Here is a 57,671-nt window from a genome sequence, read left to right as displayed (position 1 = left end):
TCATATAGTGTGCTTTGCCATACGCCCGCCTTTTTGCGGGCGTATGCAATTGGGGTGCTTGAAAACGTGTCTTATTGTGCACTGGCTAGGTAAACTGCCCTGCGAAGGCAGCTAATAATAAAACATGAGTGGCCGTCGAGCTGCGTTTACAACCTCAAGGATTGCTGATGAGTGTTCCGGTGCCGCCTATTGTGGTGGGAGTGGGGGCTTCCGCCGGTGGGCTAGAGGCGATAACCCAACTGATACGCCCCCTCGACCCTGAACTGCCGATTGCCTACGTTGTGCTACAGCACGTTTCGCCCGCGCATAAAAGCATGCTGGTGGATATTTTAAGTCGTGAAACGCGTTTGAAAGTAAGGCGCCTCACCTACCCGCAAACACCCGAAGCAGGGGTGATATACGTGGTGCCGGCCGATACCACTACGACAATAAAAAAAGGCGTATTGCATACGGCATCTAGCAAACCCCATGTGATGCCGAATCCTTCGATTAACGACTTTTTTATCTCGCTGGCAGCCGATGCCAAAGACGCCGCCGTAGGGGTTGTGCTCTCCGGAACTGGCTCAGACGGCACCGCCGGGCTACGGGAGATTTTAGCCGCGGGTGGCGTTACGTTTGTGCAAGCGCCCGAGTCGGCTAAGTATGCCGGTATGCCGCAATCCGCTTTGGATGCCGGCATGGGCGATTACGTGCTGGCACCTGACGACATCGCCCAGCGCTTGACTGAACTGGTGCGTGTGGAACAGGCCAATCTTGAGGAAAGCCAAACAGAGGTCTCCCAGCGACTGCTTGAGCTATTAAAGGAGCATCGTCAGTTAGATTTTTCCGGCTATAAACCGGGAACCCTAAACCGGCGCATTCGGCGCCGCTTGGTAGCCACTCAGCAAGTGGACATGGCGGAATACCTCAAATTAGTGGAAAGTAATTCTGCTGAACTCGACCTTTTAGCGCGGGATATTTTGATCTCCGTGACGGCGTTTTTCCGCGACAGGGAGGCGTTTGAGGCGCTAGAAAAAACCGCGCACGCGATTGTCAAAAAAGCCGACGGTAACGCCATTCGCGTTTGGGTGGCCGGCTGTGCCACGGGGGAAGAGGCCTACTCAATCGCTATTTTGTTGGCTGAGGCAAAACGCCAACAAGAAAGCCCCAGCATGGTGCAAATTTTTGCCACCGACATTGACGATAATGCGCTAGAGGTCGCGCGGCGGGGGCACTATGTAGGTCCGGCGCTTGAAACGCTGTCGCAGGCACTAATTAAGCGCTACTTTACGGCCACTGATTCCGGCTTTGAGGTGGGAAAAACGCTGCGCGATATGATTGTGTTTGCCAAGCACAATCTGGTGAGCGATCCGCCGTTTCTACGCTTAGATTTAGTGACTTGCCGTAACGTCTTAATTTACTTCGATAGCGAGCTGCAAGCCAAGGTGTTGCAGCGTTTTCACTTTGCTTTACTCCCTCACGGCGTGCTGTTTTTGGGCCGTTCTGAAAGTATTAGCCAAGCCGACTCACTTTTCACGCCGCTAAATCGGCGCGAGCGCGTCTTTTGTAAGCAAGGCGATAGCCACGAGCCTGCCCAGCAACGTCAGTCGCCGCTATCGTCAACGCCGCAGTGGATCGGCCATGAGCAAGATGAGCCGCCAAGAGAACCCGAGCCAGTGGCTGAGCAGGCCACGCATGACATCGCGCTTGACCCCTTGATGGAGCCACCTAGCCTTCCCGAGGGCGCCAGTGTCGAAGAAGAATTAGCCGCTACCCGTGAGCACTTGCAATCGTTAATTAAAGAGCTCGCAGGCGCTAACGAAGAAATGCAGTCGTTAAATGAAGAAGCGCAAGCCGCAAACGAAGAGCTTCAGGCCACCAACGAAGAGATGGAAGCCGCCAATGAAGAGTTGCAGGCGAGCAATGAAGAGCTGATCAGTCTCAACGATGAGTTTAGCGCTAAGTCCGCTGAACTCTCGGCGCTTAATGAAGAGTACATCTATCTTTACGACTCGCTAGAGTTCCCTTTACTGGTGTTTGATACTGACGGTTGCTTAAAGCGCTATAACGCTTCGGCCGCGCATTACTTTAATTTTCGTCCAACGGCGTTAAACCGCCCAGTGAGCGGATTGAGACTGCCAGAAGCACTCGGCGATCTGGGTGCGATCTTATCGCGTGTCATGAGCCAAGGCATGCCCGATGAGCAAACCGTGAAATGTGACGGTCGCTTGCTGCAACGGGTTGTCACCCCGGGGGTTAGCCGCGTGGGCAGCGTGGAGCTATTAGTCGTCACGCTGATGGACATCACGGATTTAAGTCAAACCCAGGCCAAGCTCAAACAGTTTGAAGCACAGCTGCACGCGCTGATGGAAAACACCACCATCATGCTAGCGCTAAAAGACTTAAACGGACGCTATACGTTTGCCAACCCACAGTTTCTTAAAGCGTTCGAGTTACAAGAAGAAGACCTCATTGGCAAGAACCCTTTCGAGGTGTTTCCTGAAGAGTACGCGGGCTCAGTCTGGACGCGGGATCTAGAGGCGCTGCGCTATCAGCAAATGGTGCAAGCCGAACACGCCCTCATCGATGAATGGGGCGTGCAGAAAATTTTTGCGACCACGCACCAGGTGCTACGTGATGCCCAAGGTCAACCGCAACTGATTTTGACCGAAGCGGAAAATATCACCAAGCGTAAGATTGCCGAGCGGGAAATGCAGGTAGCCGCCAAAGTCTACGAGCAAGCCGGTGAAGCGATTGTGGTGATTAACTCCCGTGGGCAGGTGCAATCGGTCAATGCCGCTTTCTCGCGGATTACTGGCTTTCTGGCGAATGAGGTTATGGATAAACCCGCCGCGCCGTTTTTATACGCGGAGCCCCATCATAGCGTACAAGGGAATTCTTTCAGCGACGTTCACGCGACCGATATGGGCCGACTTCAGCGCCGCGATATCAATCGTCACAGTGCTAGCCTTCAGACTGAAAATGCTAATGATCCGCACAGCTGCGATGTGATCTGGAGCGTGGTGGAGCAGCATGGCTTCTGGCAAGGAGAGGTGTGTAACCAGCGACGCGACGGTGAGCTTTTCTCTCAATGGCTAACGCTTAACTGTATTGAGCCAGACCGCTATGATGAGCAACTCTATGTGGCCGTGTTTTCCGATATTACCCACATTAAAGAGTCGCAGCGTCACGCTGAGTATTTAGCCACGCACGATGCTCTCACCGATTTACCTAATCGCACGTTGTTTCAAGACCGCTTGCAATTGGCGATTGCCAATGCTCGGCGCACTCAGCAGGTGAGCGCGCTGATGTTTTTGGATTTAGATAACTTCAAAACCATCAACGATACCCTCGGCCACGATGTGGGCGATGAGCTATTGATACAGGTGGCGGCGCGACTGCGGGAGTTAGTGCGTGAGCTAGATACGGTTGCTCGTCTGGGTGGCGATGAGTTCACCGTTATTTTGGTCGACACCACCATTGAGGGCGCTGAACAAGTAGCAAAACGCATTGTTGAATCGCTGGCTCGTCCGTTCGAGGTGCGCCGGCATTCGCTGTTTGTGACGGCGAGCATCGGCTTGGCGTTTTGCCCGGTGGATAGTGAAAATGCCGCCGGCTTGACGAAAGCCGCGGATACTGCGATGTACCGTGCTAAAGAGAACGGTCGCGACCGGTTTGAGGTATTTAAACCGGAGCTTCAAGAGCGGCTAATGCGAGACGTGGCAATTGAGCAGGGGTTGCGCGAAGGCATGGAGCACGGGCGCCTAACGCTAGTGTATCAGCCGAAGTTTGCAAGCGTTAACCCCAGCAAACTTGTAGGTGCGGAAGCGCTATTACGCTGGGAAGACCCCGAGCTTGGCAAAGTGAGCCCGGCGGATTTCATCCCTGTCGCGGAAGCCACCGGCTTGATTTTAGAGCTGGATCGCTACGTGGCGTTGATCTTGATACGTCAGCTTGCTGACTGGATTGCACAAGGGTTGGCGCCGATGCCTGTTGCCATGAACGTCTCCGCGCGCAGCTTTCAGGAGGAGCGTTTTGTCGCGCATTTGTTTACGCTTTTAAAGCAGTACCGCGTGCGGCATGAGTTAATTCAAGTCGAAATTACCGAAAGCACGTTGGTTGACCGCTCAAGCTCGGCGCTGGGCAATATTGAGAAGCTGCGTGACGCAGGTATTAAACTGGCGGTTGACGATTTTGGCACCGGCTACTCATCGCTTGCCTATTTAAAGCGGATGCCACTGGCGGAGCTAAAGATTGATAAAAGCTTTGTGGATGGCCTCGGTGGCGATGATGAAAGCGATCAAGCGATTTCGATGGCAATCCTTGGGATGGCAAAAGCACTTAAAATTCGCACCGTAGGCGAAGGCGTGGAAACCCAGGCGCAGCTGGCGTGGTTAGCCCGCAATGGCTGTGACTTTGTGCAAGGCTATCTGTTATCCCGCCCGCTGACCCTAGACGACTATACGCAATTAATCTCCAGCAGAAGTGGTGATAGCTCTTAATAATAAGTGGGGCCCAGCAGGTAGGAGGCGACACACAGGAGTGTTATGAATGGTTTATAGTCCCGGTTTTATTGCGCAATGCGAGCAAGAAAAATTACACCTTTCCGGTGCTATTCAGCCCCACGGCGTGCTGTTGGTGTGTGACCACCAATGAGTGGTTTCTCACGTGTCTGCCAACGTTGCGGATTGGCTAGGCGAAGACATGACGCCAGGGGGGCTGCTGGGGCAGCCGCTGCCGCATTTTTTGCAGGAGGTTGACGCCAGTGCGGCGAGCCTTGAACGCGGTGAGCGCTATATGGGGCAGTGCCATTTATCCGAGTATGAATTTGATGTCGTCGTCAGCGACAACGGCGAGCAGCGCCTCTTTGAGCTTTATCCGGTTCTGGCCCATGCCCGTCCACTCACGGCGCCGGTCTCGTCGCAGTCGCTACCCGAAGATAGCGCAGAGCTCGCCACACAGTGCGAACAGCTACTGCAAACGTTACAGGACATGAGCGGCTTTGACCGCGTGCTTTACTATCGCTTTTTGCCCGAAGGCGATGGTGAAGTGATGGCGGAAGTGGTGCGTGAGGCGAGCATGGGGCGCTACCTGGGGTTGCGTTTTCCGGCAAGCGATATTCCGCAAATTGCCCGCGAGCTTTACCTACAAAACCCGTGGCGCACCATTCCCCATGGCGAAGCAGAGCCGGTCGCGATTGTCAGCCGCGAAGAGGGTACCGTGCCTAACCTCTCGTGGGTCGACTTACGCAGCGCTTCGCCAATTCATGTGGAGTACATGACCAACATGGGCGTCAGCGCAGCGGTATCGCTGCCCATTGTGCTCGGTGGCGAGCTTGACGCACTGATTTCTTGCCACGCCGCGGCGCCGCGACAGCTGACCGTTAGCCAACTAAGCGCGATGCACGCCGAAGTCCATGCCTTTAATCTGCGCCTGCGCGATTATAAAGCGCGCCGGCGCTTGCAGGTATTCGAGGGTTTGCAGCACCATTTTAGGCAGGCACAGGACGTAATGGTGCGCCATGGCTCTTTGGAAGCTGCCTGGCCGGAGCTCAGTCAGTGGCTGCTGGACACGTTTCAGGCCGACGGCGTGTTGCTGCAAATCGGCGATACTTATTACACCCAAGGCAGTGTGTTGTCGACAGAGGCACTTGCCGTGCTGAAGGCGCAGGTTAGCCAGGAGGGCGATTCGGTATGGTTAAGCGAGCAACTCGCGCACGATTGCCCTCATCTCCCGTTAACGGCCGTCGCGGGTGTGGCCGTGGTCCGCGATCTTGCCCTTGACACGCACCACACCGCCGAGCTTTACCTATGCCGCGAAGAGTCGCTTTACCAAGTGACCTGGGGCGGCAGCCCGGATAAGCCGGTGGATTATCGTCAAGATGGGCGCGGAATTGCACCAAGGCGCTCGTTTGAAGCCTGGGTAGAGCAGCGTCTGGGGCATAGCCGGCCGTGGTCGCCTAGCGCTCGGCTTTACCTTTTCAAGCTGCGCGCCTTGCTAAAGCAAGCCAAGCGTCTATCCGAGGAAGAGGGTGCCCGTGGAAGCGAATGAGCTCGCGCGTTTTCTCAAACGCTACACGCGTCAAGCACACCATCGCGTCGATCAGCACCCGAAACTTAAGCCGCTGATGCAAGCCGAGCTTGATCTTGACCACTACGCCCGTGCGCTAGCCGCGCTTTATCCTGCCGTGAGCTGGCTTGAGCAATGGGTCACACAAGCGCTTGACGCCTTTGCGCTGGCCTACCCCGTGGTGCCGCGCGCCCCGCTATTAGCGGCCGATATCGCCGCCCTTGGATTGACGTCCTCTGGTAAAGCTGAAGCCTTTTTGTCGCCACCCATGATAGGCGTGCCGGCCACCAAAGCGCGTGTCTTGGGCGCGCTGTACGTCCTTGAGGGCTCGCGTTTAGGCGGTGATATGATCGCCCACCATGTCCATCAACGTTTGGGCAGTGCTGCCCCAATGCGCTTTTTTACGGCGCCACACCCGCTAGGCGACGACTTCTGGCAGGTGTTTTGGTGCTTTGCTGTTGCCAAATGCCCGCCCCACGAGTGGGGCTCAATGGGGGAGGGGGCGCTACACACCTTTGACACTTTTAACGCTATGCTAAGCCCAGCGCCCAGAGAATAAACGCATCCTGACGCGCGGCATCGCGCCACGCTTTAAACCGGCCAGAAGCCCCGCCGTGGCCGCTGTCCATATCGGTGTGAAGCAAGATGGGGGCGTTACCTTGCTGGCATTGGCTCACGCGGGCATAAAATTTTGCCGGCTCCCAGTAGCCCACCCGCGTATCAAACCAGTTTCCTTCGATCCAAAGCGCCGGGTAGGTTTGCGCGGTGACGTTATCCAGCGGCGAGTAGGCCGCCATGCGCTTGGCGACGTCGGGGTCTTCCGGGTTGCCCCATTCGCTGTACTCAGCCGTTGTGAGCGGAAGTTCTGGGTTTTGCATGGTGCGCAGCACGTCGAGAAACGGCACGTCTAACACCGCCGCGCAAAAAGCGTTTGGGGCGCGGTTGACGCAGGTGCCAATCAGCATACCGCCGGCGCTCGCGCCAACCGCCACGATGCGGCGCGCATCGCTTATGCCACTGTTAACAAGGGCATCGCGGGCGGCGAGAAAGTCGTGAAAGCTGTTTTCTTTATGCGCCATTTTGCCGTTTAAGTACCACGGCTCGCCGCGTTCACCGCCGCCGCGCACGTGCGCTACGGCAAAGACGACACCACGGGCGAGAAGCTCCAGCCGTGCAATCGAAAACCATGGGTCGAGTGGTTCACCGTAAGCGCCATAGCCATAAAGCAGCGTTGGCAGCGGCTGCCCGCTTTCAGCCCGGTTGGCGAGGTCCGCGCGCATGACGATGGATACCGGCACTTGCTCGCCGTCGGCGCTTTGCGCCCACATTTGTTGGCTGACAAGCTGCTCGGGCTGAAGGTCACCGTAAAGCGGCTGCGTTTTGACCACGCGACGCTCCCGGCTGGTTAAATCCAATTCCACCCAGCGTGGTGGCTGAGTAAATGATTCTTCACGCAGCCGAAGTGTCGTGGTGGCAAAGTGCGGGGCGTCTTCAAGAAGCTGCGAGCAGGGTGTCTCGGGAAGTGCTAAGTGTTCATCCAGTGTGACCTGGGGCATTTCACTTGGCGCGTCATCAAGCGCGTCATTCAGAACGAGTCGGCGCAAGTATACCTGCGCGTCTTGGTGGTCGCGCTCGGCAACGACCAACCCCCAAGCAAATGCATCGACGCCTTCCAGCGTGGCGTCTTGACGGTGGGCAATAAGCGTTTGCCAAGCGTTGCGGGCATCGATACCGCCCGCCAATGCGTCTGTCTCGGTAATGACATCAAGCTGAAAATGCGGTCCAGCGTGGTTATACAAGCGGTAGAAGGCTCCAGGGCGATGCTCGATGCTTGCTTCAACGCCGGGCTTTCTCGGGTGTAGGCACTTGAGCGTTGCCGCCGGTGTTTGGGCCGGCAGTGCGTGAATTTCGCTGGTATCTTTGGACGCTGACTCGATCAACAGCCATGCCTTTGAGCGTGTTTTGCCGATGCCCACCCAGAACTCAGCGTCTGGCTCAGAAAATACGCGCGAGGGCGTCTCGGCAGAAATAGTGCCATCGCGCCAAGAAAGCGGCAGCCGCCAAATGCTATCCGGGCGTTGGGTCGCATCAAACCGGGTAAAAAGTAGCGTGGCGCCATGGGCGGTTTGATCTTCTGTCCAGCACAGGCTCGGGCCGATATCGTTGAGCAGGCGTTGCGGCTCACCATCGGGCAAGCGCTTGAGCCACAGCGTAAAACGCTCATCGCCTTGGGTGTCTTCTGTCCAGGCGAGCCACTGTTCGTCGGGGGGCAGCGCCATATCACCAATGTCGAAAAAATCGTGCTCCGCGGCACGCTCGGGCAGGTCAAAAAAGCACTCACGGAGGCTCGGCTGGCCATTGGGGTAGCGCCACCAGCGGGGGTAGTCATCGTCAGCGCCCGTTTCACTGTAAAACGTAAAGTGGTCAAGGGCGGTCTCAAGGCCGGTGATGGCCAGCTCACGGCGCGCCAGATGGCCGTCATAGAGAGAGTTGGCTAGCGGTTCAAGCGGCGCAAACCACGCCGCGTGCTGCGTGTTGGCCGCCTCCAAAAACGCACGTACGTCAGGCGCTTCAGCGTTTTCAAGCCAGTGCCAGTGCGGATCATCGGCACGAAAGAAGCGGGTGACAGGCGAAAGGCTTGCGTTGCTTGGCTGTGCTTTGCTCAATTGATAGGTACCATTAACAAAATGAGTGTCGGGCATGTTCGCCCGCGTGAAACGTATTGTGTGAGGGTATTATGCTGTTTGCTGATTCAATGTCACTGCTTTGGTTAACCTATTACGGCGTTTCGCTGTTGGTGTTAGTGGCCGTTTACTTCGCGTTGGCGCTATTACCACGGTTGCCGCGTTTAGTGTTGACCTGGGGAATCGCCGGCGCCATGTGGGCACCAGCGCGGTTTCGTTTACCGCTGGTGGAAGAAGGCGAGTTTTATACCGGCTGGGCGCCGTCGGCAATGGTGGCAGCCATCGGTGTTATGGAAAGCAACGCCAGCGCGCTGCGCGCGGGGTTAATGTGGTTATTGATCGGCGTGGTCGTGGGTATTTTGATTGGCGTGGCGCTTTGGTGGTGGCGTCGCCCGGTAGCAAGCGAGCGTGAGGAGCAAGACAGTCATGCCGCGCCTGAGCCTCAAGCGACGCAGCACCACGCCACGCAGCGTCGCGAGCCGGTGCTCTAACACGCCAAAGGAGTGGCAGCATGTGCGAACTTTTGGGCATGAGCGCTAATGTGCCGACCGATATCTGCTTTAGCTTTGCCGGGTTTTTGCACCGCGGTGGCGGCACCGGCCCGCATCGCGATGGCTGGGGCATTGCGTTTTATGAAGAGGGCGGCTATCGCGAATTTCGCGATCCGCACCCTTCGGTGGACTCTCCTATCGCGCGGCTGATTTGCGACTACCCCATTAAATCCAATGTGGTGATCAGCCACATTCGGCAAGCCAATGTGGGTGGCGTGCGCTTGGCCAATACACACCCGTTTACCCGCGAAATGTGGGGTCGTCCTTGGTGCTATGCGCATAATGGTCAGCTCAGTGATTGGGAGGATTTGCCGCTGGAGACTTACACGCCAGTGGGGTCCACCGATAGCGAGCACGCGTTTTGCTTTTTGATGGGCGAGCTACGGCGGGTATTTCCCGAGCCGCCAGCGGATTCTACGCGCTTGTGGCGGCATCTTCATATTTTGTGTGAGCGCCTGCGGGGGCTCGGCGTCTTTAATTTACTGCTCTCCGATGGCGTGTACTTATACACCTTCTGTTCGACGAAGCTGGCACACATTACCCGCCGCGCACCTTTTGGCGAGGCGGAGCTTTCTGATGCGGAACTCACGGTGAATTTTGTTGAGCACACAACGCCCAACGATATTGTGTCGGTGATTGCGACCGAGCCGCTCACCCATAATGAAACTTGGCAGCACATGGCGCCAGGTGAGCTTTTGGTGTGGAAGGATGGTGAAATTCAAGACTGCTTTAGCGCCTTCCAACGTGATTAATGTGCTTTAACTAAAACAAAAGTTTCAAGCGATCGTTTTACAGTGTTGGTGGAGTCGTATATCGTTTAAGAAAAGGGTGTAAATGGTTCTAAAAGCGGTTCTAAGAACGGCTTAATAACAATAAGGTCGGTATCAGTATCGACCCCACTAGCGGAGATTACGGATGAGTGAGCATGCCAATACCCACGTAAACGAAGCGACGGTGCTTCAAGGCCCACCCCTTGAAGGGCTTGAGCAATATGATTCAGTGACGGACGTGTTTCACGCTGCCGTAAAGCGATTTTCTTCCAAACCGGCTTTTACCTGCATGGGGCAGACGCTTAGTTTTGCCGACCTTGACCGCTTATCGGGAGATTTTGCCGCTTGGCTTCAACATGAAACCGACCTTGAGCCGGGGGATCGTATCGCCATCCAGCTGCCTAATGTGTTGCAGTTTCCGGTGGCGGTGTTTGGTGCGCTTCGTGCGGGCCTTGTTGTTGTGAATACCAATCCGCTCTATACCGAGCGGGAAATGGCGCACCAGTTCAAAGATTCCAACGCCAAGGCAATTGTGATTTTGGCCAACATGGCCGATAAGTTAGAGCGTGTACTGGATAAAACTGACATTAAACACGTGCTGATCACCGAGCTTGCTGACCTTCACGGCGCCCCTAAACGCTGGTTGGTGAATGCCGTGGTGAAGCACGTGAAAAAAATGGTGCCGCCGTACTCGCTGCCTAGCGCGCTTTCATTTCGTGAGGCGCTAAAAAAAGGCGCGTCGCTTGAGCACCAGGATGTCCATCGCCATCAAGAAGATCTCGCCGCCCTGCAGTACACCGGTGGTACCACCGGCATGCCCAAAGGCGCAATGCTCACCCATCGCAACTTAGTGTCGAACATGCTGCAAGCGCGGGCGGCGATTGGCGGTAATCTCACCGACGGCGTGGAGCTTGTCGTTGCACCGTTGCCGGTTTATCACATTTACACGTTTACGGTGAACTGCCTGTTTTTGATGGAAACCGGTAACCACTCGTTGCTGATTACCAACCCGCGCGATTTAGATAGCTTCGTTAAAGAGCTGAAAGGGCTGCCGTTCACCGGGTTTATCGGCTTAAATACGCTGTTTAACGCTCTTTGCAACCGCGAGGACTTCAAACAGCTGGATTTCTCCAAGCTGCATCTCACGATCTCCGGCGGGATGGCGCTGACCAAAGCCGCGGCTAAGCGTTGGGAAGACATCACGGGGTGCCCCGTGGCCGAAGGTTACGGCCTGACGGAAACCTCGCCTATTGTCAGCTTTAACCCGAGTGACGCTATTCAGCTGGGTAGCATCGGCAAGCCGGTCGCGGGCACGCAAGTCAAAGGGGTAGACGTTGACGGTAACGACTTACCTCTCGGTGAGTCGGGTGAGCTGTGCGTGAAAGGCCCGCAGGTGATGAAAGGCTACTGGCAGCGCGAGGAAGAAACCCGCCATTCGATTGACGCCGATGGCTGGTTCCATACCGGCGATATTGCCGTGCTGCAAGAAGATGGCTATATCCGCATTGTCGATCGCAAGAAGGACATGATTCTGGTCTCGGGCTTTAACGTCTACCCCAACGAGGTCGAAGATGTGGTGGCGGCGCACCCGGATGTTTTGGAAAGCGCGGCCGTTGGCATTGCAGACGAAACCAGTGGAGAGGCGATTAAACTCTACGTGGTGGCCAAAAACGACCAGCTGGATGCGAAAACGCTACGCGACTGGTGCAAAAAAGAGCTGACGGGCTATAAAGTGCCGAAATTTGTGGAATTTCGTGATGAATTGCCTAAAACCAACGTGGGCAAAGTGCTCCGTCGGCATTTGCGCGATGAGGACAGCGCGTCACGCTAGGTTAGCCGCGACCCAAGCGAAAGCGTTACACTATGATGGCCCGCTCAAGTGAGCGGGCTGTATTGTTTTGGCAATAGCATAACCTGACCGGACAGGAATCAACGTCGATTGTGACCACTGACACGCCTTTACCCCAGAGCGACGAGAAGCGCCTTGAGCGTTTGCACCAGGCGACTGCTACGTTAATGCACCGCGATGCCGAAGCGCTAAATAAACGTTTGGTAGGACTTAAGCGGCGTTTGCGTGAGCAAAAGCCCATCGACCGCGGGCTGGATAACATTGAGCAGGAAGTGGCGCGCGCGCAAGGTGTGATCGAGCAGCGTAAACATCAGCGCGTCACGCTTAACTACCCCGCAGAACTTCCTGTGGTGGAGCGTCGCGAGGATATCCTTCATGCGCTGCGCGATCATCAAGTCGTGGTCGTGGCCGGTGAAACCGGTTCGGGTAAGACCACGCAGCTGCCCAAAATTTGTTTGGAACTTGGCCGTGGTCGGCGTGGGCTGATTGGTCATACTCAGCCGCGGCGGCTGGCCGCGCGCAGCGTTGCCACCCGTTTGGCAGAAGAGCTCGAAGTGCCGCTGGGCGAGCAGGTGGGCTATCAGGTGCGTTTCACCGACCAGAGCAATCAATCCACCCTGGTCAAGCTGATGACTGACGGTATTTTGCTGGCCGAAACCCAGCACGACCCGCTGCTGCTGCGTTATGACACGATCATCATTGACGAGGCGCACGAGCGCAGCCTCAATATTGATTTTCTCCTCGGCTACCTTAAACGCCTGCTACCTAAGCGCCCCGATCTCAAAGTGATCATCACCTCGGCGACCATCGACGTGGAGCGCTTTGCCGCGCACTTTGGCACGGCGAAAGCCCCTGCGCCGGTAGTGGAAGTCACCGGACGCACGTACCCTGTTGACGTGCAGTATCGGCCGTTGGTGCGCGACGGCGATGACGAAGAAGATCGCACGCTTCAAGAAGGGATTCTTCACGCAGTAGAGGAAATTGAGCAGATTGAACGCGCTAAAGGGTGGCTGCACGGCCCGCGCGATGTGCTTATCTTCCTGCCCGGCGAGCGGGAAATTCGTGAAACCGCCGATACACTGCGCCGCGCCGATCTTAACGGCACCGAGATTCTGCCGTTATATGCGCGCCTTTCCAACGCGGAGCAAAATCGCGTTTTCGCCCCACATAAAGGTCGGCGTATCGTGCTGGCCACCAATGTGGCGGAGACCTCGCTCACCGTGCCCGGTATTCGTTATGTTATCGACCCTGGGTTAGTGCGCATTAGCCGTTACAGCTACCGGTCCAAAATTCAGCGCCTGCCCGTTGAGCCGGTCAGTCAGGCAAGCGCCAACCAGCGCAAGGGCCGCTGCGGGCGTATCGCGGAAGGGGTGTGTATTCGCCTCTACGATGAAGACGACTTTCTCTCACGGCCTGAGTTTACCGACCCGGAAATCCAGCGGACCAATCTTGCCTCGGTGATTTTGTCGATGCTGGCGCTTAAGCTTGGCGATATCGAGGACTTTCCGTTCGTAGACCCGCCGGATAGCCGCTTCGTGAAAGATGGCTTTCGCTTATTGTTCGAGCTTGGCGCGGTGAGCGAAGCGCAGCGGCTGACAAAGCTTGGGCGTAAATTAGCGCGGCTACCGATCGACCCGCGTCTGGCGCGTATGGTGCTTGAAGGCGCTGAACGCGGAAGCTTACGCGAGGTGTTGGTGGTGGTGTCGGCGCTGGCGATTCAGGACCCCCGCGATCGCCCGACGGATAAACGTCAGGCAGCGGATCAAGCGCACCAGCGCTGGCACGATCCGGATTCCGATTTCGTCGCGCTGCTAAACCTCTGGCACGGCGTGGAAAACGCCCGCGAGGCGCTCTCAGGTAATCAACTGCGTCGTTGGTGCCGCGAGCACTATATTAATTACCTGCGCGTGCGTGAATGGCACGATACCTTCCGCCAACTGCGTCAACTGCTGCGCGATATGGAGATCGAGGTACCCGCGCCGTTGCCGCGCGATCCCGAACAGAGTGAAGAGCAAGCGCGCCAAGCGCGGCGCAAAACGTCCGGCAAACTGCATCAATCGCTGCTGTCTGGGCTGTTATCCCATTTAGGGCTTTTGACCGAAAACCGCGAATATCTCGGTGCGCGTAACCGCAAGTTTATGATTCACCCCGGCTCCGGGTTGGCCAAAAAATCACCCAAATGGGTGATGGCCTTCGAATTGGTTGAAACCTCGCGGATTTTTGCCCGTACCGTGGCCAAGATCGACCCCACTTGGATCGAGCCTCAGGCCCAACACTTGTTCAAGCGCAGCTATGCGGACCCGCACTGGGAAATGAAACGCGCCCAAGTGGTGGCCAAAGAGCAGGTGACGCTTTTTGGCTTGCCGATTGTGACCGGGCGCCGAGTGCACTACGGCCCTATTGCCCCCGAGGAATCCCGCGAGCTGTTTATCCGTCGCGCGTTGGTCGAAGGCGAGTTTCGCACCGAGGGTGAATTTTTCGCCCATAACCGCGCTCTGATCGATGAAGTGACCGACTTGGAAGACCGCGCGCGTAAGCGCGATATCTTGGTCGATGAAGAGACATTATTTGCCTTTTATGACGAGCGCATCCCGGCCGATATCGTGAACGGTAAAGGCTTTGAGCATTGGCGCAAACAGGTCGAGCGTGATGACCCCAATGCGTTAAAGCTCGACTTGGAAACGCTGAAAGCCCGCGATGCGACAGAAATCACCAAGACCCAATACCCCGATCATTTAACGCTGGGCGGGGTGAGCTACCCGCTGAGCTACCATTTTGCCCCAGGAGCAGAAGACGACGGCGTGACCATCACCGTGCCCGCGGCGATGCTGTCGCAGTTGCCCGTTCACGCGCTTGAGTGGTTGGTGCCGGGACTGTTGCGCGAGAAGTGCATTGCGCTAATGAAATCGCTGCCCAAATCGATCCGCCGTCAAGTGGTCCCCATACCCGATTGGGTCGATGCGGCCTTGGAGACGTTGGTAGCGGACGAGCGTCCTCTGACAGACGCGTTAGGGGAGTTTATTCGCCGCCGTACGGGTGTGCGCGTGCATCCCGATGATTGGCGTTGGGATCAGCTTGAGCCGCACTTGATTATGAACGTGCGGGTGGTCAATCACGCGGGTGAGGTACTAGGGCAAGGGCGCGATGCACGCGCGCTGGAAAAGCGTTTTGAAGAGGCGGCCAGTGCCGGTGCCCAAGCACTCGCCGCGCAGGCAAGCACAGCGCCCGCCGTGGCCGAGCTTCCCGATAAGCCGTTGCCCGAATCGAAAATTACCGAGCAGGCGGGTATTCGCGTGGAAGCGTACCCGGCGCTGGTGAGTGAAAATGATCAATTCAACGTAGCGCTCTTTGATCACCCCGCTAAAGCAGAGGCGGCCCACCGCGATGGGGTGGCGCGTTTGGCAATGGCAAAATGCCCCGATCAGGTGAAAGCCATCAAGCGGTTACGCGGCGTGGAAACCTGTGCGCTGCTGTTTGCCAAGGTGGGCAGTAAGCAGGCGTTAGTCGACGATTTAGTGCGGGCGACGTTTGCTCAAGTGGTGGCGGTGGATCCGTTGCCGCGCGCCTCACGTGAGCTCTCAGCGCGTCTTGAAGGCTGCCGCGACGCGCTTGTCCCTCATGCCGAGCAACTGCTTGCACAAGCCGATGCGGCGTTAAAGGCGCATTTAGATGTTAGCAAACAGCTAAAAGGGGAGCTGAATTTTGCCCTAGCGTTGACGTACAGCGACATTAAAGCGCAGATGCAACGCCTGGTGTACCCCGGTTTTATCAGTGATGCTGGTGAGTGGTTGGCCGAGTATCCGCGCTATATGCAGGCGGCGTTGATTCGGCTAGAAAAAGCCCCGCGCGAACGCGGGAGGGATCAGTTGTTGATGAGCGAGGTCCAAGCGCTAGAGGCGCGCTGGGAGGCTCGTCGTGAGTCCCAGCGGCGGGGAAATGTTGAAGACCCAGCGCTTGTCGCTTTTGGTTGGTGGCTTCAAGAACTCCGTGTTTCATTATTTGCCCAACAATTAGGTACCAAAATGCCGGTTTCGGTTAAGCGTTTGGAAAAACACTGGCAGTCGATAACCGATACCTAGTGAGGCTGGCGGGTAGGCTAAGGGGAAAGCACTAGCCAAACGCCCATGAAAAGCACACAGTGACGCTACCGGCGCGGCTGGTAACACAACATGAACTCGCTTAATCGCGAGAAAAGGCAGCATTGTGCCGAGAGGAGAATGGCATGACAGACGTGGTGATTACCGGTACGGGTCTTTATACACCGGAACACGCCATTGATAACGACGCATTGGTTGCGGCGTTCAATACATGGGTCGCGCAGGAGAATGCACGTAACGCCGAGGCGATTGCCGCGGGTGAATGCGAGCCGCTAGCTGACTCAAGCAGTGAATTCATTGAGAAAGCTTCCGGCATCAAAAGTCGTTACGTGCTTGATGCCGAAGGTATTTTGGATCCGCAGCGGATGCGCCCTAAGCTGCCAGAGCGACGTAATGATGAGCCTTCAATCCAGTGTGATATGGCGCTCAAGGCGGCGACGCAAGCCCTTCAAACCGCCGGGGTGGACGCGCAGGATATTGAGCTTGTCATTGTCGGTTGCTCCAATTTAGAGCGGGCCTATCCGGCGGTGGCCGTGGAGTTGCAGGATGCGCTGGGTGCGCAGGGGTACGGTTTTGACATGAACGTGGCCTGCAGCTCGGCGACGTTTGCGATCGAAACAGCAACCAATGCGATTGCCTCCGGCAGTGTAAAACGGGCGTTGGTGGTCAATCCCGAGATATGTTCGGCACATTTAAACTTTCGAGACCGTGACAGCCACTTTATTTTCGGCGATGCTTGTACGGCAGTGGTATTAGAAAGTAAGCACGTGGCGACAGCGTTAGAGCAGTATGAAGTATTAGGCACTAAGCTTGTCACGCGGTTTTCAAACGCCATCCGCAATAACGCGGGCTTTTTGAACCGCGTCACGGATAGCGATCCATTGGCCATTGATAAGCTATTTGTGCAAGAAGGTCGGCGGGTGTTCAAAGAGGTTTGCCCGTTGGTGGCGAAGCTGATTACCCAGCACCTAACGTCGCTAGCGCTTACCAGTGCTGATCTCAAGCGTATGTGGCTTCATCAAGCCAACCGCCATATGAATGATTTGATTGCACGTAAAGTGCTGGGCGTTGATCCAGATGAAATACAAGCGCCGATTATTCTTGATCGCTACGCGAATACGAGCTCGGCAGGCTCTATTATCGCGTTCCACCTGCACCGAGAGGGGCTTGTCAGTGGTGATATCGGCGTGATCTGCTCGTTTGGGGCGGGTTACAGTGCTGGGAGCATCATACTGCAGCGTGTGTAATCTGTTTGAGAGGACATTATAGAGAGAAATGCTCATGTCGACGCTTTTCCAATCGCGCGCAAAGGAATGCCTGCAACGCGCCAAGTGGTTCCCCCTTACGCTAGGCATAACGGTGTTTCTAGCCGGCTGTGCCAGTTCACAAACCGCCAAAGCGCCTCATCCTGAAGACCCTTGGGAAAGCTTTAATCGACGCGTTTTTGTCTTTAATGATGTGCTCGACCGCTATGCGCTAAAGCCGGTGGCGCGTGGTTATCGCACGATAACCCCCGACCCAGTAGAAACCAGTGTGGGCAACTTTTTTTCCAACCTTGGGGAAGTGCGCACGGTGGTGAATAGCCTGCTGCAAGGGAAGGGAAGAAACGCCAGCCTTTCCACCTCGCGTTTAATCATCAACTCCACGGTGGGTATTGGCGGGCTCTTTGATGTCGCCACCCGAATGGAGATTACCGGGGATGAGGAAGACTTTGGCCAGACGCTTGCCGTTTGGGGTTGGGAAGATTCACGTTACCTGATGTTGCCGCTGTTAGGTCCAAGTACGTTGCGCGATACGACAGGCTTGCCAGCAGATCGTGCCGCGGATCCTGTCATGTATTTAAACGACGAGACAACGGAAATCGCCCTGACGGTATTAAGCGTGGTGGATACGCGCGCTGGGTTGCTAGATCGTGAAGAGATGATTCGCGGCGACCGCTACCGCTTTATTCGGGATGCCTACCTGCAAAGCCGCCAGTTTGAAATCAACGATGGCGAACTGGGTGAAGACCCCTTTGCCGCCGACGACTTTGAATTTGACGACGCGGATTTTAATGACGCCGACTTTGATGAAAATGGCGCTGACTGAGGTTTTTCATGCAGCGTTCTAAGCAGCTGATTGCAGTCATTGACGAGCCCGGTGAAGAGCGTGATGCCCTTGCCGAGGCGATTACCTGCAACGACATGAGCGTATATGCCGCCGATAGTATCGATCACTTGCCGGTTGAGACGGCATTGATCGTCGCACACGCGCGTGCGGTGCCGCGTCAGCAGTGGTCGCAGCTAACGCACTGCTTGCCCACGCTGGTGGTAAGCGATTCGCGCCAAGACGCCGATTTGATAAAAGCCGTCGACGTTGGGTTAGTGGATTACATTGTTCACCCGCTTCGCCATGCGGAACTGTTGCGCCGTATGATTCGTAAGGCCATCGAGCTTCACAACCTAGCGCTTGAGCGCGAGCGTGACCGCGAACGGTTGGCGGAACTGAACGAAAGCCTGGAAACGCACCTTGCGTTGCTGCGAATGGATCAGCAAAGTGGTGGGCATATTCAACGCCGACTGCTACCGGCGCATCCAAAAATGCTCAACGATGTCTTTTTCGATTATTGGTTTGCGCCGTCACTCTATTTATCGGGCGATTTTCTCGACTATCAGCGCTACAACGAGCGTTACAGTGCCTTTTACTTTGCGGATGTATCAGGCCACGGGGCGTCTTCGGCTTTTGTGACCGTGTTGTTGAAGTATTTGTGCAACCGCTGGCTGAGTGAATGGGACGGAAAGCACCCGGAGCACTTACCTGCTGATTGGTTGGCGGCCCTTAATCGTGAGCTTCAAGGGACCGATATTGGTAAACATGCGACGCTTTTTGTTGGTGTGATTGACCATCAGGCGCAGACGCTGCACTATTCTCTCGGTGCGCAATTGCCTATGCCGTTGCTGCACGCCTACGGCCAGCTTGTACGCTTGGAAGGAGAGGGAATGCCGGTTGGGCTTTTTCCTGATATTGACTATCCTTCGCTGAGTTGTGAGCTACCGCCTCAATTTACTCTCTGGCTATGTTCAGATGGCGTTTTGGAATGCTTGCCGGGTGACTCACTCGACTCGCGGCTCAAGGAACTTGAGCATTTAGTAAGTGAGAGTGCCACGCTTGAGCAACTGCACGATCGTCTAGTTGTCACTAGCAGCCATCTCTCATCCGAAGAGTTGCTAGAAAATAATGACGGCTCCGATCGCAGTGCTCTGCCCGACGATCTGACAATCATGATGGTGAGCGGATTTGGTCATGCTGATTGAAGAAGGCCGCATTAAAGCGGCGTTCGAATCCGGTGTTTTTGTATTAAAACTTTGTGGTGATGTGCGCTTGACGCTATGTGCAACGCTTGACAGCCAAGCTCAGCAGTTATCGCAAACGCCAGGGCTTAAGGTGCTAATGATTGACCTGCGAGAGGCCACCAATGTGGACTCCACGGCGCTGGGGTTTCTGGCGAAAGTGGCGATGGCCGTAAAAGGACGTTTGGAGCAGTCACCGACCATCATCGTGGATAACCCCGATGTGCGCCAAATGCTTGATGTGATGGGCTTTGCGCGCTTTTTTACGCTGATGCATGAGCCTCTAGCCGATAACATGCCCAATGCCGAAGAAGAGCTTCCAGAAATGCCAGCGGATGAAGAAGGCTTGCGCAATCGCATTCTAGAGGCGCATCGCATTTTAATGCATATTAACGATCATAATCGCGAGCAGTTTCAGCCGCTGGTCGAAATGTTAGAGGCGCAAGATCCAGACTTGAAACCGCCCAAGTAAGCAGCCTTGCTAACGTTAAAAGGCAGGCCAGCCTGCCTTTTAACGTTTTGATAGGCCTTTTAAGCGTTTTGACGCAATTCGCCGAGTAACGTTTCGAGCTGGCGCTGGTCGGCCATGAACTTGCGAATCCCCTCCGCCAGTTTGTCACTGGCCATTTCGTCTTCGTTCATTGCCCAGCGAAAGCTGGCTTGATCAAGCGGCTCGCCTGGCTTGCGGTCGGCATCGAGCGGGCATAGTGCTCGCGAAAGCTCGCCTTGCTGCTGGTCGAGTTCGTCTAACAATTTGGGTGAGATCGTTAAGCGGTCGCACCCCGCCAGCGCTTGAATCTCCCCAGTATTGCGAAAGCTTGCCCCCATCACAATGGTGGCGTAACCGTGCCCTTTATAATGCTCGTAAATGTGCTTGACCGACTGAACGCCGGGGTCATTGGCACCGCTGAAGTCGGTCTCCGGGTGGCGGGCTTTATGCCAATCAAGAATACGCCCGACAAACGGGGATATCAGAGTCGCGCCCGCATCGGCGCAGGCTTGTGCTTGGGCAAAGCCAAATAACAGCGTCAGGTTGGTGCGAATACCATCGCGTTCCAGTTTTTTTGCTGCCTGAATACCTTCCCACGTGGACGCGACTTTAATCAAAATACGCTCAGCACCGACGCCTTCGCGTTGGTAGCGCTCGATCAACGAATGAGCGCGTTTGATCGTTGCTTCGCGATCAAACGAAAGACGTGCGCTGACTTCCGTTGATACATAACCGGGCACCAGCGCGCTAATTTCACAGCCGATATCCACGGCAACGCGGTCAACGGCATCGTCGATATCCGTGCTTTCTTGGGCAATGCGCGCCAGTCGTTCACGGCGATCTTCTTGCTGTGCGGCTTGTAAAATCAGCGACGGATTGGTCGTGGCATCCTGCGGGGAAAAACGACGAATCGCCTCAAGGTCGCCTGTGTCGGCTACCACGGTGGTCATCATTTTTAATTGTGAGAGAAGGCTCGTCGCCATGTCATGCTCCTTAAGGATGGTTATCGTTACTCTAACAAGGTGTGTGGGCATCGAACAGACGCCGACAACGGGCGTGTAAGTCGATACACTTAGCCGTCTATCTAGTTACCTCTATTCATTGCCTACTTATTCACTGTCTACCCATTGGAAAATGTCATGCAGCTTAACCCACGTCGTGTCGCGCTGCTGGTAGCGGCCAACACGGCGCTTGCGCCTTTTGCCATTGATGCGTACTTACCGGCTATCTCGTTACTGGCGGATAGTATTAACGCGAGTATTCACCATACCGAACTTTCGATCAGTATGTTTTTATTCGGCTTTGCACTGGGGCAACTCTTGTTTGGTCCTCTTTCAGACCGGGTCGGGCGCAAGCCGGTATTAATGGGTGGCCTGATCGTCTTTGCACTGGCGAGCTTAATAATTACGCAGGTGGAAAGCTTGTCGACGTTGCTGGCGTGGCGTTTTGTTCAAGCCTTGGGAGGCGGGGCTTGCGTGGTTAACTCCGCGGCCATTGTGCGAGATTGCTTTCAGGGGCGTGAAGCAGCACGGGTGATGTCCACGATGGCGATGATTATGATGCTGGCGCCATTGGTCGCCCCGGCAGTGGGGAGCTTATTGCTCTACGTGGCGGGGTGGTGGCTGATTTTTGTGTTTTTAGCCGCTTATGCCGGGTTTCTGGCGTGGCTATTAAGCACACATTTGCCCGAAACGCGGGACATGACGCTGCCCACCGCCTCGCCGCGCCAAGTGCTGCGCAACTACGCCAGCGTGCTAACGCATAAAGCGGGTATGGGCTATATTTGCGCCGCAGCGGCATCGTTTGCGGGCCTGTTTGCCTTTGTGACCGCCTCACCGTTTCTTTATCTGCAATATTTTTCGCTATCGCCTGCGCTGTATCCCTATGTTTTTGGAATGAATGTGGTCGCGATTGCACTCTCTAACCGGGTCAATATTTACCTCTTAAAAAAGCGCACGCCACAGCAAAATTTGCGCTTAGGGTTAGCTGTGCAGTTATTGGCGGCTAGCGCGTTGGTGTTAATGACGTTTTTGGGCGTGGCGAGTTTGCCACTAGTGGTGGTGTTAGTGATGATGTTTACCGGCATGATCGGCTTGATTACGCCGAATGCGATTTCATCGCTTTTGGATCACTTCGGCCATATCAGCGCCACGGCAACGGCGCTTCTTGGCGGTATTCAGTTTAGTGCTGGAGCGTTGGCGGGTGTGATGGTGGGACTATTTGAAATTGAACACTTATGGCCAATGGTGCTGACCATGTTAGCCGCATCACTGGTGGGTAACATCGGGGTGCGCCTGCTGACGTCAGCGGCAACGGACGAGCGCCCAGCATGATTGAAGACATCGCTACGTGGCTGGACATGCCACTTAGCAACTGGGTGGAGTGTGCGCTGACCTTGGCATTAGGCGCTTTTCTACAGCGCGCGACCGGTTTTGGCTTGGTGGTTATTGGTGCGCCGCAGTTATTGATGATTGAGCCGTTCCTGGTGCCCGTGGTTCTGGTGCTTTTTGTGTTCACTTTATCGTAAATGATGGTGCGTCATTATCGCTATGAAGTAAGCTTGGGCGAGCTGGGAATGGCATTGGTGGAGTGTTTGCCGGGTAACACGCTGGGGCTTTGGTTGTTGATTTCCGCACCGATGGTCGTGTTGGAAAAGCTGATTGCCGCTATCGTGCTGTTTGCAATGTTCGTTACGCTATGCCGGGTGCGGCTGCCGGTCAATCGTGTGTCGCTGTTTAACGCGGGGTCGCGGGGGTATTCTCGGAGATTTTTGGCACCGTCGCCACCATCGGCAGGCCACTGATGGTGCTACTAATGCACGGGTTTACACCTGACCGTCTGCGCGGCAATTTGGCGGCTTCTTTTATCATCACCTCGATGCTGACGCTCGCTACGCTAACGTTGGCAGGACAGGTGGGGCTATGGCAGTTGGGCGTGGCGGCCACGCTATTGCCTGCCGTGATGCTGGGCAATGCGCTGGCCGACGTGGTTGCTCATCGCATTGACCGACAATGGCTTCAGGCCTCGACGCTTGATCTATGTACTCTGACAGCCGTAGGGCTGTTGCTATGAAGGTCGATAGCCATAAAAAAATATCGTATGACTTGCCATGTCATTAAAGTGTCATTGTTGCTGCGTTAGGTTGTGCTGGCGGGCGGTAGTCGAAGCCCAGTAACGAATATTTTTTACTGAGCCTCGGTTGTCATTTTTTTGTCATCTCATTGCTGCATTATCTTCTGCACAAGAGGTACGAAACGGCTTTGAAAGAAGTTGCCTGCTGAACCACAAAACTCAATGCGTTGGGAATTTGGAGAGAATCATGAAAAAACATCTTATGTTCGGTGCAGTCATTGCTGGCTCACTAGTCGCTCATAACGCTGCTGCCGTCGATACTGTACAGGTCGATGGTTCAAGCACTGTCTTCCCCATTTCTGAAGCCATGGCAGAAGAGTTCGGTAACAAGCATCGTGGCGAGATCCGCGTAACGGTAGGCCTCTCTGGTACCGGCGGTGGTTTCAAGAAGTTCTGTCGTGGTGAAACCGACATCACCGGTGCTTCGCGTCCTATCCGCCCGGAGGAGCTCGAACTCTGCAAGGAAAACGGTGTTAAGTTTTCCGAACTGCCGGTCGCTATGGATGCCCTAAGCGTTGTCGTTAATCCGCAAAATGATTGGGTCGATTATCTGACTGTGGAAGAGCTTAAGAATGTGTGGGAGCCGGAAGCGCAGGGTGTGATCACTAACTGGAATCAAATTCGTGAAGGGTTCCCGGACCGTGATTTAAACCTTTATGGTGCCGGTACTGACTCAGGCACCTATGACTACTTCACCGCTGCTATTGTGGGCAAAGAGCATTCTAGCCGAGGTGACTTTACAGCCAGTGAAGACGATAACGTGCTCGTGCAGGGCGTTGCTAATGACCATAATGCGTTGGGCTTTTTCGGCCTGGCTTACTTCCTGGAAAACCAGGATAAACTGAAAGCCGTGCCTATTTCTTGGAAAGGTGGCGATCCGGTTGAACCAAGCAAGGAAACTGCTGGTGATGGTGAGTATCAGCCGTTGACCCGTCCACTGTACTTCTACGCCAACGTTGAGTCGGTAGAAAACAAAGACTACGTTGAAAAGTTTCTTGAGTTCATATTCCAGGAAGAAAACGGCGAACTGGTAAGTGAAGTTGGCTACGTGCCTCTGGGGCAGAAGGTTCGCGATGCGGCACTGCGTGTACTTCATGCCCGTGAAAACGGTACCGCCTACCAAGGTTCTGAAGTCGGTGTCGATGTGGTTGAAACGCTCGAGCGCGAGAAGCATTACTAAGAATTAGCCTTTTTATATTAAGGGTGAGTTCTTTGTAAGCCCAGAGCGGAAGCAAGATGGCTTCCGCTCTAGTTATGATGGCAAAAATATTTTTTAAACAAAGTAGGCGTATAAGACCAATGGCTACTCCAAGTTCACGGCGCCTTGAGACGTCTAGGGTCAAAGTTTCACCGTATTTTTTACGTAAACGTGAAATGATCAATCAAGTGGCTCGCTATGTGCTGATGCTGGCTGCGCTAATCTCTGTTTTGGTCACTGTAGGGATAGTGTATGTACTACTCAGTGAGGCGCTGGTATTTTTTGAAGAAGTTTCTCTGTGGGAATTCGTCTCAAGTACTAGCTGGACGCCGATGTTTTCCAGACCAACCTTCGGTATTTGGCCGCTTTTATCAGGTACGATCGTCGTGTCGGGCATCGCCTTGGCAATATCCATTCCTTTCGGTCTGATTCTGTCTGTATACCTAAGTGAATATGCAAACCCGAAAGTACGAGAAACCGTCAAGCCAATACTGGAACTGTTGGAAGGTGTCCCTACCGTTGTCTACGGTTATTTCGCTTTACTGCTTGTTACACCGATGCTCCAGGTTATTCTGCCAGGGTTGCCGGGTTTTAATATGCTGGCGCCGGGCTTGGTGATGGGGATCATGATCCTGCCCTACACCACCTCTCTCAGTGAAGACGCTATGCGTGCAGTACCCAATAGCATGCGTGAAGGCGCTTATGCGTTGGGCTATAGCCGTTTTCATACGGCTACAAAAGTTGTCATACCTGCAGCAATGTCGGGTATCACTGCTGCTTTCATTCTTGCGATGTCTCGGGCCGTTGGCGAAACAATGGTTGTTGCCATTGCTGCAGGTCAGATGCCGAACTTTACCTTCAATCCCATGGAGGGTGCGGCCACTATTACTACTTTCATTGTGCAGGTAAGCCTGGGGGATGTTAGTCACGGCTCCATTGCTTATCTTTCCATATTTGCGGCGGGTATGGTCTTGTTCTTGTTGACACTGGTATTCAACTTGATCGGCTTTTACCTACGTAAACGCTATCGCCAGGCTTATTGAGGTGACACTATGAAGACTTTGTCTGAAAATGTTTTAAGCGGTGTTAACTATGCCTCAGTGTCTCGAAAAAATCGTTCTTGGGACATTATTTTTGCATCTCTGGGGATATTCGTACTCTTCATTGCGATTACGACTCTGGTGGCGTTATTTCTAGATTTGGCTATCAGGGGAGCACCGCAGTTGTCAAACCCTGAGTTCTATACCTCTTATCCTTCTCGGAAACCACTGGATGCGGGAATTCTTTCAGCTTGGGTTGGCACGATCATGGTCATGATAGTAACCGCCGTGGTGGCTATTCCACTTGGCATTGGCGCCGGGCTATATTTAGAGGAATATGCGAACAAAAATTGGTTGACCGATATTATTGAGATCAACGTTTCTAATTTGGCGGGCGTTCCCTCTATTGTCTACGGTCTCCTTGCGCTTGGGTTATTTGTACAAACGTTCGGGATGGGGGAGACAGTTCTGGTGGCCGGGCTCGTTTTGGCGTTGTTGATCTTGCCGATCATCATTGTTTCGACTCGTGAAGCTGTCCGTTCGATTCCTAATGAATTACGAGAAGCCGCCTATGGTCTTGGAGCCAATCAGTGGCAGACCATGTCAATGTATATTCTTCCGGCGGCGAAGCCAGGCATTATTACAGGTGGCATAGTGGGGCTTTCCAGGGCAATTGGCGAAACTGCCCCGATCATTACTATTGGTGCCTTGTCGTTCATCGCCTTCTTACCTCAGTCGCCAATTAGCGGTGATTTTCCGTTTATCAGTTTTGAGTGGCTTAACAGCGGGTTTACGGTAATGCCGATTCAGATGTTCGGCTGGGTATCTCGCCCCCAGGCAGATTTCCAAATTACAGCAGCGGCGGCAGGTGTTGTTCTGATTGCGATGACACTTACGATGAACGCCTTGGCAATTTACATACGCTTTCGTGCCCGTAAATAAGCTGATTCTTTATATGGTATATGAAGTAACCAAACTTCCTAATGGTGTGAGATGTGAGTATGAATGATATGCCAAAATTCCAGACGGCCGTGCAGGGTGATCAAAATAAGCCAAGGAGTAAGCCTAGTGAGCATCTTGATCATTGGTACTTGGAACCCACTAGTCCTACTCGGGCACGAGTATCTAATCTGAAATTTTGGTACGGCGATGGTACACAGGCAATAGACGATGTCAGTATGCCTTTGGTGGACAAACAGGTTACCGCGCTTATAGGGCCATCTGGCTGTGGTAAAAGTACCTTTTTGCGCTGCTTTAACCGAATGCACGATTTATATCCAGGTGTGAAATATTCTGGTGAAATTAACTTGCTCCCGGAAGATGAAAATTTGATCAATCTTGATCCGAATATTGTTCGGATGAGAGTAGGTATGGTCTTCCAGAAACCTAATCCTTTTCCAAAATCAATATATGAAAATGTAATAGCAGGCTTGAAAATTCGGGGTATTACGAAACGTTCACTGTTGGATGAAATAGTAGAAGACTCTTTAACTAAAGCGGCACTCTGGGATGAGGTGAAAGATCGGCTTCATCAATCGGCGTTAAGTATGTCAGGTGGACAGCAACAGCGATTATGTATCGCTCGTGCCTTGGCCGTTGAACCTGAGATTTTACTTTTAGATGAGCCTACTTCTGCACTTGATCCTATTGCGACAGCAAAAGTGGAAGACTTAATTAATAAGCTCGCGGGTGACGTAACAGTATTGATTGTGACTCATAATATGCAACAAGCTGCACGCATCTCAGATTATACAGCTTATATGTATCTGGGTAAGTTGATAGAGTATAATAGAACGAACGATTTATTTACGGGCCCTAAGTGTCAGCGAACAGAAGATTATATAACGGGAAGATTTGGCTGATACTTATTGATTTCAATAATTTTTTATTTTAACCCCTTTTTTTAAGGGGTTTTTTAATGGTGAATAAATTTATAGCTATTTTAATAAATTTTATTGTAATCTTATAAATTTTTTAAACATGTTTATTTAGCATTACTTTATATTTTAGAGTTATAATTTTATTTAATTTTAATATAAATAGAGCGTATTTTTATAATATCAAGCAATATTTTAGCATGTGTGTATGCTTGAGTGATAAAGAAATTGTGTAGAAAATATATTTTATATGGAATATCATATATTAGGCACTTTGATGTCCGCAAATGAAAAAGTCCTGTTTATTTGTAATGTAAATTTCGCCCGCTCGCTGATGGGGGAAGCATTTCTTAGACATCTTTCGGTAGATCGGTTCGACGTATTTAGTGTTGGAAAAAAGCTCGATCAACCACAGGCATTGGCGCTTTAGGCATTAGAAACACATTGCATAAATACAAATAGATTGGCAAGTAAATTGATAGACGTTCTTGAGAACTATTACTTCGATAGCGTCAGCATTTTATGTGAAAAAGCGGCGCAGGCTTTCCGGAATTGATAAGGGTGCTGCGGTGAGCTTCTTTTCTGGGATATTACTGACCCGCTACTACATTCACAGCTAGACCCCTATGAACATACATTCAACGATATTTATCAACGTCTATCGCTATGGTTGCTGATTGAGGCAATGAACAACATCCGTCGATAATTCACTTAGGAGTTAACGTTATGGCACTACGTATCGGCATCAACGGATTCGGTCGTATTGGTCGTTTGACGCTGCGCAGTTTATGGGCAGAGATAGAAGCCGGGGCGGTAGAGCTGATTCGCACCAATGATCCAGGCGGTGATGCGGCGACATTTGCGCATCTGCTTGAGTTTGATTCGGTACATGGTCACTGGGCACCGGGAGAGGGGTTTGCCTACACGCAAGATACGATCGTTATCGACGGCCACTCGATTGCTTTCAGCGCGGAAAAAAATATTGCCGATAGTGATTGGTCGGATTGCGACATTGTTATCGAGTGTTCTGGTAAGCACAAAACCTTGGACAAGCTGAATGCGTATTTTGACCAAGGCGTCAAACGCGTCGTGGTCAGCGCGCCGGTAAAAGAGCCTGAGGCATTGAATGTTGTCATGGGCGTTAACGATCATCTTTATGACCCGGCAAGCCACCGCATTGTGACCGCGGCCAGTTGTACCACCAACTGCTTGGCTCCGGTTGTGAAGGTGCTTCAAGAGACCTACGGCATTCGCCATGGCTCCATGACCACCGTTCACGATATTACCAATACCCAGACGATTCTTGATGCCCCGCATAAAGACCTGCGCCGGGCACGCGCCTGTGGAATGAGCCTGATTCCCACCACCACCGGTTCCGCCAAAGCGATCACGGCGATCTTCCCAGAACTGGAAGGGAAAATTAACGGCCACGCAATTCGCGTACCACTAGCCAATGCCTCGATTACCGATATGGTCTTTGAGCTTGACTGTGAGGTCACCGCTGAAGAGGTTAACGCAGCGCTAAAAGCGGCCGCAGAGCGCGAGCTTGCCGGTATTTTGGGCTATGAAGAACGCCCACTGGTGTCGATTGATTATCGCACCGACCCGAGAAGCTCCATTGTTGATGCGCTTTCCACCATGGTGATTAACGGCACGCAGCTAAAACTCTACGCCTGGTACGACAATGAATGGGGGTATGCCAATCGCACCGCTGAATTGGCTCTTTTAGTAGGAAATGAGCAAGTAGGAAATGAACAGGTGGACCGTGGCTGAATCAATGCTAGCGCGGGTAAGGGCGCTGCCTTTCGAGGTGCGCCAATACATGTTGATAACCGGCAACTACTGGGCGTTCACGATTACCGACGGCGCGCTGCGTATGCTAGTGGTGATGCACTTTCACCAGCTAGGTTACTCGCCGCTGGAAATCGCCATGCTGTTTCTGTTTTATGAAGCGTTTGGTGTGGTGACCAACCTCGTAGGTGGCTGGTTGGGCGCGCGGCTAGGCTTGAACCGCACGATGAACGTTGGGCTGGGGTTGCAAATTATCGCGTTGGCTATGCTGATGGTGCCTGCCAGCCTGCTGACCGTTGCCTGGGTGATGGCGGCTCAGGCGCTGTCGGGGGTTGCCAAAGACCTCAACAAAATGAGCGCCAAAAGTGCTGTTAAAGTATTGGTGCCTGCCGATAACGCTAACGCCAACAGCTCGCTCTACCATTGGGTGGCGATGCTTACCGGCTCCAAAAATGCGTTAAAGGGGCTGGGCTTTTTTGTTGGCGGGCTGCTCCTGACATTGATTGGCTTTCAGGCCGCTGTATTAGCGATGGCGGTGATGTTGGCGTGTGTGCTCTTGCTGTCACTATGGCGGCTAAAGGCGGATTTAGGCCGCCAAAAGGTAAAGCCCAAGTTCTCCGAAATCTTTTCAAAATCGCGCGCGATTAACGTGCTCTCCGCGGCGCGTTTTTGCTTGTTTGCCTCGCGCGACGTGTGGTTTGTGGTGGCGCTGCCGGTATTTCTGTACGACCAACATGGTTGGTCACACTGGACCGTGGGTGGGCTACTCGCGATATGGGTAATCGGCTACGGCGGGGTACAAACGCAAGCGCCTAAGCTAACACGGTTAATTCAAGGGGATGCGCGGTTTCTCACGGCAGGGTGGGCCGCGGCGTTGGCGGTGTTGGCGATTCTGTTAGCGTTACTGCCACTGGCCCAAGTTGAGTGGTTAGTCGTCGGGCTACTGGCGTTTGGCGTGCTGTTCGCGATTAATTCTAGTTGGCACAGCTACTTAATCGTTCACTATGCTCGCGCCGATGGCGTCTCGATGGACGTTGGCTTTTACTATATGGCCAATGCGATGGGGCGTTTAGTTGGCACGTTGCTTTCCGGCTGGCTGTATATGGCGTATGGGCTGAGTGCATGCTTGTGGTTTGCGGCTGCTTTGGTTGCGGCCAGCGCTTTAATGGCACTGGCATTGCCGCCAGAGTCGGAAACCTCTGAAACCACCTCTGAACGTTGATGCTACTCCTAATCTTTTATGCTACCCCTAAAACATGACGCTACCTCTAAAGCATGATGCTACCTCTAAAGCATGATGCTACCGCTAAATCTTAGTAGTACGTTATCAGGAGCTGTCTTGCTTTCAATCAAGGTTTGAATGCTGGCACGCCATATACTCTGGTCAACCTCGCCAAGTGAAGGCGTGAACTGAGTCGGAGGGAGTCATGGAGAAGGCCGCCCCAGCACCTGGGAACGACGGTGTCGCTGATTTGCTGGCAACAGCCACCAACGGCATCATCATTACCGACATCAGCGGCACTATTTTGCAGGCCAATCAGGCCGCGGAGAAGATGTTTCAGTATGCGCAGGGCGCTCTCGTGGGTCGCCCTATTACGGAGTTGATGCCCAACCCTGAGCGCTGTCGACATCCCGATTATGTCGCTAACTACTGCAAACATGGTGCCCGCTATATGGTAGGGGCAACCCGCGAAGTGGTGGGCCTCGACCGCAATGGTGCCAGGGTGCCGCTGCTGATCTCGGTGAGCTTTTTCAAAGACAACGGTGAGCCCCACTTTGCCGCTGTTCTACATGATATTAGCGAGCGCAAACGCTTGGAGCAGATGCTTGCAGCGGTCAATATCGAACTTGAAAGGCGGGTGCGCGAACGTACCGCACAGCTGGAGGAGGAGGCTAAGCGCCACCGTGAGACCATCGACCGTCTTGAACTTGTTAATAAGGTGGTGGAGCGAGCTTCCCATGCCGTGGCCATTACCAATGCGGAAAACCGTATTCTCTACGTTAACCCGGCTTATGAGAAATTAACCGGTTTTACGCTGGAAAGCGTAATCGGCAAAAAACCGACGGTAGCCAAGTCTGGCCACCATGGCCCTGATTTCTACCGACGTATGTGGGCCGCCCTTGATCGAGACCTTCACTGGGAGGGCGAAATATGGGATCGCCACGAAAATGGTGAAGCCTTCCCCAAGTTTTTGAGTATCGACCGGCTGGTGGATGACGAGGGAAAGACGCGCAATTACGTGGCCGTATTTCATGACCTGACCGAGCAGAAGGCCTCGGAAAAGGAGATTGAGCGGCTGCAGTATTATGATTCGCTAACCACGCTGCCCAATCGTTCGCTCTTTCGCCATCGCTTACAGCATGAGTTTGAGGTCTCCCGACGCCAAGGGGTGCGGGTTGGTGTGATGCTGCTTAACCTTGACCGTTTCAAGCAGTTCAACGACACTTTTGGCTTTCCTTCTGGCGACAAGCTCTTGGTCGAGGTGGCTAAGCGTCTGGAAACCGCTGTGCGCCGTACCGACATGATCGCGCGCCAGGAGAGTCGAAGCGAGCGCGACCCCGATCTTGTCTCGCGCGTGGGCGGTGACGATTTTGCGGTAATCCTCAACGACCTTAAAGCGCCTGAGAATGCCGCCGTGGTGGCTAAACGTATGCTGGAAGCCATGAACACGCCCTTTAACGTGGAGGATGCGTCGGGGCGAAGCGATGAAGTGTTTCTTCAAGCCAGTATCGGTATTGCCATTTTTCCCGATAATGCCGCCGATGTTGATGAGCTTGTGCGAGTGGCCGAGACGGCGTTGATTCAGGCTAAAGAACTCGGGCGAGGGGAGTTTCGCTTTTTCTCCGATAGCATGAACAGAAACAGTGCCGCGCGCGTGCGCCTGGAAAGCGATCTTCGTCGAGCCGTGACCGAAGAAAGTTTTGTGCTGTTTTACCAGCCCAAGCTGGACCTGGAAACAGGCCGCTTCTCCAGCATGGAGGCATTAATCCGCTGGCCCCACGCCGATGGTATGATCTCGCCAGCTGACTTTATTCCGCTGGCCGAAGAGACCAATCTGATTGTGCCGCTGGGGGAATGGATTCTGCGCCGTGCCTGCCTTGATGCCGTCGCCCTTGGGGAACGCCTTGGTCAGGTGCCGGGCGTGGCGATCAATCTTTCAGCTCGCCAATTTCGTCAGGCGGGGCTGATCGATAGCGTACGCGCTGCCCTTGAGGAGAGCGACATTGTGCCTGGGAAGGTGGAACTGGAAATTACCGAAAGCATGGTGATGGATGATGTCGAGGCGGCTATCAAAACCATGCAGGCCCTGCGTGATCTTGGCGTGCGCCTAGCCATCGATGACTTTGGCACGGGGTATTCGTCGCTTAGCTATCTCAAGCGTTTCCCCGTTAACACCCTGAAAATTGATCGCGCTTTTATACGTGATTTGACGCGTGACTCGGAGGATGCCGCCATCACACAAGCGGTCATCGCATTGGCGCGCGCCCTGAACCTGCATGTAGTGGCGGAAGGCGTAGAAACGCACGAACAACTCGCCTTTCTCGGCGAGCATCGCTGCGCCAGTGTGCAGGGGTTTCTTCTCGCTCGGCCTGGCCCTATTGAGAGTATGCCCGCGCTTTTCTCCAAGACCTTTATCTAAAAACTGCTTAAAAAATTTGTCTAAAAAGGATGCTTATCAATACGTCAAGACGATTCACTGCGCGGTGAATGTATCGCGGCGCCGTCAACGTAAAGCCGCCGCAGTTTCCAAAAGCCTTCCACATCAACCTTTAACCCTTCTTCCTCAAGCTCGGGCGCGATGTAAAGTGTAAGGCCATCGCGTTCGTCTCGCGTGAAATGTTCCGGTGCATTCGGTGGACGCGCTTCCGCTACTGCAAGGCTCGCTATTCCCCCGCAACAGCCATGTCGCGGTGAAAGCCTGACGGTTAGCACGCCGCCTTTTTCATGAATAAAAGCAGCCGCATCGGGGGAAATGTGAATTGGTTCGGCCATTGGCAGACTCGCTCATTATTGCCCCATCCGGCATAGACAAGATGGGGCGTTTGGGAAGTGCGCTATTAGCCTTGCAGCATGGACTCGATTTTGTTGCGATCCGGTACGCTGCCGCTATGGACGAGTTTGCCGTCGATTGCCACCGCAGGGGTCGACATCACTTGATAGCTCATGATGACACCTGCGTCGGTGACTTTTTCAACGGCGGCATCAATGCCAAGCTCTTTGGCGACGGCGTCAATTTGCTCGGCGGTGGTGATGCATTTTTTGCAACCTGTACCTAAGACTTCAATCTTTTTCATCGTGTTTCTCCTTTTGGTGTTTTACAACATGCCGCTGAACAGCCAAGGGCTCAGCAAGTTAATCACCCAGCCGACAATCATGAAATTGACCAGCAAGATGACGAAGATAATCCCCAACAGGCGCCACTGCATAACCTGTTTGAGCATAATAAACTCGGGAAAGCTAGCCGCGACGGTGCTCATGCAAAACGCGAGCGTTGTACCGACAGGCAACCCCTTAACGATTAAACTCTCCATCACTGGTATGACCGCAGTCGCATTGGAGTAGAGCGGTAAACCGGCAAACACCGCAACAGGGACATTCCACCACTGGCCGCTGCCGAGGTTTTCGGCAAACCAACCGTCAGGTACAAAACCGTGAAGAGCGGCCCCTAAGCCGACACCAATAATCACCCATATCCAGATGCGGCCAACAATCTCTTTTAGCTCATCGCGGGCGAATTCGTGCCGGTCTTTTAGCGTTAATGACGGTTGCTCCGGGGCAGGCGCTTCGCTGTTAGAGGATGTGCTCGCTTGCTGGTACGCCTTGGCAGCAAAATCCTTCAACCAGCGCTCACCACGCAAGGTATCCAATATCATGCCGCCCCCGATGCCAACGGCCATGCCAATGACGATATATACCAACGTGAATTCCCAGCCCAGAAGACTCCACAGCATGATGACGGCGACTTCATTAATGATGGGCGAAGTAAACAAAAACGCCATGGTAATACCAAGAGGAATCCCAGCACTGGTAAAACCGAGGAAAAGAGGAATGCTGGAGCAAGAGCAAAACGGCGTGATGGCGCCAAACCCTGCTCCTAAGCCGTAGCCTGCAAAGCGGTTTTTTTGCTGGATATAGTGGCGGACGCGCTCAAGATTAAGCGAGGCGCGCAGCAGGGCGATGATGTAAATCATCACCACGAGCAGGACGAAGATTTTAGTCGTGTCTTCCACGAAAAAATGCAGCGAGCTACCTAGCTTGCTATCGGGATCAAGCCCGCCCAGGCCGTACACTAACCAGTCGGCTAGCCAAGTAAAAACCTCCAACATCGTTGTCTCCCTCATTTAAGAATGCGTTACTAAGAAGACGCACGAAGAAAGAAAAGGATGCCGAAAAAAGTGAAATTTTTAGGTCGCGTTAGCGAGCCCGCGATGACAGCAAACGCGCCCTTGTTCATCAAAGATGATCTGGCACTGTTCTATCAGTCGTTCGCGTAGCCGTATTCGCGCGCGGCGTAGCCGCGCTTTGGTGGCCGGTAGCGTTAAGCCATTGAGGTAAGCATAGTCCGCTTGTTTGACACCATTTAAGTCGCACGCATAAAGAATATCGGCATCTTCGGGAGGGCAATAAGGTAAGGCGTTGGCAATACAATCAGCCAAGCTATCAATCGCGGAATGCGAAGGGGGTTCAGCGGGGAGATCTAGGTCATCGGCATCGACCCACGTTTTGGTGCGGCGTTTTTCATCAATCCATTGGTGTTTTGCCACTTTGAAAAGCCACGCTTTGGGCGTGGCGAGCTGGCAAAAAGTCGCCCGGTCCGCTAACGCCTTGGCATAAACTCGCTGTAGCAGTTCGTCAGCGGCATCGCGATCACCACAATACTTGAGCAAAAAGCCACGAAGCTCTTGATGGTGCGCTTGCCAAGCGTCTTCGATGCAGGGGGTCTTTGTGATATGCGCCAAAATGCTACCTCACACGTCTATTCAGTCGCATAAAGCTTAACATGTTACCCATCTGATCGGCTTGTGATCTTCGTCTCGCTGTATGTTGGGGGGCTCAACGCTAAGAATTGTTATTTCCCAAGTCACTGTTTTGCCTGCTAGAGGGTGGTTGCCGTCTAATAAAGCACCTTTTTCTGTTAGTGCTACTACTTTCAATGAGAATTTTCCCTGTTGCCCACCTGGCGTTAACGTCATCCCCACCTGAACCTCTTGACTGGGGGGCAAGTTTTCCTTGATGGCTTCAAATACGAGTTCTGGGCGGTGAGGGCCGTAAGCCTCTTCAGGTGTCAGCGTGACTTTTATGTAATCTCCCGCTTGATGGCCTGATAGCGCAGTTTCTAATGTAGCCAACATTTGACCTGTGCCATGCACATAACGTAGCGGAGTTTCTGGAGTGGAAGTCGCTAAGCACAAGCGGTTTTCATCGAAGAGCACGTATTTGGCTGTCACTTCACAATAAGTAGAAATTTTCGTCATGAGGTATCCTGCTTGATGGTTACTGCCATGCCTTAATATTGGCCCCCGGCGGCTTCATTGCTGCGGTACTTTCGCCATCTCGACACTGCGGACAAATACTAAGGTGATCAGCGCTAACACCGGCTTCGTTAAGGCGTTTTCGCATTTCGGCGAGCACGGGATCACTCTCAAAAGGGTTGCCACAACGTTTGCATGTCAGCTGTTCTGTGGGTGCATGGCTCGTTTCAAATGTTTCTACCGGCGTCGCAGGTGTTTCAATCTGGATCTGCTGCATTGCTGGATTTCGAACCGCATGCGGTGAAAGTTTTTCTAAGTCACTGGTAAGCTGATCGTGGATGAGCTCGATCAACAATCGCCACAGTTGCGTTGGTGAGTCTCCCGAAACGGCAATGACTTTTCGCCGAATACCTGCTAGCGCGGGAAGAGTAAAATCGTTGAGCATGGTCACCGCATCGGTAATCGTTGCCGTATTTGTAGTGCCATTTTGCTGATCTTCGATAATCTCACTGTAGACCCAAGCAAGCCATTGCAGATTGAGTGATAAATGATCGGGGAGCTCATGGAACGTAGGATCGCGCTCCAGCCCGTGGCGCTGGTAGAGAACCTCAATTGATTGCACGCTGCGCGCCATTAAACTGCCATCTAAATAGACGCCAAGATTGAGAGGAGCGGGGGCGGGCGGCATCAAAAAAAGCTTACTGTAGCCAAGGATTAATTGCTGAGTATCCGCAAGTTCACTGGTTGAACGTTGCAGCGCATTCAGGCGTTCAGCCGTAAGCACAGGAAGACTACCAGCGAGATAGTTTAAGTCGTCCATTAAAGGACCTTGTACTTCCTGCAAGGTGACCCCCGCTTGTGGTGCTTGCATGGCACGTGCGAGGCAGAGGCACAATTCGGCATTGGGCAGTAAGTCGGGTAACGTGGCTTCAGTCATCATGCGTAAGGGCGACTTATTACTATAATAAGTCGCCCTTTCTCCTTTAAGGATTCTAAAAATAGCGTTTATTGTCGTTTAGGCCGCTGCTTCGGCGGTGCCTGGCTGGGCCGACTTGTTCGCAATATGGCTGGGCATATCGCCTAGATGGAGAAACTTCTCGCCAAGTAGGTAGAGTACCAAGCACAGAGAAAAGCCAAATACCGTTAATGACCATTCTGTTGCAGACGGCGAGTAGCTAATCAGGTTGGGGACCCAAGTACCTTTGAATAGCGGTACTACCTGGCCACCTACGACGAAGTAAAAACGCTCAGCAAATATAGCGAACGTGACTAACAGTGCCGCGAGAACTTGTATGCCGATACCGTTGCGCAGCTTGCTAAGCAATACAACAAAGGGGAGTAAAAGCCCGATGAGCAAAGCGGCAATGTACACACCTGAATCAAATAAATAATCGGTCCAGACAATGCTGATTTCAGGGTTGTTGCTATAAAGCCCTGTGATGGCGCGAACCAAGATAAACAGCAAGGTAAGACCAATACTGGTGGCAAAAAGCTTGGGAAGCGCACCTGTTAAAAGGGCTTGCAGTGCGCTCGGCATCCGCTCACGTTTGAACCCATAGGCTAAGTAAGTGAGAAATAGCAATACGGCTATCGCGCTGGTTATGGCCGTGATGTAGAAATATACCGGCATTAGCGCATCAAACCAGAAAGGGCGCATGCTCATCATGCCGAATATAAGCGCCAGGTTACCGCTGGCCAGCAATACACCAATGAAGGAGGCAATGCCGACTTGCTTTGCCGTTTTACTGTCCCAGTGTCCGCCTTGTAACTTGCTGAACTTCCATAGTAAAAAAATCAAGTCGAGCGCATAAAATAGGCCCATCCAGAACATCGCGGATTGTACCTGAAGGTTCATCGGGATGACCCACAGCATGCGAAAGACATGGCCAAGCTCAAGCGCCAACACACTCATGCCGGATATGAGTAGGGCAAAGGCGAGAAATATGCAGCGTTTAGCGACGGGATAGTACTGCTTAAAGCCAAACACTAACGGCAACGCAGCGAGTAACCCTAAGCCCGAGGAAGCTAAGGCAAAAAAGACGTAGGTGGCAATCGGTTGTCCCCAAGGTAAAACAGAACTCGTATTAAACGAGGTGTGGCCATGCGCCATGATTTGCGAAATGGCATAACCCAAACTCACCAGTAATACAACCCCGGCGATGACGAGTAGCCCCCAGCCTAGTGGCCCTTGAAGGGCATTTTTGTGTGTTTGCGCTGTCATGCGTTGTTCTCCTTATCAGCAGGGGTGAAAGCCGGAACACCAGCGCCAGCGCCAAGGTAATAGACCTGTGGCTTGTTGCCAGTATGATCTTTAAGGCGCACACCATGCTTATCACCGATAAGCTGGTTGACTTGGCTTTCTGGGTTATCTAAATCCCCAAAATAACGCGCTTTAGGGGCGCAGGTGCGTACACAGGCGGGCACGTATTCCTTTACGTCGGGATTATCCTCGTCAAGATCCGCGATGCCTTCAGGCGCGTGTTTCACCTTGTGGTAGCAGAAAGTACATTTCGACACGACACCTTTAGGTTGAATGCCGATACCACGGCGCCAGTCTTCTTCGGGATTTTGGTAGGGCGGGCTCCAAAGCTGGGCGTTATCACTGGGGAAAACGTCGCGGATATCGGGCTCGATGAGGGGCTTTTCGTCTGCATAGAAACGTACGCCGTAGGGGCAAGCAATCATGCAGTATTTGCAACCAATGCACTTGTTCCAATCAACAAAAACGATACCGCCAGCATCGGGATCTTTATAGGTGGCGCGGGTCGGACAAACATGCACACAGGAAGGGTTTTCACACTGCATACACGGGCGTGGAAGCCACTTCATTTGGCCGCTTGGATACTCACCGGCATTGTAATAGAGCACATCCTGCCACGTTTCACCCGGCAGTGTGTTGTTCTCCATTGAGCAAGCCGTGGTACAGGCTTGGCAGCCGGTACATTTATCTAGGTCAATGACCATTCCCCATTTTGCCATGATCGCTATCCTCTCTTGGTCTATTCGGCAGGGTGGTGACGGTTAGGCGCGTTCTAGTTTTACTTTGCCGGTGTAATAGCTAGCCAGCCCTGAAATAGGGTCTGAAATGTTGGCTGTAATCTCACTTGAGTTGCCCGGCCCACGACCTTTCGCCCAACGTCCTTGCGCCCAGTGCCCATATTCGAATGGCAAAACGAGCGTATCTGGTCGATGCGAAGCCACAAACCGACATTCTGCTTCAATGCTGCCGATGTCAGAGCTGATTCGTACGCGATCACCATTGTTGATACCCCGCGCTTTGGCGGTTTCGGGGTGAACCTCCAGATAGACAGTATTCCGACCACCCACGATAGGCTGATGCACCATCATTTGCTGCGGAATATTGGCGCCACGGCCTTCCGCATGTAGCGGTGTTTTAGGTGTTATAAAATGAAGATCGCCATCGCCACCGGTATATACCGGCGCCACCCATTGAACCAAGCCTGCACGTTCGCGCGGGATGCCTAACTCTTCCTCAATGTATGCGGCGTGCTCTTCCAAGAAACCTGAGCGTACTTCAAATTTTCCAGAAGGCGTTTTTAATAGGTGCTCTTGCACTTCTTCTGCGCTCATCTGACGGCTATAACGCTGGCCGTCCCATTCGTAAAACTCGCCGCGGATTTGACGCCATTTGTAGGGTTTTTTGTACCATACACCCTTTTCTTTCCAACTTTCGAAGCCATCAACACCGTTATCGCCGGGGTCGTCGGCGAAGCCTGCCGCTAGGTGGCGAATATAGTTTTCGACGCTGCCAAGTTCGCGGTAGTAGTCTCCCATCGGCCCATCAATGCGCTTGCCGAGTTCTATGATGACATCGCCGTACATTTTGGTGTCATGAATAGGCTCGACGGCAGGCGTGCGTAATTCCGCCATTGGCCAGCCTTCAAAAGGATAGGTAGGCACGTCCTGGGTACGTTCTAGGTAGGTGCAGTCGGGAAGCACAATATCGGCATACATCGCCGTTTCCCCGGGGAAGGGGGAGGTGTCAATAATAAAGACATTTTTAAGAGCTTCTTCCCACACTTGGGGATTGGGTGCCGACCAAATGGGGTTGGTGTAGTAAAACATTGCGGTGTCAAGCGTATACGGATCGGCATTAAGGTGGTTAATGGCGCATTCCTGCATCATATTACCCACCATTGGCCAACGGTCAGTCCCTTTCATATCGATGCGGGGCTGATCTTTCCACGCGCCGTTTTTGGCATAATCGTCCATGTAGTCTGACACCTCGACAGGCAAGGCACCGTAGGAAGGCGCGACTTGATAGCCGATTCCGCCCTCGGCGAACAGCGAGCCGACCAGGGCATTAAGGCTGTGAATCGCCATGCCGTTATACGTGCCGTTGGAGTGCCCGGTAGCGCCGCGTTCAAAGAGCGCAACTGCAGGACGAGTCGAGCCGAACTCTATTGCGGTGCGGCGAATATCCTCGGCATTAATGCCGGTAATCTCTTCCGCCCATTCGGGAGTGCGCTCAAGTAACTCCTCATTCCACCAGTCAGCTAGGCCATGCACCCATTTTTCGTTGAAGCTATTGGCTGGAATACGGCGACCCCCGACAAACTGCCTATTGGGATTGGTGAAATCGCCGACAAACTCACGATCCCATAAGCCTTCAGTCAAAATGACGTGTGCAATGGCCAAAGCAAATGCCCCGTCCGTGCCGGGTTTGATGTAAAGCGCCCGATCCGATGCGGCCATTGTTGGACTCATGCGAACATCAACGGTGGTCACGCGTGTTTTGGGGCTTTTAGTACGCATATGCCCCCACATCTGCATGACGTTATTGTAAGGGCGGAACGCTTCGAGGAAGCTTGCACCGATGATCAGCAAGTAATTGGCGTTGCGATAATCGTATGAGCTATAGGAACTGTTGCCGTCAGTGGCTTGCTTGGCTTTTTTGGAGCCATCGGCGCACATGGAGGAGTGGCCAATGGCGGCATTAGGGGTGCCATAGAGCTCACCGAAGGGGTATTGAATGCCTGCGTCTGAGGAGCCCCAGCCACGTCCATAAAACATAGAGAAACGGTGTGATTCACCTCGGCGGCGCAAATCATTCAGGCGCTCGGCCACGGTATCCAACGCTTCTTCCCAGGAAATGGGCACGAAGCCGGGGTCTTCGTCGCGGCCTTTGTTAGGATTGGTGCGCTTCATGGGGCCTTTGAAGCGGTCCGGGTCGTAAAGAAAGTAGCTGCCTAAATGCCCTTTAGGGCAGAGCTTGCCATTGGAAATAGGGTTATCGCTGGTACCGTAGATGGCATGTACGCGACCATCGGTGGTGTAAACATCTATACCGCAGCGTGCTGGACATTGGGCACAAACGTTTTTGGTAATGGTCGTTTCGCCACGCGGTGCCTGAGCGCGTGCTTCGCTCACTGGGCTAAACCCTTTTAAGCCAGTGATGCCCGTTGCCACAGCACCGGCGGAAGCACCTACGGCAGCCGACGACTGCAAGAAGCGACGCCGGTTAATGAGAGTTTGAAACAGTTTCATGGAGTCTCCCTTGGGGTACTGCTCGCCTCTTGATGGTGCGAGTCTTGTTACATAGGCGCCAACCCTATAGGGCGGGCAGCTAGCCAACGTGATGGCATTTAACCAAAAAGGTCTTCAAAGCTTTCTTGCATCAATGCGTTCTCACGCCGACAGGCGGGGCAAGTCGGCATACCATCTTCATTGCGTTTGTTGTTATGCATTTGGAATGAACGGCCGCAAGCCGCGCAAATGGTTTGCACGCCATGGCGCAATGTGATGCTTTGTTCATGTATGAGTGTTGTGCTTTCCAGCGCGTTTTCAGGGCAAGCGCTTAGGCAGTGCTGGCAGTTTAAGCAAGCCTGTGGAGTGAAACTCAGGACGTTATCAATTGCGGTTAAGGCATCTGTAGGACAAACCCGCGCGCAAACGCTGTGCGCATCGCAAGCATCATGATTGAGTTTTATCCCTGGAAGTGTTGGCGCGACTACCCCAACTCGCTTGTTAGCCGCATCAAGGTGGCGTTGCAGCCTTCTTGCTTTTGGCTCTGTATCGTCTTCTGGAATATGCGGTAGCGGTGGAGTAGAGCGCCCGCGTAATAGGTCGCGGCGACTAAGCGCTTGGCGAGCACGTTGGTAATGACCGGTTGGTAGCGCTTCCGTGATGGAGCAAAACGCTTGTGCAGACTCTCGCCAAGTGTCTTTCGCACTGTTAGTGGGCGATGCTTCGCAAGCGCTGCAGTCATCTGGGATGTGCAGCACCACGGCTTGAGGTGAAGCGTTGGCGCTTAGGGCAGCGAACGAATCAGCGCCGAGTGCCCGCAGACAGTGTAGTGTTTTATCTACGTGGCGATTCGCGACTCGATGACAGCCTACATGCAGTGATATGTCGGCTTCCTGATCATTAAACAGCTGATCGATGTCATGACTTACCAAAGCCTCCGTAGGGCATGCAGAAACGCATTGCAAACAGCCATGGCAGGCATTAGTGGCAATCAGTTTCACTTCGCTATCTTCTTCAGTTATAACTAGGGCGTTGGCAGGACATGCGTCAATGCATAAGTAGCACGACAACGGGTGCGGATTAGGTTGTAGGCACCGAGAACTAACCCACCCCAATGACGCCACCATTGGTATTAGCGCGGTAGGTTGTGTAAACGGCTGTTTTTCTCTGAATGCCATCGTGGTTACAGTGCCTAATTCCTAGTGTTATTCAGTCATGTTGATATCTTTATATATCCACATTGGCATATGTATAATCATGCTGCTATCGACATTAATCCAAAGTTAAAGAGGGATCGTCCTTAAAATTGACATGCGTCAAATTTTCCGTAGTTGCCGCCACAAAAGCGGTTTTTAGCCAATTAACTTTTTTAGGGAAGATTCGTCATATATGGCAGTGCTAATTGAGGCAACAGCGATTCTTATTCGAGCTGCTGCTATTGAAAAACGTATACCTAGCGGCTGGAAGGCGTTGGGTGAAGTCTTGCCCTTGCATAATGTGTGTTCGGATGACGAACTCGTTAGCATCAGTTTGGTTGACCCAGCAAGCGTGCGGGAGCAGGTGGAGCAGCTGGTGAGCTTGGGGCTTCAGTTCGACTGGGAGGGCGATTTTGAAGATATTGCGTTTGCGGATCAAAAGCGTGGGTTACTCGCGCAATGTGAGTGGCTTGAGTTTGAAACCGCGAATATTGGTATTGGAGGCACGCCGCCGGAGGTGGCAATTTGTCGGTTAGCCGGCAGCCAAAGCCACGAACTCCGTGTGCCCGAAGGTTGGCGCTATCAAGGTTCGTTGACCGAGCAGTTTGGTAGCTAAGTGTACGGTCCCGGATGAACTAAGAGCTGCCTTTTGTTGTGATCGCTATCCGATGCCGGCCGTGATTCAAGACAAAATGTCGTTGACGGCCGAGCCGATCTGCGGGTAACGAAACCGAAACCCTTCGGCTTGCAACCGGTTGGGATACACACGCTGACCGTCAAGAATGACCGTCGCACCGTCGCCAAGTATCTGCTGAATCACTCTTCCGGGCACCGGCACACGGATGAAACTGCGTGACACGTGAGCGAAGGCGTCGGTCACCTGGGACATGGGCACGGGAAAGGGAGAGGTGGCGTTATAAGCTCCTTGCATTTCGGGGTAGTCCAGTGCGCGCAAAAGGATATTGACTGCATCCTCGCGGTGGATCCAGCTAACCCATTGCCGCCCCGATCCAACGCGCCCGCCTAGAAACGGGCGTATACGTTTGAGTACGGCGCGCCCGTTTTCGGTAACGGCTAACACAATGCCGAAACGCAGGATCACCACCCGTAGACCGTACTCGGCGGCGCGCTGCGCTTCGGCTTCCCACCGGTGCGTGGTATCGGTCAATAAATCGCCGCCTGGACCAGGAGGGCTGTTTTCAGCGAAGCGCTTGCTGCTAACGCCGTAATAGCGACACGCCGACGCCGAAATCAGCGTAGCCGGTCGGTGAGTCATACAAGCGATGGCAGTGACAAGGGCGCGGGTACCGGCTTCACGACTCTGGCGGATAGCAGTGCGTACCTCAGGTGTCCAGCGGGCCGCGATAGGCTCACCCGCCAGGTGCACCACGGCGGATGCGTCGATCAGCGCGGATGAGATCGTCGTGGGCTCGAAGGGGACGTAGCCTTTTACAGTGACCAGTGGAAACCGCTCTGGAGGGAACCGGGTTGCCGCTGCCTTAGGCCGGCGGCTCAGCACTGTGACGGGAGTATCTCGGGCTGCCAGCTTTTCCACCAGGCGGCTGCCAATTAACCCCGTCGCTCCAGTGATCGCCACTTTATCTTGGGTCATATGCCATCCATTCTTGCCTTTAAAAACGGCGTGGGGCGGCCGTCAGCTGATAACGATCTCGCCACAGGCAGGTGAACATCCACAGGAATGCTGGTACGTTCATCAATAGACCATAAAGAAGTGGCACTAAGCCCATGCCCGGTTGTTGCAAAAGACTAAAAGCGACCATCATCGCTACACCGGCGTTTTGCACGCCGACTTCAACGGTAATGGCGCGTACACTGGTATTGGGTAGGTGAAAACGTCGTGCCACTTGGTACCCCAACGTCATGCTCAACACGCACATCAATAGTACCGCCAGCGTTTCAATGCTGAGCAGTGAAGGCAGCCGCTGCGCATGGCTAATGAACAGCGCCGTTACCACGCCAATCATCGCCACGCCCGTTAATACTTTTATCTTAGGCAGTAGCCATTCGAGTATTGCCGACTCAAGCATACGGCGCAGCAACATCCCGGTGAGCACGGGAACTAAAGTGACAAGCAGTAGCTGGCCGACGGTATGCCAATAGGGCAAGTGCAGGCCCGCGCCGCTCAATCCCAGCACGTCCAGATTCCAACCCATGACCAACGGCAGGGTGAAGGGTGCCAGCACTGCGGCGATGGCGGTCAAACTAACGGATAACGCCAAATCCCCTTGTACCAGATAGCTAAACATATTCGATGTCGCTCCCCCCGGCACCAGCGAGACTAGGAGTAACCCAGCGGCCGCCAGCGGCGAAAGCGGCAGTAACATGACAAGCCCCCAAGCCAGCAACGGTAATGCTAAAATTTGAAGGCCCGAACCAAGCAATAGGCGACGTGGTTGGCGCCAAGGGCGGGCGAAGTCGCTTTTTGTCAGGCTAAGGCCCATTGCCATCATCACACTGGCCAATACCCAGGGAAGGAGAACTTGTGACAACCATTCGGGGGACATCCTGGCTCCTTAAAAAACGATAGGCAGAAACACTAGGCGAAAATAGTAGGTAAAATAAGTCGCTAACGTAAGTTATGTAAGTCGATTACGTGATATTAAGTAGAGAGTTGATGATGCGTATCAAGTATTTCCAAGCGCCTTTGGCATGAATAAGACAGCTATCTGGGTGCAAGCACTGCGTCCACGCACGTTGCCAGCGGCGATAGGACCTATTGTACTGGGTCAGACATTGGTCGCGCCGGAGCATTTTTCTTGGCTGACCGCTATCTTGTGTCTGATTTGCGCATTGGCCTTGCAACTGGCGGTGAACCTGGCCAATGATCTTTTTGATGGGTTATCGGGAGTGGATGAGCATGATCGCCTGGGGCCAAGGCGAGCGCTTCAAGCCGGGTTATTGAGTGCCGGTGAGTTGCGAGTAGGATTGATGCTGATGCTGGGAGTCGCCGTCGCGACGGGGTTATGGCTTGTTCTTTTTGGCCATTGGCTGCTCTGGGCATTGGGCGGGTTGGCTTTGCTGGGGGTGCTTGGTTACAGCGGTGGACGACGGCCCTATGCCAACCTGGGCTTGGGAGAAGTAGCAGTTTGGCTATTTTTTGGCCCGGTGGCAGTGTTGGGTAGCTTATTGGCTCAGCAGTCTCCGGTTCACGGCGGGGCGATATTGGCCGCTTCGTTAGTGGGGTTGCCGGTAGCCGCCATTCTGGTGGTCAATAACCTGCGCGACCGTCACACCGATGCCCGCGCCGGTAAGCTGACCGTGGCAGTGCGCCTGGGGCCGCAGGCAACGCGATGGCTATTCAGTATTTTGACGTGGGGGCCGTGGCTAGTATCGCTGCCTCTTGGGCTGGCGGCTTGGGCCTGGCTGGCGTGGGGAGGTATCGGCTTAGCAGCGTTGGTTTTGAACATGAAAATGTGGCGACATGACGGTTCGGCGCTCAACCCAGTGTTGGGACAGACAGCACTCTATTCTCTGGCCATAGCACTTTGGTTAGGGCTGAGTCTGAGGTGATTGGTCCATCGCTAGGGGTATCGTAACCTTTATGCCGTAGCCTAAGGCATCCATAAAGCTAGTACCGTGATTTCTTTGCACGAAAGGTTGTGAACCCTAGTGTTTCTTCACGCGTCGAATGTGCCAGGCGATGATACCTAATATCCCTATACTCAATGGTGCTATTACGGCGGCGGCGGTAATGGGGGAGATCTCAGCGCCCAGGGCATCAAGGCTCTGCAGGCCGAGCTTGAAAAGGCTGAAAAGGTAGTAACTGATCACGATGATCGAAAGCCCTTCGACGGCTTTTTGAATTTTTAGCTGGCTGCTGGTGCGTTCGTTCAGGCTATTGAGAATTTTGGAATTTTGTCCTTCGATTTCTACTTGAGCGCGTGTTCGCAAAAGATCATTGAGTCGCGTTGCACTAGCAGCGAGTGTTTCTAGTCGTTGGTCCATCGCAGCGCAATAGCGCACGGCGGGCTGGAAACGTCGCAATATAAAAGTGCCTAGGCGAGGGTAATCGCCTAGACGTTCTTCACGGAGCTCTTTAATGCGGGTGAACACGATGCGCGCATAAGCGTCGGTGGCACTAAAACGCTGGCGGGTCTGTGCGCCACAACGCTCTAACTGCGCTGAAAGCGCGGTTAACGCTTTTAATAACGGTTCTGGCGCGGCTTGTTGCTGTTCGGCATGTTGAGTGGAAAGTTGTGTCAGTTGCTGTTCGTACTGAGTCAATTCTTGGCTTAAAGACTTTGCTTCTGGAAGCGCGAGCATGGCCATCATGCGATAGGTTTCAATATCAAACAGACGTCTTGCCATGCGGCCCAGGCGATAACGGTCAAGATTGTTATTCACCAATAGCAAGCGATTAATGCTGTTTTCGTTGAGCTTAAAATCGCTCCATACGGTTGCATCATCGCCGCCAACGCGTGACCCCGTGGGATGATTAAACCCATAGTGTTCAACACTACCTGCCCACTGGTGAGCAGATTCTATTCGCAGCAGAGTAGCGCTAACGATGGCTTGGGCATTTTCCTCGAGTAGCGGTTTTAAAAGCATTGGTGGCGATGGCCACTGAGGTGTGTCGGCTTCTATGGGCTGCATCACCGTTAAGGTGAAAAATTCGGTATGTTGTTCCCATTTTAGGGTGAGGTTCTGGCAGTCCACGATCTGCTGAGCGGCTGATGATTCCATCTTGATGCCGGTGGCTTCAGCGAGTTGGTTGAGCAGTGCGGAGCGTTGCATGCCTTCTTGTAAGAAAGCAAAGTGATGAAGGATCGCAGGGCCATCAAAGTAAATTGAGGGCCTAGCGTGAAGCTCGTTGTGCAGCGAAGCATGAAGCGGATGCATAAACTTGTCTTATGGTAATGAATAAGTATGCGCTAAGCGTAAGGGCAGACAAGAAAGACGCCAAGCTTATGCGTCAAGATGCCGCTCAAAGAAGCGCTAAGCAGTCTCCTGGCTAATCGCTATCTGGCGCATTTCGCTGCGAGGGTGTGGTCTTAAATGCAGGGGATAGTGCCTGCGGGTCTTGAATTGCTTTTTGTGCGTTTGCGGCGTCAGCCCACCAACGAAGTTGGTCTAGCGTGCGACCGAAGTAGCTTTCCCAACGTGGTGCGTCTTGCTGGAAATGCCCCGCTTCATCAAGTGCGTCTTGCGCTTTTGGGATATGTATCATCGCTGAAACGGGTAAGCACCCAAGTTCAGAAAGGAACGTCCGCATTGAAACGCTAGCTCTGGCGCCACCCCATTGACCCATGGAGTAGGTCACAATCGCGCTCGGTTTGAACGCAAACAACGAACTGCCAAAGTGGTTGAGTAAATGGCTTAATGCAGGGCTCATTGAGTGGTTGTATTCAGGGCTGACCATGACATAACCATCAGCCTCAGCGATTTTACTCGCCAGCGCCGACAAGTCCTCTGGCACGTTAGTGCTTGAATAAGCAAAGTGCGGTTTAAAAGGGTCTTTTAACGCGATATCGAGTGGATCGATAATTTCCGCCGTCACATTTTCGTGAGCATTCAGAAGGGTGGTGCAGGCTCGTGCGACACGTTCGCCCAAGCGGGCGGGCGAGGGCGGTGTGGTGGTGCGCGTGGATCCCAAAAAAACCAAAAAGTGTGCCATCTGAGCTTCTCCCATGCCGTAGGTGTAAAACGTTACGATGCTGCCGGAAAGTGGTGCCGCGTTTTGTTGGCGATGCGTACTAAAGCGAGCATCAAGGGTACTTCAACCAACACGCCCACAACGGTCGCCAGGGCGGCGCCGGACTGCATCCCAAACAGGGCGATAGCCGCGGCAACGGCGAGTTCGAAAAAGTTACTGGCGCCAATCATCGCGCCCGGTGCGGCAACGTTATGCGGCACTTTCCATGCTTTCGCCCAACCGTAAGCGATAAAGAAGATCAGGAAGGTTTGCAGAATCAGCGGAATCGCAATCAGTACAATGTGCAGCGGATTTTGCAGGATGACTTCGCCCTGAAAAGCAAACAGCAGAATCAGCGTGACGATTAGCCCCATTGGGGTAATCGGCCCGACACGTTTCATGAAAACATTGTCGTACCATTCTATGCCGTGCTTTTTGATCAGTGTTTGCCGGGTAATATAGCCGGCGGTCAGCGGTATCACGATATACAACACAACGGAGAGAGCGACGGTATCCCAGGGGACGTGGATGTTGGATACCCCGAGTAAGAACACTACGATAGGGGCGAAGGCTACGAGCATAATAAGGTCATTAAGCGACACCTGAACCAAGGTGTAAGCGGCATCGCCACGCGTTAGGTAACTCCACACAAACACCATCGCGGTGCAAGGCGCCGCGCCCAGTAAGATAGCCCCCGCCAGGTATTGATTTGCCAAGTCTGGGGCAATAAAAGGTTGAAACAATACGGTCAAGAAAAACCAGGCAATGGCGAACATGGTAAAGGGTTTGATCAGCCAGTTGACCGTTGTCGTGATAATCAGCCCCTTGGGCTGGCGGCGAACCCCTAGAACCGACGTAAAGTCGATCTGTGCCATCATCGGAAAAATCATGGCCCAGATGAGTATCGCGACGGGGATAGACACCTGTGCGTATTCAAAACGTGACAGCGTTTCGGGTATGGCGGGCGCAAACTGGCCTAAGGCAATGCCAGCAATAATCGCTAACGCGACCCAAAGAGAAAGAAAGCGCTCAAAAAGCCCCATGCCTTCAGCCGTGCTGGGTTCTTCGTTGGGTTGTTTCGATGTCATGAGATCTCCTTGTTGCCGTAGCGTAAAAATACCTGCTCACTATATACGATATGTCGTATGTGGGTAAGGCGTTGCAACATTGTCGTCACGATTGCCATGTATTCTAGCTACTACATATTAGAGAAAGAGTTTTTCGCCATGTTAAAGCGTCGAGTGCTGTTTTTGTGCAATGCCAACTCTGCCCGTTCGCTCATGGGCGAAGTGCTACTTCGCCACATGGCGGGTGATAAGTTTGAAGCGTATAGCGCGGGCGCCGAGCCGGATGAGCCCCATGCGTATACGCTTGGAGCGCTACAAAAGCAGGGACTGTCAACTTCAGGGCTAAAAAGTAAGCCGTTGGCGCATTTTGCGGGAGAGCATTTCGATTATGTGATTGTGCTGTGTGATAAGGACAAGCAGGCTTGCTATGAGTGGGAAGGTGACGCGATGGAAACTTTCTATTGGGACATTCGTGACCCTCGCTTGATTGCTAAACCGGATGCATACGAGCAAGCATTACAAGAAATACGCCGGCGTTTGCAGCTATGGCTGCCACTACATACGTCTTGATTCATACCAGTGGGGCACGATTTTACTTTGCTGAGGAACATCGTCGAGATGAAAATCATCGATAATTTAAGTATCAAGGCGAGCTGGACATTGGTGCTGATCGCATTTAGTGGCTTAAGTACCCCGCCAAATGGCCATAAAACGGGTGCTGGCGAGCAAAGCTTAGCGGCCTAGTAAGCATGCGGTTTCTCTGGCACCACTAACACTGGACAGTTCACGCCTTCAAGCAATGCTTGAGCGGTGCTGCCGAGTAATCGCTCCTTCAATCGGCTGTGGCCCTGCTTGCCGATAATCACTAAATCGGCTTTCCACGCTTTGGCCTCTTCAATTAAGGCGTGGCGGGCTTCTCCAAAAACAATCACCGTATCGAGCTTGGGGACGCGTTTTTCTAACACGGCGAGATGTAACTGAGCGTCTTCCACACCTCGGCCGTCGGCAACCAGTAGCGCTTCTGCCATTAGTGCAACGTGGTTCTGGTAGTGAGGTGAGAGAGCTTGAAACATCTGATCTGCTGCCAATGCTGCCGGTGAGCCATCGGTTGCGAGCACTAGAGTCGTGAAGTCACTCCCGCTGGAAAGCACATCGTTTATCGGCTCCAGCCAAAGCGGTATATCGCTTAGATGGGCTAGGCGTTGAGCCGTACTACCTAGCAGCATATTTTGCCATCGCCCCTGGCCTTGGCAGCCGAGCAAGATCAGATCTGGTGAATATTGTTGCGCTAGCGCGGCTAAGCGTTCACTAGGCTTACCCGTTTCAACCAGGCAAGTAACGCTTAGGCCGATATCTCTAAGAGGCTCGCCTTCCGCTTCCAAGCGTTGTCGTACACGCTGAATATCGTCAGGGCTGGGGTGAGGGATTTCTTTGGGGCTTATGCTAGAGATAAGGGTGACCTTTTTCACACCTTTGGCGCGAAGCCGCATGAGCCGCTGCTGAAGTAAAGGCCAGGCACGAGAAAAATCGACGCCAATCAGGACGTGGGCAAACATAACGGCTCCGCGTTGTTTTGATCTCTACTAAGCCGTGGCAGGAGCACCCGGCAGTCATGCCAGGTGCCAATCTAACCAGGTGCTAATCTAACGATTAATCAATAAGCTCTACGGCGACCGCTGTGGCTTCACCACCGCCAATGCAAAGACTGGCGATGCCGCGCTTGCCACCTTTAGTGCGCAGCGCGTGTATTAGTGTCGCGATAATACGCGAGCCGGTTGAACCGATAGGATGACCTTGCGCGCAGGCGCCACCGTAAACGTTCACCTTCTCATGCGGCAGACCCAAGTCATCCATCGCCATTAACGTAACAACCGCGAAGGCTTCGTTAATTTCAAACAAATCGACATCGCTGACGTCCCAGCTAAGCTTTTTCAGCAGCTTGTCGATAGCGCCAACAGGGGCGATGGTAAATTCGCTGGGATGGCGTGAATGGGTGCTATGCCCGAGCATGCGCGCTAACGGTTTGATCCCATGTTTATCAGCGGCCGCTTGGCTGGAGAGAATCAACGCTGAGGCGCCATCTGAGATAGAGCTTGAGTTAGCGGCGGTGATTGTGCCGTCTTTGGCGAAGGCAGGGCGTAGCTCACGGATCTTATCCAATCTGGCTTGGAAGGGCTGCTCATCGTGCTCGACCAGAGTGTCGCCTTTTCGGCTCGTAACCGTCACGGGGGCCATCTCCGCATTGAGGTGTCCGGCGTTGGTGGCGTCCATGGCCCGCTCAAGCGAGGCGATAGCAAAATCATCCAAACGTTCGCGGGTGTAGCCGCGCTCTGATGCTACATCTTGCGCGAAAACCCCCATCAGTTTGCCGGTTTCTGCGTCTTCAAGACCGTCAAGGAACATGTGGTCTTTGAGTTCACCGTGGCCAAGACGGTAGCCGCCGCGCGCTTTCGTGAGCAAGTGGGGAGCATTCGACATAGATTCCATGCCGCCCGCAAGCAAAATTTCTCCGCTACCCGCTTTGATAATGTCGTGGGCAAGCATTGTCGCCTTCATTCCCGAGCCGCATAGTTTGTTGATCGTAGTGGCGCCGTTAGCATCGGGAATGCCAGCTTGACGCATGGCTTGTCGTGCTGGGCCTTGTTTAACACCAGCGGGCAGAACACAGCCCATAATGCCTTCTTCGATGTCGGCGGGTTTAAGACCTGAGCGCTCAATAGCCGCTTTAATTGCCACTGCCGCTAACTCTGGCGCTGTTACGCTCGAAAGGCTACCCATCATGCCACCCATCGGGGTGCGTGTTGCCGCTAGAAAAACGACGTCGTTGTGACTCATGGCTTATCTCCAAATCTTGGTGTTGTTGTGGTCGTCAAAGGGCGTGTTACGTTGACCCTTTGCGTGCGCTGTGGTTTTCTTCAGGATAACCAAGCAAGCGCTAGTGTAATAGATATGAATGTAATGAATGCATCACCTCGCCGCAAGGAACTAACGCGTCTCGCCGCACAGCTTTTTGTCCAAGAAGGTTTCGACAAGACGACGGTACGCATGCTTGCTCAGGAAATGGGGATTAAATCAGGCAGCCTTTTTCATCATTTTAAAGATAAGCAAGAGATATTGGCCGCTGTGATTGAAGAGGGAACGCATAATGCCCTAAGAATTGCTCGCCGTGCATTAGAATCTAGCCCCGCTGACCCTGAGGCACGCTTAAGGGCCATGGCGAGAGCGCATTTGGAAACACTCTTCACCGACCGTAACGCTCATGTCGTGGCGTTATTTGAATGGCGCCGATTAGACGACGAAGCGAAAGCGCACTTGAGCCACCTTCGCGATGCCTATGAAGCTCTTTGGGTTGATGTGATCGACACTGCGTTGGAGGCGGGGTTGATTCATGGGGATCGTTTTTTGGTCTCGCGCTTTGTGCTCGGCGCTCTCAACTGGACGGTACGCTGGTACGACCCGGCAGGGCCGAGGACACCGGACGATCTCGCCGATGAGTTGGTTGCGATGATTATTCCTGTAAAACGGGAGAGTGATCTTTGACTATTGTCTAGGCGTCTTGTCTTGGGTAAGGCTTGCTCTCTGTCAGGAATGGTTTTAGCGTTGGCGTATAATAAAGTTTCCGTTAACGTAAACGGATATATATTTATCCGCGCCAAGACAGGCCTAATAATCACAATTATGCGCTTTTAGCGCTTCGGTGATACGCCTGCATGGCGATACAGCTCACAACCACAACACAAGAGAGCGATCATGACTGCGACATCACTACCCGATTACCGTGAGTATCTTGAAAATTTTTCCGTCGATAGCGTTATCGCGCGTCTAGATGACCATCAAGATGGTTTTTTTAACGCGTATGAAGCCAGTTGCGGCCGCCATATCCGCGAAGGGCGCGGTGATGTGCTGGCCCTTGTTCAGGAAGATACACAAGGCAATACACATAAGTTGACGTATGCGGAACTTGATCAGGCGAGCGCGAAGCTTGCGGGTTGGTTTCAATCTCAAGGTTTGGGGGGCGGGGATCGGATCGCCTGTATGCTGCCGCGTACCCCAGCGCTATTAGTGGCGGTGGTGGCGACGTGGCGTATTGGCGCGGTATATCAGCCGCTATTTACTGCCTTTGGCCCAGATTCAGTCGATTACCGCTTGGGGCGGGCTGATACCAAATTAGTAGTTACCGATCATGCCAACCGTTATAAGTTTGATGGATTAACCCAGTGTCCTCCCGTACTGGCCGTTGGCGGAGCGACGAGTGAACATGCTGATGATTTGGATTGGCAGGTAGCGACGTCGCATGCGCCTTCCACCGAGAAGCCTCCGCGTTTAACGCCAGATCAACCGTTTTTGCAAATGTTTACTTCCGGCACGGTGGGCAAACCCAAAGGCGTTGCGGTGCCGCTTGCTGGCATGCCTGCATTTGCTATCTATATGGAGTTAGCCATAGATCTGCGGGAGGACGATCGTTTCTGGAATATGGCGGATCCAGGTTGGGCGTATGGTCTTTACTATGCCATTGCAGGGCCATTGTTATTGGGCGTAACCACTCACTTTTGCGAGGCGGGGTTCAGCGCCGAGGGTGCGCTCGACTTTATGAAGCGTCATCGTATTACCAACTTTGCGGCAGCCCCAACCGCGTATCGCTTGATGAAGGCTTCTGGGCTTTTTGACGATGCGCATCAAACGTTGGAGCTTCGGGCGGCCAGTTCAGCGGGTGAGCCACTCAATACAGAAGTCGTCACTTGGGTAGAAAAATCGCTTGGCTGCCCGGTAATGGATCATTACGGCCAAACCGAAACTGGCATGACATGTAATAACCACCATGCATTGGACCATCCAAAACACGTGGGTGCCATGGGGGTGCCAATGCCGGGGTACCGCTTGGCGATTTTGGATGCGGAATATAATGAGTTACCCCCGGGGGAGCCGGGTGTGCTGGCTGTCGATATCAAAAACTCGCCCGCACACTTTTTCCAAGGGTATACCTGGCAAGAAAAGCATCCGTTTGCCGAAGGGTATTACTTGACTGGGGATGTGGTGTTTCGCAACGAAGATGGCTCGTTCCAATTTGCCGGTCGCGATGATGACATCATCACGACGGCGGGCTATCGCGTTGGGCCGACCGATGTCGAAAATAGTGTGATGACGCATCCGGCGGTTGCTGAGTCTGCAGCGGTGGGTCAGCCCGATGAGATTCGCGGCGAAATTATCAAGTCCTACATTGTGCTGCGAGAGGGATTTGAACCCAACGATGATCTTGCTGATGAAATTCGCCAGCAAGTACGCGAGCGTCTTTCCACTCACGCGTTTCCTCGTGTGATTGAGTTTGTTGAAGAGCTGCCAAAAACGCCAAGCGGCAAAATTCAGCGCTTTAAACTGCGTGCCGAAGCAGCTGATAAAGCCGATTCAAACAGTTAAGTCACATTAAGAGGAAACGACGATGGATGTTAAGGGTAATACGTTTTTGATTACTGGCGCCGCTTCAGGGTTGGGGGCGGCGACCGCAGAGCGCTTAGTGGCAGGCGGAGGAAATGTCGTCCTCTGCGATATGCAAGAAAGCGTTAAAGAGCAGGCCAAAGTGCTTGGCGACTCGGCGGCCGCGTGTGTGGGAGATATTACCTCCGAAGCCGATATGCAGAAAGCCATAGCGCTGGCGGTTGAGCAAAGTGCTGGGCGGGGGCTGGCAGGCGTGATTCACTGCGCTGGAGTGGTCAGTGTCGGTAAGCTTGTTGACCGAGAAGGCAATCCCGCTAGCCTTGAGGCCTACAGCAAAACGGTCAATATCAACCTGATTGGCACATTCAATATTATGCGCTTGGCGTCCGCTGCGATGGCGAAAAATCCCCCCAGCGATGATGGTGAGCGAGGTGTGCTCATTAATACAGCCTCTATTGCAGCATTCGATGGTCAAGTGGGGCAGTGTGCTTACAGCGCTTCTAAGGCAGGTGTTGTGGGTATGAGTCTTCCGGCTGCGCGTGAGTTGTCACGTCATGGCATTCGCGTCATGGCGATCGCGCCTGGCGTTTTTGAGACGCCGATGATGAGTGAAATTCCCGATGAGGCGGCGCAAGCACTCGCGGCTGCGGTTCCTTTCCCGAAACGTTTAGGAAAGCCGGTCGAGTTTGCCAAATTGGCCGAGCACATTATTACGAATGTCATGCTTAACGGCGATGTCGTTCGCTTGGATGGCGGTATCCGCATGCAGTAACACTGGCATTGTCGATTTCTCACTTTGTAGATTGATAAATCGCTCAATAACCGGAGGTTGGCGTTCATGCTAACCTCCGGTTTTTTTGACTAAAGTCGAGCTGGATTTAAGAGATAAATGTCAAACGCTTGCTTGACTCTCTTCCTTCAGAGGGTTAGCTTTCAAACATACGTTTGAAAGATGCGCTAAGCACTTTCACCATTTGCCAGGAGAAGTGTTATGCCTACCTACCAAGCACCGCTACGTGATTTCCGTTTTGTCATGGATGAGATGCTGGATTATCCGTCTCACTATGCGCGCTTACCTTCGGGTGACGATGCATCCCCGGACGTGGTGAGTGCCATTCTTGAGGAAGGTGCGCGTTTTTCGCGTGATGTATTGCTGCCATTAAATCAGTCCGGAGACAGAGAAGGATGTTTGCTAGAAGGGGGTGAAGTTAAAGCGCCTCGCGGTTTTAAAGAGGCGTATCAGGAATATGTTGAAGGGGGGTGGCCTAGCCTTGCGGCTGAGCCGGAGCATGGTGGTCAGGGGCTTCCCCACTCACTTTCCATGGTGTTGTCTGAAATGATTTGTGCGACGAACCTGGCGTGGGGGATGTACCCGGGGTTGTCTCATGGCGCTGCCGATGCGCTAAGGCACCATGGTACCGACGAGCAAAAAGCCACGTATTTAACCAAGCTGGTTGAGGGTGTTTGGACAGGCACTATGTGCTTGACCGAGCCTCACTGCGGTACTGATCTTGGCTTGATTAAAACCCGAGCGGTGCCCGTTGATGGCAATGCTTACACGATTACCGGCACCAAGATCTTTATTTCTGCCGGTGAACACAATCTTGCTGAAAATATTGTCCATTTAGTCTTGGCAAAATTACCCGATGCGCCTGAAGGCTCCAAAGGCATTTCACTGTTCGTGGTGCCCAAGTTTATGCCGAATGCTGAAGGTGATCCTGGTGAGCGCAATGGTGTCACTTGCGGTTCTCTTGAGCACAAGATGGGCATTCACGGTAATGCCACCTGCGTAATGAACTTCGACGACGCGACAGGTTATCTGGTGGGGCCACCCAATAAAGGATTGGCCTGCATGTTTACCATGATGAATGCGGCTCGTCTGGGAGTTGGCATTCAGGGGTTGGGTCTGATCGAAGCGAGTTTCCAGAATTCACTAAGCTATGCTCGCGATCGTTTGCAGATGCGTGGTTTGTCAGGCAAGCAAGCTCCTGAGAAGCCTGCTGACCCGATTATTGTTCATCCCGATGTGCGGCGTATGCTGCTGACGCAAAAAGCGTTTGCCGAAGGTGGGCGTATGTTGGTGTTGTATACCGCGCAGATGCTTGATGTTGTCGAGCATGGACAGCCCGGTGAAGAGAAGGAGCGGGCGGAAACGTTGCTTGGTCTTCTCACGCCCATTGTTAAGGCCTTTCTAACGGAAGTCGGCTTTGAATGCACCAATGAAGGGGTGCAAGTTTACGGCGGCCATGGCTTTATCCAAGAGTGGGGGATGGAGCAGCTAGTGCGCGATGCGCGCATTACCCGGCTATACGAAGGCACAACCGGCATTCAGGCACTGGATCTGCTGGGTCGTAAAGTGTTGATGAGTCAAGGGGAGACGCTCAAAGTCTTCACCAAAGAGATCCATCAATTCTGTAAAGCTGAAGCCGATAACCCGTCTTTAAAAGAGTTTGTCGAGCCGCTGGCGAAGCTGAATGCTGAGTGGGGCGAGCTGACGATGGGAGTGGGCATGAAAGCAATGCAAGATCGCGAAGAAGTGGGCGCAGCAAGTGTCGATTACCTAATGTACTCCGGTTATGTCACGCTGGCTTATTTGTTTGCCCGCGCCGCTAAACAGGCGTCGGACTCTCTGGAAGGTGACGATAAAGCCTTCTATGCCGCCAAACTTAATACGGCACGTTTTTACTACCAGCGTCTACTGCCGCGCACAAAAGCGCACGCGCAAATGATTCAATCAGGCGCAGGAAGTTTAATGGCGTTGTCTAGTGATGATTTTGGCTTAGGCTTTGAGATTTAAATAGGCGGCGGTGCGTCTGCGCTCAAACGCTTAAATTAGGCACTCTCTGGTCAGGATGCTGATCGGTGGTTTGCGGCAGGCTCGCCTCTTGGCATCGTCTGCCGCTTTTTTTATGGCGTGTTTTAATTTTCTGTCACAAACCCCTTGCCAAGCCGCCGATGAAACCGTAAAGTACGCATCCGCTGCCGGGGACGCAGGGCGGTACCGGCGGTGATTGAAGGTAAAAACCTTCGGTTTGTCAGAGAGTTAGAGGTATAAGTAAGAGTGATATATTTCAGTCACTTTTTTACTTTCTTCACTCCACTTACTCAAAACAGTGATTGACAAGCACACGGAACGGCGTAGAATACGCCTTCCTCGCTGAGGCAAGCCATTCCGGTTATCGAATCGCTTCCCTCAACGAAATGCTCTTTAATAATGTGATCAGGTAATTCATGTGGGCGCTTGCCGATGAGGGTGATAAATCACCGAATATCAAGGCAAGCGGTCATGAGAACGACAGTTTTTAAACAAATGTTTTTAAACGACAGTTGAATGAATTCGTTTGAACCTTGAGCCAAGTTTGGTTCGCTTTTGTTGCCCTTTGGCGAGTCCTTAGGTCAGCAAGTAAGAACCACAATGATTGTAAACTGAAGAGTTTGATCATGGCTCAGATTGAACGCTGGCGGCAGGCCTAACACATGCAAGTCGAGCGGAAACGATCCTAGC

50 protein-coding genes and 1 rRNA gene are annotated in these 57,671 nt (G+C 53.2%); 32 read left to right on the top strand and 19 right to left on the bottom strand.

The genetic code is table 11. The features are described from left to right. Positions 1–167 precede the first annotated feature (167 nt). The 4 genes from QC823_RS06130 to QC823_RS06120 are packed head-to-tail and all read left to right on the top strand — an operon-like array spanning position 168 to position 6,607. A complete protein-coding gene (locus QC823_RS06130; protein ID WP_309655476.1) occupies positions 168–4,481 on the top strand; it encodes an EAL domain-containing protein in 4,314 nt (1,437 codons plus the stop codon). 49 nt (positions 4,482–4,530) lie between these two features. After that, a complete protein-coding gene (locus QC823_RS16235) occupies positions 4,531–4,635 on the top strand; it encodes a hypothetical protein (RefSeq protein ID WP_422823599.1) in 105 nt (34 codons plus the stop codon). Between the two features lie 12 nt (positions 4,636–4,647). Then, on the top strand, positions 4,648–6,030 hold the full coding sequence (locus QC823_RS06125) for a GAF domain-containing protein (RefSeq protein WP_309655475.1): 1,383 nt from the start codon (positions 4,648–4,650) through the stop codon (positions 6,028–6,030). Next, on the top strand, positions 6,017–6,607 hold the full coding sequence (locus QC823_RS06120) for a biliverdin-producing heme oxygenase (RefSeq protein WP_309655474.1): 591 nt from the start codon (positions 6,017–6,019) through the stop codon (positions 6,605–6,607). Before QC823_RS06125 ends, QC823_RS06120 begins: the two co-directional genes overlap by 14 nt. On the opposite strand, the gene QC823_RS06115 is transcribed toward QC823_RS06120, so the two are convergent. Then, positions 6,579–8,750: a S9 family peptidase gene (locus QC823_RS06115; protein ID WP_309655473.1), complete on the bottom strand. Its 2,172-nt coding sequence runs from the start codon at positions 8,748–8,750 to the stop codon at positions 6,579–6,581. The genes QC823_RS06120 and QC823_RS06115 overlap by 29 nt on opposite strands. Before the next feature lie 35 nt (positions 8,751–8,785). Between QC823_RS06115 and QC823_RS06110 the strand changes: the two genes are divergently transcribed. From QC823_RS06110 to QC823_RS06075, 8 genes are all read left to right on the top strand, one after another. After that, the gene (locus tag QC823_RS06110; protein ID WP_309655472.1) at positions 8,786–9,223 is read left to right on the top strand and encodes a hypothetical protein; all 438 of its coding nucleotides are present in this window, start codon (positions 8,786–8,788) and stop codon (positions 9,221–9,223) included. 20 nt (positions 9,224–9,243) lie between these two features. Next, positions 9,244–10,035, top strand: a complete 792-nt coding sequence (locus tag QC823_RS06105) for a class II glutamine amidotransferase (protein WP_309655471.1) — start codon at positions 9,244–9,246, stop codon at positions 10,033–10,035. 163 nt (positions 10,036–10,198) lie between these two features. Further along, complete coding sequence (locus QC823_RS06100) at positions 10,199–11,884, top strand: AMP-binding protein (protein ID WP_309655470.1); 1,686 nt, start codon at positions 10,199–10,201, stop codon at positions 11,882–11,884. A 110-nt stretch (positions 11,885–11,994) separates the two neighbouring features. Continuing rightward, a complete protein-coding gene (hrpA, locus tag QC823_RS06095; protein WP_422823598.1) occupies positions 11,995–15,981 on the top strand; it encodes an ATP-dependent RNA helicase HrpA in 3,987 nt (1,328 codons plus the stop codon). Between the two features lie 143 nt (positions 15,982–16,124). After that, a complete protein-coding gene (locus QC823_RS06090) occupies positions 16,125–17,246 on the top strand; it encodes a beta-ketoacyl-ACP synthase III (RefSeq protein ID WP_309655469.1) in 1,122 nt (373 codons plus the stop codon). Positions 17,247–17,280: 34 nt separating this feature from the next. Then, positions 17,281–18,087, top strand: a complete 807-nt coding sequence (locus tag QC823_RS06085) for an MlaA family lipoprotein (protein WP_309655468.1) — start codon at positions 17,281–17,283, stop codon at positions 18,085–18,087. 8 nt (positions 18,088–18,095) lie between these two features. Next, a complete protein-coding gene (locus QC823_RS06080; protein ID WP_309655467.1) occupies positions 18,096–19,292 on the top strand; it encodes a PP2C family protein-serine/threonine phosphatase in 1,197 nt (398 codons plus the stop codon). After that, positions 19,282–19,800, top strand: a complete 519-nt coding sequence (locus tag QC823_RS06075) for an STAS domain-containing protein (protein WP_309655466.1) — start codon at positions 19,282–19,284, stop codon at positions 19,798–19,800. The genes QC823_RS06080 and QC823_RS06075 overlap by 11 nt, the downstream gene beginning before the upstream one ends. A gap of 59 nt (positions 19,801–19,859) precedes the next feature. Here QC823_RS06075 and tal read toward each other — a convergent pair whose 3' ends face one another. Next, positions 19,860–20,801, bottom strand: coding sequence for a transaldolase (gene tal / locus QC823_RS06070; RefSeq protein WP_309655465.1), 942 nt, complete (start codon positions 20,799–20,801; stop codon positions 19,860–19,862). 156 nt (positions 20,802–20,957) lie between these two features. Between tal and QC823_RS06065 the strand changes: the two genes are divergently transcribed. From QC823_RS06065 to QC823_RS06015, 11 genes are all read left to right on the top strand, one after another. Continuing rightward, the gene (locus tag QC823_RS06065) at positions 20,958–22,151 is read left to right on the top strand and encodes a multidrug effflux MFS transporter (RefSeq protein ID WP_309655464.1); all 1,194 of its coding nucleotides are present in this window, start codon (positions 20,958–20,960) and stop codon (positions 22,149–22,151) included. Continuing rightward, positions 22,148–22,345 (top strand): hypothetical protein, encoded by a 198-nt coding sequence (locus QC823_RS06060; RefSeq protein WP_309655463.1) that lies wholly within the window; start codon positions 22,148–22,150, stop codon positions 22,343–22,345. Before QC823_RS06065 ends, QC823_RS06060 begins: the two co-directional genes overlap by 4 nt. A 48-nt stretch (positions 22,346–22,393) precedes the next feature. Further along, positions 22,394–22,621 (top strand): hypothetical protein, encoded by a 228-nt coding sequence (locus tag QC823_RS06055; protein WP_309655462.1) that lies wholly within the window; start codon positions 22,394–22,396, stop codon positions 22,619–22,621. After that, a complete protein-coding gene (locus QC823_RS06050; RefSeq protein ID WP_340324107.1) occupies positions 22,621–22,890 on the top strand; it encodes a hypothetical protein in 270 nt (89 codons plus the stop codon). Before QC823_RS06055 ends, QC823_RS06050 begins: the two co-directional genes overlap by 1 nt. 247 nt (positions 22,891–23,137) lie before the next feature. Further along, complete coding sequence (locus tag QC823_RS06045) at positions 23,138–24,130, top strand: PstS family phosphate ABC transporter substrate-binding protein (protein ID WP_309655460.1); 993 nt, start codon at positions 23,138–23,140, stop codon at positions 24,128–24,130. Between the two features lie 119 nt (positions 24,131–24,249). Continuing rightward, positions 24,250–25,191 carry a phosphate ABC transporter permease subunit PstC gene (gene pstC / locus QC823_RS06040; protein ID WP_309655459.1) on the top strand — a complete coding sequence of 314 codons (942 nt, stop codon included), beginning with the start codon at positions 24,250–24,252 and terminating at the stop codon, positions 25,189–25,191. A 9-nt stretch (positions 25,192–25,200) separates the two neighbouring features. Then, a complete protein-coding gene (gene pstA / locus QC823_RS06035) occupies positions 25,201–26,130 on the top strand; it encodes a phosphate ABC transporter permease PstA (protein WP_309655458.1) in 930 nt (309 codons plus the stop codon). 59 nt (positions 26,131–26,189) lie between these two features. After that, entirely contained in the window at positions 26,190–27,050 is an 861-nt protein-coding gene (gene pstB / locus QC823_RS06030) for a phosphate ABC transporter ATP-binding protein PstB (RefSeq protein ID WP_422823605.1), read from the top strand. Positions 27,051–27,791: 741 nt separating this feature from the next. Next, positions 27,792–28,838, top strand: coding sequence for an ArsJ-associated glyceraldehyde-3-phosphate dehydrogenase (locus tag QC823_RS06025; RefSeq protein WP_309655456.1), 1,047 nt, complete (start codon positions 27,792–27,794; stop codon positions 28,836–28,838). Beyond that, on the top strand, positions 28,816–30,078 hold the full coding sequence (arsJ, locus tag QC823_RS06020) for an organoarsenical effux MFS transporter ArsJ (protein WP_309655455.1): 1,263 nt from the start codon (positions 28,816–28,818) through the stop codon (positions 30,076–30,078). Before QC823_RS06025 ends, arsJ begins: the two co-directional genes overlap by 23 nt. Before the next feature lie 205 nt (positions 30,079–30,283). Then, positions 30,284–32,497, top strand: a complete 2,214-nt coding sequence (locus QC823_RS06015; protein ID WP_309655454.1) for a sensor domain-containing protein — start codon at positions 30,284–30,286, stop codon at positions 32,495–32,497. Positions 32,498–32,541: 44 nt separating this feature from the next. Here QC823_RS06015 and QC823_RS06010 read toward each other — a convergent pair whose 3' ends face one another. The 10 genes from QC823_RS06010 to QC823_RS05965 form a co-directional block, all read right to left on the bottom strand. Further along, positions 32,542–32,850 (bottom strand): CC/Se motif family (seleno)protein, encoded by a 309-nt coding sequence (locus QC823_RS06010; protein WP_309655453.1) that lies wholly within the window; start codon positions 32,848–32,850, stop codon positions 32,542–32,544. Between the two features lie 65 nt (positions 32,851–32,915). After that, positions 32,916–33,152 carry a thioredoxin family protein gene (locus tag QC823_RS06005; protein ID WP_309655452.1) on the bottom strand — a complete coding sequence of 79 codons (237 nt, stop codon included), beginning with the start codon at positions 33,150–33,152 and terminating at the stop codon, positions 32,916–32,918. Between the two features lie 21 nt (positions 33,153–33,173). Beyond that, positions 33,174–34,184, bottom strand: a complete 1,011-nt coding sequence (locus QC823_RS06000; protein ID WP_309655451.1) for a permease — start codon at positions 34,182–34,184, stop codon at positions 33,174–33,176. A 78-nt stretch (positions 34,185–34,262) separates the two neighbouring features. Continuing rightward, positions 34,263–34,817: a sigma factor gene (locus QC823_RS05995; RefSeq protein ID WP_309655450.1), complete on the bottom strand. Its 555-nt coding sequence runs from the start codon at positions 34,815–34,817 to the stop codon at positions 34,263–34,265. 36 nt (positions 34,818–34,853) lie between these two features. Beyond that, entirely contained in the window at positions 34,854–35,333 is a 480-nt protein-coding gene (locus QC823_RS05990; RefSeq protein WP_309655449.1) for an FKBP-type peptidyl-prolyl cis-trans isomerase, read from the bottom strand. 19 nt (positions 35,334–35,352) lie between these two features. Continuing rightward, a complete protein-coding gene (locus QC823_RS05985; protein WP_309655448.1) occupies positions 35,353–36,270 on the bottom strand; it encodes a molecular chaperone TorD family protein in 918 nt (305 codons plus the stop codon). Positions 36,271–36,345: 75 nt separating this feature from the next. Then, a complete protein-coding gene (gene nrfD, locus QC823_RS05980; protein WP_309655447.1) occupies positions 36,346–37,551 on the bottom strand; it encodes an NrfD/PsrC family molybdoenzyme membrane anchor subunit in 1,206 nt (401 codons plus the stop codon). Beyond that, positions 37,548–38,309, bottom strand: a complete 762-nt coding sequence (locus tag QC823_RS05975) for a 4Fe-4S dicluster domain-containing protein (protein WP_309655446.1) — start codon at positions 38,307–38,309, stop codon at positions 37,548–37,550. Before QC823_RS05975 ends, nrfD begins: the two co-directional genes overlap by 4 nt. Before the next feature lie 42 nt (positions 38,310–38,351). Next, complete coding sequence (locus QC823_RS05970) at positions 38,352–40,838, bottom strand: molybdopterin-dependent oxidoreductase (RefSeq protein ID WP_309655445.1); 2,487 nt, start codon at positions 40,836–40,838, stop codon at positions 38,352–38,354. Positions 40,839–40,936: 98 nt separating this feature from the next. Beyond that, on the bottom strand, positions 40,937–41,944 hold the full coding sequence (locus QC823_RS05965) for a 4Fe-4S dicluster domain-containing protein (protein WP_422823604.1): 1,008 nt from the start codon (positions 41,942–41,944) through the stop codon (positions 40,937–40,939). 262 nt (positions 41,945–42,206) lie between these two features. Here QC823_RS05965 and QC823_RS05960 point away from each other — a divergent pair, with 262 nt between their 5' ends. Further along, positions 42,207–42,629 carry a hypothetical protein gene (locus QC823_RS05960; RefSeq protein ID WP_309655443.1) on the top strand — a complete coding sequence of 141 codons (423 nt, stop codon included), beginning with the start codon at positions 42,207–42,209 and terminating at the stop codon, positions 42,627–42,629. 66 nt (positions 42,630–42,695) lie between these two features. Here the strand turns inward: QC823_RS05960 and QC823_RS05955 are convergent, their stop codons facing one another. Next, the gene (locus QC823_RS05955) at positions 42,696–43,625 is read right to left on the bottom strand and encodes a TIGR01777 family oxidoreductase (protein WP_309655442.1); all 930 of its coding nucleotides are present in this window, start codon (positions 43,623–43,625) and stop codon (positions 42,696–42,698) included. 19 nt (positions 43,626–43,644) lie between these two features. Next, entirely contained in the window at positions 43,645–44,538 is an 894-nt protein-coding gene (locus tag QC823_RS05950; protein WP_309655441.1) for a bile acid:sodium symporter family protein, read from the bottom strand. A 145-nt stretch (positions 44,539–44,683) separates the two neighbouring features. Between QC823_RS05950 and menA the strand changes: the two genes are divergently transcribed. After that, a complete protein-coding gene (gene menA / locus QC823_RS05945; RefSeq protein ID WP_309655440.1) occupies positions 44,684–45,544 on the top strand; it encodes a 1,4-dihydroxy-2-naphthoate octaprenyltransferase in 861 nt (286 codons plus the stop codon). Between the two features lie 96 nt (positions 45,545–45,640). Here menA and QC823_RS05940 read toward each other — a convergent pair whose 3' ends face one another. The 3 genes from QC823_RS05940 to arsB all read right to left on the bottom strand — a co-directional run bounded on the left by QC823_RS05940 (position 45,641) and on the right by arsB (position 48,754). After that, positions 45,641–46,873: a DUF3422 domain-containing protein gene (locus QC823_RS05940; RefSeq protein ID WP_309655439.1), complete on the bottom strand. Its 1,233-nt coding sequence runs from the start codon at positions 46,871–46,873 to the stop codon at positions 45,641–45,643. Positions 46,874–46,985: 112 nt separating this feature from the next. Continuing rightward, on the bottom strand, positions 46,986–47,648 hold the full coding sequence (locus tag QC823_RS05935; RefSeq protein ID WP_309655438.1) for an NADPH-dependent FMN reductase: 663 nt from the start codon (positions 47,646–47,648) through the stop codon (positions 46,986–46,988). Between the two features lie 32 nt (positions 47,649–47,680). Continuing rightward, the gene (gene arsB, locus QC823_RS05930; protein WP_309655437.1) at positions 47,681–48,754 is read right to left on the bottom strand and encodes an ACR3 family arsenite efflux transporter; all 1,074 of its coding nucleotides are present in this window, start codon (positions 48,752–48,754) and stop codon (positions 47,681–47,683) included. A gap of 138 nt (positions 48,755–48,892) precedes the next feature. Between arsB and QC823_RS05925 the strand changes: the two genes are divergently transcribed. Further along, positions 48,893–49,303, top strand: coding sequence for an arsenate reductase ArsC (locus QC823_RS05925; RefSeq protein ID WP_309655436.1), 411 nt, complete (start codon positions 48,893–48,895; stop codon positions 49,301–49,303). Between the two features lie 48 nt (positions 49,304–49,351). Further along, entirely contained in the window at positions 49,352–49,477 is a 126-nt protein-coding gene (locus tag QC823_RS05920) for a hypothetical protein (protein WP_309655435.1), read from the top strand. On the opposite strand, the gene QC823_RS05915 is transcribed toward QC823_RS05920, so the two are convergent. Both QC823_RS05915 and QC823_RS05910 read right to left on the bottom strand, forming a co-directional pair. Further along, positions 49,474–50,289, bottom strand: a complete 816-nt coding sequence (locus QC823_RS05915; RefSeq protein ID WP_309655434.1) for a universal stress protein — start codon at positions 50,287–50,289, stop codon at positions 49,474–49,476. The two genes, QC823_RS05920 and QC823_RS05915, sit on opposite strands and share 4 nt — an antisense overlap. A gap of 94 nt (positions 50,290–50,383) precedes the next feature. Continuing rightward, a complete protein-coding gene (locus QC823_RS05910) occupies positions 50,384–51,568 on the bottom strand; it encodes an acetyl-CoA C-acyltransferase (RefSeq protein WP_309655433.1) in 1,185 nt (394 codons plus the stop codon). Between the two features lie 123 nt (positions 51,569–51,691). Between QC823_RS05910 and QC823_RS05905 the strand changes: the two genes are divergently transcribed. The 5 genes from QC823_RS05905 to QC823_RS05885 all read left to right on the top strand — a co-directional run. Then, a complete protein-coding gene (locus QC823_RS05905) occupies positions 51,692–52,273 on the top strand; it encodes a TetR/AcrR family transcriptional regulator (RefSeq protein WP_309655432.1) in 582 nt (193 codons plus the stop codon). Positions 52,274–52,483: 210 nt separating this feature from the next. Further along, entirely contained in the window at positions 52,484–54,148 is a 1,665-nt protein-coding gene (locus QC823_RS05900) for an AMP-binding protein (protein WP_309655431.1), read from the top strand. A 22-nt stretch (positions 54,149–54,170) separates the two neighbouring features. After that, positions 54,171–54,938 carry an SDR family NAD(P)-dependent oxidoreductase gene (locus QC823_RS05895; RefSeq protein ID WP_309655430.1) on the top strand — a complete coding sequence of 256 codons (768 nt, stop codon included), beginning with the start codon at positions 54,171–54,173 and terminating at the stop codon, positions 54,936–54,938. 219 nt (positions 54,939–55,157) lie between these two features. Then, positions 55,158–56,963, top strand: coding sequence for an acyl-CoA dehydrogenase C-terminal domain-containing protein (locus tag QC823_RS05890; protein WP_309655429.1), 1,806 nt, complete (start codon positions 55,158–55,160; stop codon positions 56,961–56,963). Positions 56,964–57,589: 626 nt separating this feature from the next. Beyond that, positions 57,590–57,671, top strand: a 16S ribosomal RNA gene (locus tag QC823_RS05885); the annotation flags it as partial.

Source organism: Vreelandella vilamensis, assembly GCF_031451755.1.
Taxonomy (GTDB): Bacteria; Pseudomonadota; Gammaproteobacteria; order Pseudomonadales; family Halomonadaceae; genus Vreelandella; species Vreelandella vilamensis.
Note: the sequence above shows the minus strand (reverse complement) of the source record. Positions and strands in the feature narration are given on the sequence as shown.

Coding starts and splice junctions, on each gene's coding strand:
- QC823_RS06060 (WP_309655463.1), top strand. CDS start 22,148: ATGATTGAAGACATCGCTACGTGGCTGGACATGCCACTTAGCAACTGG.
- nrfD (WP_309655447.1), bottom strand. CDS start 37,551: ATGACAGCGCAAACACACAAAAATGCCCTTCAAGGGCCACTAGGCTGG.
- QC823_RS05950 (WP_309655441.1), bottom strand. CDS start 44,538: ATGTCCCCCGAATGGTTGTCACAAGTTCTCCTTCCCTGGGTATTGGCC.
- QC823_RS05940 (WP_309655439.1), bottom strand. CDS start 46,873: ATGCATCCGCTTCATGCTTCGCTGCACAACGAGCTTCACGCTAGGCCC.
- QC823_RS05905 (WP_309655432.1), top strand. CDS start 51,692: ATGAATGCATCACCTCGCCGCAAGGAACTAACGCGTCTCGCCGCACAG.
- QC823_RS05965 (WP_422823604.1), bottom strand. CDS start 41,944: ATGGTGGCGTCATTGGGGTGGGTTAGTTCTCGGTGCCTACAACCTAAT.
- QC823_RS05890 (WP_309655429.1), top strand. CDS start 55,158: ATGCCTACCTACCAAGCACCGCTACGTGATTTCCGTTTTGTCATGGAT.
- QC823_RS06105 (WP_309655471.1), top strand. CDS start 9,244: ATGTGCGAACTTTTGGGCATGAGCGCTAATGTGCCGACCGATATCTGC.
- QC823_RS06025 (WP_309655456.1), top strand. CDS start 27,792: ATGGCACTACGTATCGGCATCAACGGATTCGGTCGTATTGGTCGTTTG.
- QC823_RS06090 (WP_309655469.1), top strand. CDS start 16,125: ATGACAGACGTGGTGATTACCGGTACGGGTCTTTATACACCGGAACAC.
- pstA (WP_309655458.1), top strand. CDS start 25,201: ATGAAGACTTTGTCTGAAAATGTTTTAAGCGGTGTTAACTATGCCTCA.
- QC823_RS06000 (WP_309655451.1), bottom strand. CDS start 34,184: ATGTTGGAGGTTTTTACTTGGCTAGCCGACTGGTTAGTGTACGGCCTG.
- arsJ (WP_309655455.1), top strand. CDS start 28,816: ATGAACAGGTGGACCGTGGCTGAATCAATGCTAGCGCGGGTAAGGGCG.
- pstB (WP_422823605.1), top strand. CDS start 26,190: ATGAATGATATGCCAAAATTCCAGACGGCCGTGCAGGGTGATCAAAAT.
- QC823_RS05915 (WP_309655434.1), bottom strand. CDS start 50,289: ATGTTTGCCCACGTCCTGATTGGCGTCGATTTTTCTCGTGCCTGGCCT.
- QC823_RS06065 (WP_309655464.1), top strand. CDS start 20,958: ATGCAGCTTAACCCACGTCGTGTCGCGCTGCTGGTAGCGGCCAACACG.
- QC823_RS05935 (WP_309655438.1), bottom strand. CDS start 47,648: ATGGCACACTTTTTGGTTTTTTTGGGATCCACGCGCACCACCACACCG.
- QC823_RS06115 (WP_309655473.1), bottom strand. CDS start 8,750: ATGCCCGACACTCATTTTGTTAATGGTACCTATCAATTGAGCAAAGCA.
- QC823_RS06080 (WP_309655467.1), top strand. CDS start 18,096: ATGCAGCGTTCTAAGCAGCTGATTGCAGTCATTGACGAGCCCGGTGAA.
- QC823_RS06110 (WP_309655472.1), top strand. CDS start 8,786: ATGCTGTTTGCTGATTCAATGTCACTGCTTTGGTTAACCTATTACGGC.
- arsB (WP_309655437.1), bottom strand. CDS start 48,754: ATGACATCGAAACAACCCAACGAAGAACCCAGCACGGCTGAAGGCATG.
- QC823_RS06085 (WP_309655468.1), top strand. CDS start 17,281: ATGTCGACGCTTTTCCAATCGCGCGCAAAGGAATGCCTGCAACGCGCC.
- QC823_RS06130 (WP_309655476.1), top strand. CDS start 168: ATGAGTGTTCCGGTGCCGCCTATTGTGGTGGGAGTGGGGGCTTCCGCC.
- QC823_RS05975 (WP_309655446.1), bottom strand. CDS start 38,309: ATGGCAAAATGGGGAATGGTCATTGACCTAGATAAATGTACCGGCTGC.
- menA (WP_309655440.1), top strand. CDS start 44,684: ATGAATAAGACAGCTATCTGGGTGCAAGCACTGCGTCCACGCACGTTG.
- QC823_RS06100 (WP_309655470.1), top strand. CDS start 10,199: ATGAGTGAGCATGCCAATACCCACGTAAACGAAGCGACGGTGCTTCAA.
- QC823_RS05970 (WP_309655445.1), bottom strand. CDS start 40,838: ATGAAACTGTTTCAAACTCTCATTAACCGGCGTCGCTTCTTGCAGTCG.
- QC823_RS05910 (WP_309655433.1), bottom strand. CDS start 51,568: ATGAGTCACAACGACGTCGTTTTTCTAGCGGCAACACGCACCCCGATG.
- QC823_RS06075 (WP_309655466.1), top strand. CDS start 19,282: ATGCTGATTGAAGAAGGCCGCATTAAAGCGGCGTTCGAATCCGGTGTT.
- pstC (WP_309655459.1), top strand. CDS start 24,250: ATGGCTACTCCAAGTTCACGGCGCCTTGAGACGTCTAGGGTCAAAGTT.
- QC823_RS05925 (WP_309655436.1), top strand. CDS start 48,893: ATGTTAAAGCGTCGAGTGCTGTTTTTGTGCAATGCCAACTCTGCCCGT.
- QC823_RS05955 (WP_309655442.1), bottom strand. CDS start 43,625: ATGACCCAAGATAAAGTGGCGATCACTGGAGCGACGGGGTTAATTGGC.
- QC823_RS06050 (WP_340324107.1), top strand. CDS start 22,621: ATGGTGCTACTAATGCACGGGTTTACACCTGACCGTCTGCGCGGCAAT.
- QC823_RS05920 (WP_309655435.1), top strand. CDS start 49,352: ATGAAAATCATCGATAATTTAAGTATCAAGGCGAGCTGGACATTGGTG.
- QC823_RS06005 (WP_309655452.1), bottom strand. CDS start 33,152: ATGAAAAAGATTGAAGTCTTAGGTACAGGTTGCAAAAAATGCATCACC.
- QC823_RS05985 (WP_309655448.1), bottom strand. CDS start 36,270: ATGATGACTGAAGCCACGTTACCCGACTTACTGCCCAATGCCGAATTG.
- QC823_RS06055 (WP_309655462.1), top strand. CDS start 22,394: ATGGCATTGGTGGAGTGTTTGCCGGGTAACACGCTGGGGCTTTGGTTG.
- QC823_RS16235 (WP_422823599.1), top strand. CDS start 4,531: ATGGTTTATAGTCCCGGTTTTATTGCGCAATGCGAGCAAGAAAAATTA.
- QC823_RS05900 (WP_309655431.1), top strand. CDS start 52,484: ATGACTGCGACATCACTACCCGATTACCGTGAGTATCTTGAAAATTTT.
- QC823_RS06045 (WP_309655460.1), top strand. CDS start 23,138: ATGAAAAAACATCTTATGTTCGGTGCAGTCATTGCTGGCTCACTAGTC.
- QC823_RS05895 (WP_309655430.1), top strand. CDS start 54,171: ATGGATGTTAAGGGTAATACGTTTTTGATTACTGGCGCCGCTTCAGGG.
- QC823_RS06015 (WP_309655454.1), top strand. CDS start 30,284: ATGGAGAAGGCCGCCCCAGCACCTGGGAACGACGGTGTCGCTGATTTG.
- tal (WP_309655465.1), bottom strand. CDS start 20,801: ATGGCGACGAGCCTTCTCTCACAATTAAAAATGATGACCACCGTGGTA.
- QC823_RS05990 (WP_309655449.1), bottom strand. CDS start 35,333: ATGACGAAAATTTCTACTTATTGTGAAGTGACAGCCAAATACGTGCTC.
- QC823_RS05960 (WP_309655443.1), top strand. CDS start 42,207: ATGGCAGTGCTAATTGAGGCAACAGCGATTCTTATTCGAGCTGCTGCT.
- QC823_RS06010 (WP_309655453.1), bottom strand. CDS start 32,850: ATGGCCGAACCAATTCACATTTCCCCCGATGCGGCTGCTTTTATTCAT.